The sequence below is a fragment of the Cupriavidus basilensis OR16 genome, from assembly GCF_000243095.1.
Taxonomy (GTDB): domain Bacteria; phylum Pseudomonadota; class Gammaproteobacteria; order Burkholderiales; family Burkholderiaceae; genus Cupriavidus; species Cupriavidus basilensis_D.
In genome coordinates this window covers 1-54,854 of the sequence record NZ_AHJE01000105.1, presented here as the reverse complement: position 1 = coordinate 54,854, position 54,854 = coordinate 1, and the positions used below count along the sequence as shown (strand labels likewise).

Genomic DNA, 54,854 nt, shown 5'->3' with positions numbered 1-54,854 from the left:
GGCGGAGAGCATGGCGCGCACCGGCGCAACGGTGCGCGGCATCGACCTGTCCACCAAGGCACTGAAGGTCGCCGACCTGCACAGCCTCGAGTCCGGCGTGACAGTGACCTACGAGGAGATCGCCGCCGAAGCCCTGGCGGCGCGCATGCCCGCCAGCGTCGATGTCGTGACCTGCATGGAGATGCTGGAACACGTGCCCGACCCGCAATCGATCCTGCGCGCCTGCGCCACGCTGGTACGCCCGGGCGGCTACGTGTTCTGCTCCACCATCAACCGCAACCTGAAGGCCTATCTGCTGGCCGTGGTCGGTGCTGAATACGTGCTCAACATGCTGCCGCGCGGCACGCATGACTACGACAAATTCATCACGCCGTCCGAACTCGCACGCTACGCCCGCAACACCGGGCTTGAGCTCGTCGAGATGCGCGGCATGACCTACAACCCGCTGACCCAGGTCTACGCGCTGGGCCGGGACACCGATGTGAACTATTTGATGGCATTTCGCCGGCTCGCCTGAACATGCGCACCTACGACGCAGTCTTTTTTGATCTCGACGGCACCCTTGCCGACACCGCGCCCGACCTGGCCGCGGCCGCGAACCGTCTCGTCACCGAGCACGGCCGCCCGCCCGTGGCCTACGAGAAACTCCGCCCGGTCGCGTCGCACGGCGCGCGCGGCCTGATCGGCGCCGCCTTCGGCAAGAACCCGGCCGACCCCGAGTTCCCCGCGCTGCGCGATACCTTCCTCGATTACTACGAGGCCGATATCGCGGTGCATACTCGCCTGTTCGACGGCATGGCCGAGGTGCTGGAGGCGCTGGAGTCCGCCGGCATCCGCTGGGGCATCGTCACCAACAAGATCACGCGCTTCACCGCGCCGCTGGTCGCCGCCATCGGGCTGGCGCCGCGCGCCTCGGCCGTGGTCAGCGGCGACACCACGGCGCACGCCAAGCCCCACCCGGCGCCGCTGCTGCATGCCGCTGAAGTCAGCGGCGTGGCGCCCGGGCGCTGCGTGTACGTCGGCGACGACGTGCGCGACATCCAGGCCGGCAAGGCCGCCGGCATGATCACCATCACCGCTGCCTACGGCTATTGTGGCGACGACGAGCCACCAGAAACATGGGGCGCCGACTACCTGGTACGCCATCCCAGCGAGCTGATCGCCCTGCTGGCCCCCAGCGGACAGCGCTGACGCTACAGGAGGCCCGGAAGGCATTCACACCTGGGGCCTCCAACAGAGTACAATGACCCTTCTTGACACTGTTCACACAGTTCACGCAGGGGCCGACCTGGTTTCGACGTGGGTTACAAAGCAGTGGAGGGCATACCGAGGACCCGTCACCTCGTTAATCAATGGGAATGCAATAACTGCTAACGACGAACGTTACGCACTGGCCGCTTAATTGCGGCCGTCCTCGCACTGGCTCGCTGGCGGGCTAGAGTCGCAAGACTACGCGAGGTCATTAACGCCAGATAAGCCCTGAGTTTGTCACGGACCTAGGGACGAAAATCTAGTGAATCGCCGTTGTAGAGCGTGTCCGTCCGCGATGCACCGGTTAAATCAAATGGCAGGACTAAGTATGTAGAACTCTCTGTGGAGGGCTTGCGGACGCGGGTTCGATTCCCGCCGGCTCCACCAATATTCAGTTCCGGCTATTTCCGGGACTACCAAAACCCCGAGGATTAGTATCCTCGGGGTTTTATTTTTTTTTTCCGGCTTTGATAATGGGGGGGGCGATACAAAGCCCCCACTCTCCCCTCAAAAAATCGCCGAAAAAAGCAGGCAATTTCCGCCGGCTTAAGACTCGTCCGATTCACAGAACTCCCCTGGGCCTGCATCATCTACGCAAGCTGCCTCTGCAGAGGCGGGCTTCCTGACGCAGGCCATCGTGGCCTCACGTCCGGGGTTGCCCTCCAGCGCCCGCGCACTCCTGCGCGGGCGTCTTTTTTTGCGCGCTCGGGCATGCGCGGCCCGGCCAGCAAGCGGCAAGGTCATCGGCAATTTGTAATCATCTGTTACAGTCGACATTTTTTCGGCAATCGAAAAGCGGCGCTAGAGGCGCCCATGCGCACGGGAACAGGCAAGGTACAAATGAAGAGACTCATTGGGGCTGCGGGCATTGCACTGGCACTGGCAGGCTGTGGCGGATCGGGCGACAACGATGGCGGACTGGCGATCGTGCGCACCCCACCCGCCGCTACGTCCACGACGCCGACGACACCCACGGCTCCGACGACGCCGGTGATCCCGGCGGCGCCCGACACCATCGCGCTCGGCTCGGGCTTCTACATCGGCACCTCCGCCACCAACGAGCGGTTCAACATCCTGGTGCTGGACGAGAACGTCTATTACGCCTTTTACGCCATGCCGGGCATACCAGACGTGTCGCGGGGCGTACTGACCGGCAACTACAGTTCGGGCAGCGGCGCGCTGACCACGAATAACAACGGGCTGGATTTCAATCAGGAGGCGGCGGGCTACAGCCTGACCGCGGCGAACCTATTGGCAGCCTATGTGCCAGGCAAGTCGATCCAGGCGCAGGTCACCTATCGCAACGGCAGGAGCACGGTCGTCAACGCCACCTACAGCACCGACTACAACTTCATTGCGACCACCGACGGCCTGAAGGGGACTTACAACGGCACGTCGAACGTCATCGACACCAGCGGGATCACCGCGGGCGGCGTGCGGCTGGTGGTCGACGCCAGCGGCAACTTCACGCTCGATGGCAGCGGCTCGGGCTGCAGCTTTACGGGAACCGCCACGCCGCGCCGCCAGGGCAAGGTCTATAACGTCGTCCTGCAGTTGAGCGGTCCGACCTGCCTCTACGCGAACACGCCGATGAGCGGCATCGCCTACTACGACCCTACCACCACGCATAGCTTGCCCGCGCCCGGCCAGCTCTACCTGTTTGCGATGCGCCCCGACCGCCAGGTCGGGGTGATCTTCACCGGCAAGCTCTGAAGCGCAGGTCAGAGAAAGCGGTCGAGGATCTTGCGGCTGCCCTTGTCCAGGGCCGTGAGGTTGCGCACCAGGTAGTGAATGCCGTGGCTGTCGGAGATCAGCAGCGTGGAGCCGGCCAGGCGGCGGATGTCTTCCTCGCCGCGCAGCACCAGCGAGGTGAGGCCGCGATCCGTCTCCACCTCCCAGGTGCTGGGGGTGGCATAGGTCGACACCGAGCGGATGCGGCGGATCTCCGGCATGAATTCGCGGCTGGCCAGCTCCGCCTCGATCATCTCGCGCACGGGCGCGGGCAAGGTGTCCAGGCGGGGCAGCCAGGCCAGTTCGCGGCCATCGGTGCTGATCAGGCCGACGCCATCGTCAGGCGCGGCGATCGGAAAGGCGCGCACGGGAACCACGCCGTCGTGCACGATGCCGTCCGCCGTGGTCAACACCAGCCGGCCAAGGGCATTGCGGGAGAGCTTGAAATCGACTTGCTGCATATGAGCTCCCATCCTTATTGCACGCTGACCGCATCGGCGGCGGTAGAGCTTGTAGTAGGCGCCTTCGCGCGCCAGCAACTCATCGTGGTTGCCGACTTCCACGATCTGTCCGCGGTCCATTACCACCAGGCGGTCCGCCTTGCGCAACGTGGACAAGCGGTGGGCGATGGCGATGGTGGTGCGGCCTTGCACCAGGTTATCCAGTGCCTTCTGGATTTCCTTCTCGGTCGTCGTATCCACCGACGAGGTAGCCTCGTCCATGATCAGGATGCGCGGGTTGATCAGCAGCGCGCGCGCGATGGAGATACGCTGGCGTTCGCCGCCGGACAGCGCTTGCCCGCGCTCGCCCACGAGAGAATCGTAGCCATGCGGCAGGCGCAGGATGAACTCGTGCGCATGGGCCGCGCGCGCCGCGGCGATGATCTCTTCGCGCGAAGCACCCGGCTTGCCGTAGGCAATGTTCTCGGCAATCGTGCCGAAGAACAGGAACGGCTCCTGCAGCACCAGCCCGATATGGCTGCGGAACTCCGATACCGGCAGCGAGCGGATATCGACACCATCCAGCCGGATCGCGCCTTCGGAGACATCGTAGAAGCGGCAGATCAGGTTGACCAGCGTGCTCTTGCCCGAGCCGCTATGCCCGACCAGGCCAATCATTTCACCCGGCGCGATCGACAGGTTGAGCCCGCGGATCACGGCACGGTTGCCATAGCGGAAGCCCAGGTCGCGCAACTCGATGGCGCCCTCCACGCGCTCCAGGTGCACCGGCCGCGCGGGCTCCGGCACGCTGGAGACGTGATCGAGGATATCGAAAATGCGCTTGGCGCCGGCGGCGGCCTTCTGCGTGACCGAAACGATGCGGCTCATCGAATCCAGGCGTGTATAGAAGCGGCTGATATAGGTGAGGAAGGCCACTAGCACGCCGACCGTGATCGCCTTGTGCGAGACCTGCCAGATGCCAAAGATCCACACCACCAGCAAGCCGATCTCGGTCAGCAGCGTGACGGTCGGGGTAAACAGCGACCACACCGCGTTGACCCGGTCGTTGATTGCCAGGTTGTGCCGGTTGGCTTCGCGGAAGCGCTCCACCTCGCGCTTTTCCTGCGCGAAGGCCTTGACCACGCGGATGCCCGGGATCGTATCGGCCAGCACGTTGGTGATCTCCGACCAGATCCGGTCGATTTTCTCGAAGCCATGGCGCAGCCGGTCGCGCACCAGGTGGATCATCCACGCGATGAACGGCAGCGGCACCAGCGTCACCAGCGCCAGCCACGGGTTGATCGAAATCAGGATGGCCGCCGTCATGACGATCATCAGCACGTCGGTGGCAAAATCCAGCAAATGTAGCGACAGAAACACGCAGATGCGGTCGCTTTCCGAGCCGATGCGGGCCATCAGGTCGCCCGTGCGCTTGCCGCCGAAGTACTCCAGCGACAGCCGCAGCAGGTGCTCGTAGGTGGTGGTGCGCAGGTCCGCGCCAATGCGCTCGGAGACCCGTGCCAGCAGGTAGGTGCGGGCCCAGCCGAGGCTCCATGCCACCAGCGCCGCGCCCAGCAGGCCGGCCAGGTACAGCTTGACCCGGTCGTAATCGATGGGCAGCCCGTTCTGGTAGGGAATCAGCACGTTGTCCATCAACGGCATGGTCAGGTACGGCGGCACCAGCGTCGCGGCGGTGGACAGCAGCGTCAGCAGGAAGCCCGACAGCAACTGGAAGCGGTACGGCCGGGCAAAACGCCACAGACGCAACAGCGCCCAGGTCGACGGCGGCGTTTCCAGGTCACGGCTGCATTGCGGGCATTGGTCGTCGTCCGGGGGCAGCGGGGCCTTGCAGGTCGGGCAGACCGCTTCGGTATCGATATCCACCTGCCCCGCCCGGCCTGAGGCCGACAGGTCGCGTTGCGCGTGAAACTGGTCGATCAGGCGCAACGCGGCCGGGTTGTGGCCCAGGGTGTAGCGCCAGCTGGCCAGCAATCGCCCGTTGTCTTGCAATTCCAGCGTGCCGACCCCCGCGTGATCGGCGTGATGCAGCGATAATCCGGGCTGGATTGTCCATTCCTGCCAGTCTTTTTGCGCCGGCATGCGTGCCAGCAAGCGACGATCCGTCACAAGTACCCAGCCTTGGGTAAAATGCAGCTTTGCGTCAAGGTCGACTTCGAGCCAGGCAAGGACGGCTTCGCCAGGTTGCAGGCGGGCGCCGGGTTCGTTACGCCACGGCTCGGTCTGGGCGTCGCTGTCAATCACGGGCAAGGAAGGTTGGGTCATCGTTGGTACGGCATGCTGCGTCCTTGGACTATGGACATAACTTGAAACAATTTAGCGCGGGCGCGCCCTGGCGGCCCGTCGATTTGCCCGCAGTATACATAAGGCCAATCACACGGGCGCCCATGATGCACTGCACAATCGCATTTTAATAAAGAAAGTCAACCGGCTGACCGTTGTAACGTTACTGAAAGGTTAGGCTTCTATTTCTCGGGCACTCGCCCACTGCCTCAAGCTAAATCAATGAAAAAGAAGGACATTGAGATTTTCGATGTCATGTCGCTGCGCGGCCCGAATATGTGGACATATCGGCCTGTGCTGGAGGCGTGGGTCGATATCGGGGAACTGGAGGATTTTCCCTCCAACAAGATTCCGGGGTTCTACGAGCGCCTGTCGGCATGGCTGCCCTCGCTGGTCGAGCACCGCTGCAGTATCGGCGAGCGCGGCGGCTTCCTGCAGCGGCTCAAGGAAGGCACGTGGCCTGGCCACATCCTGGAACACGTCACGCTTGAGCTGCAGAACCTCGCCGGCATGCCCGGCGGCTTCGGCAAGGCGCGCGAGACCCCGATCCGCGGCGTCTACAAGGTGATCGTGCGGGCCTGGCACGAGGATGTCACCCGTGCCGCCCTGTTCGCCGCCCGCGACCTGGTGATGGCCGCCATCGAGGACCGCCCCTATGACGTCCAGGAGACGGTGGATCACCTGCGCCGCCTGGTGGACAAGCACTGCCTGGGCCCGAGCACGGCCTGCATCGTCGACGCTGCCGACGACCGCGGCATCCCTGCCCTGCGCTTGTCCGAGGGCAACCTGGTGCAACTTGGCTATGGCAGCCGCCAGCGCCGCATCTGGACCGCCGAGACCGACCGCACCGCGGCCATCGCCGAGAGCATCTCGCGCGACAAGGACCTGACCAAGAGCCTGCTGGAATCCTGCGGCGTGCCCGTGCCCGAAGGCCGGCTGGTGGAAAGCGCGGCCGACGCCTGGGACGCCGCCGAGGACATCGGCCTGCCAGTGGTGGTCAAGCCCTATGACGGCAACCACGGCCGCGGCGTGTTCACCAACCTGACCACGCGCGAGGAAGTCGAGACCGCCTATGGGGTCGCCATCGACGAAGGCAGCGGCGTCATCGTCGAGCGCTTCGTGCTGGGCAACGAACACCGCCTGCTGGTGGTGGGCGGCCGCCTGGTGGCCGCCGCCATGGGCGAGACCGCCAGCGTGACCGGCGACGGCAAGTCGACCATCGACGAGCTGATCGAGTCGCAGATCAATTCCGACCCGCGCCGCGGCAACACCGAAGACCACCCGCTCAACAAGGTGCGGCTGGACTCGGCCGCGCGCCTGGAACTCAAGCGCCAGGGCTTCGACGCCACATCCGTGCCACCCGAAGGCAAGCACGTGCTGATCCAGCGCAACGGCAATGTCGCCTTCGACGTCACCGACCGCGTGCACCCGAGCGTGGCCGCGCATGCCTCGCTGGCCGCCCGCGTCGTGGGCCTGGACATCGCCGGCGTCGACCTGGTGGCGCAGGATATTTCGCGGCCGCTAGCCGAGCAGCGCGGCGCCATTGTCGAGGTCAATGCCGGTCCTGGCCTGCTGATGCACCTGAAGCCCTCCAACGGCGAAGCCCGCCCGGTGGGCCGTGCCGTGGTGGATCACCTGTTCCCGGCTGGCGAAGGCGACGACAACGGCCGCATTCCGGTGGTCGGCATCACCGGCACCAATGGCAAGACCGTGGTGGCCAAGCTGGTCGCGCGCCTGCTGCAGCTCTCGGGCAAGCACACCGGCCTGGCTTGCAGCGATGGCCTCTACCTGGACCGCCGCCAGGTGCAGGGCGGCGACCGCGCCAACTGGGACGCGGCCCACCGCATCCTGATGAACCGCGCGGTGGATGCCGCCGTGCTCGAGAACGATAGCGGCACCATCCTGTCCGAAGGCCTCGCCTACGACCGTTGCCAGGTCGGCGTGGTGACCAATATCGATGTGCCCGACCACCTCGGCCAGTATTACGTCGAAGAAGTCGAGAAGATGTACAGCGTGCTGCGCACGCAGATCGACGTGGTGCTGGACGGCGGCGTGGCGGTGCTCAATGCGCGCGACCCGCTGGTGGTGGAGATGGCGGAGCTGTGCGATGGCGACGTGATCTTCTTCGGCCTGTCGGCCGACCTGCCCGCCATTGCCGCGCATCGCGCGGCCGGGCGCCGCGCGGTCTACGTGCGCGACGGCAAGGTGGTGCTCGCCACCGGCAGCCGCGAGGTGCCGCTGACCGATGTGGCCGCGATTCCCCTCACCTATGCGGGCCGCGTGGCCTTCCAGGTCGAGAACGTGCTGGCGGCCGTGGCCACCGGCTGGGCGCTGGGCATCTCCAATGACCTGATTCGCGCTGGCGTGGTGACATTCGATGTGGGCCAGGTGGATGTGCCCGGACGCTTCACGCTGTTCGAGCGCAACGGCGCCATCGTGGTGATCGACGACGCCCACAATTACGGCGCCGGCGCGCCGCGCCGCGATGAAGACATCGTCAAGCAAGGCAAGGTGCTGGGTGCTGCGTTCGACCGCGTGTTCCTGTGCGAGGACACCTCGATCAAGCGCACGCTGCCGGACGCCGAAGCACGCGCGCTGCTCAAGCAGGGCCTTTACGAAGGACGGCGCGTGACCAAGATCATCGACGAGGGCTCGCGCCGCCAGGCGATCGAGGCCGCGCTCGCGCAAGTCGTGGCCGGCGATCTGCTGGTCCTGCAATGCGATGAAGCGACGACCCTGCCGACGATCGACCTGGTGCACCAGTGGATGGGCCAACCGGGCCGCCGCGCCTGATCCGCAAGGAAACTGATTTCATGGAAGTCTCACGTATCCGGGCCCTGCGCGGCCCTAACCTGTGGTGCCGCCACACTGCCATCGAAGCCATCGTTTCGTGCTCCGACGAGGCCCACATGCTGGCTGAGCTGCCCGGTTTTGAAGAGCGCCTGCGCGCGCGCTTTCCCGAGGTAGGCCCGCTGCGGCCCGATGACAACGAAGGGGTGGTGTCGCTGGCGCACGCGCTGGAATGTGCGGCCATGCGCCTGCAGGCGGAGGCCGGCTGCCCGGTCAGCTTCAGCCGCACCGCACCCACGGTCGAGCCCGGCACCTACCAGGTGGTGGTGCAATACAGCGAGGAAGAAGTCGGCCGGCTGGCGCTGGAACTCGCCGCCACGCTGTGCCGCGCCGCGCGCGACGACATGCCGTTCGACCTGGCCGATGCGCTGCATCGCCTGCGCGAGCTCGATGAAGACGTGCGCCTGGGGCCGAGCACCGGCTCCATCGTCTACGCGGGCGTGGCACGCGGCATTCCGTATCGCCGCCTGACGCAAGGCAGCATGGTGCAGTTCGGCTGGGGCAGCAAGCAACGCCGCATCCAGGCCGCCGAAACCGACATGACCAGCGCGGTCTCGGAATCGATCGCCCAAGACAAGGAACTCACCAAGACGCTGCTGCACGCCGCCGGCGTGCCTGTGCCGCTGGGCCGCTCCGTCTCGGACCCCGAAGAAGCCTGGGCCGCCGCACAGGAAATCGACGCGCCGGTGGTGGTCAAGCCGCGCGACGGCAACCAGGGCAAGGGCGTGGCGGTACGCATCCGCACCCGCGAGGAAGTCATCGCCGCCTATGAAGTCGCCGCCGAGATCAGCTCCGATGTGATCGTCGAGCGCTATATTCCGGGCCACGATTTCCGACTGCTGGTGGTGGGCAACCACCTGGTGGCCGCCGCCCGCCGCGATCCGCCCCAGGTCACTGGCGACGGCAAGCACACCGTGCGCCAGCTGGTCGACGAAGTGAATCGCGACCCGCGCCGCGGCGAGGGGCACGCTACCTCGCTGACCAAGATCCGCTTTGACGATATCGCGCTGGCCACGCTGGCCAAGCAGCATCTGAGCGCGGATGCGGTGCCGCCCAAGGGCACCCGCGTGGTGCTGCGCAATAACGCCAACCTGTCCACCGGCGGCAGCGCGACGGACGTCACCGACGATGTGCACCCCGACATGGCCGCCCGCGCCGTGGCGGCCGCGCGCATGGTCGGCCTGGACATCTGCGGCGTCGATGCGGTCTGCGAGACCGTGCTCAAGCCGTTCGAGGAACAAGCCGGCGGCATCGTCGAAGTCAATGCCGCGCCGGGCCTGCGCATGCACCTGCAGCCCTCCTACGGCAAAGGCCGCGCGGTAGGCGAAGCCATCATCTCCACGATGTTCGCCGACGGCGACGACGGCCGCATCCCCGTGGTGGCGGTCTCCGGCACCAACGGCAAGACCACCACGGTCCGCCTGATTGCCCACCTGCTGGCTGGCAGCGGCCTGCGTATTGGCATGACCGGCACCGACGGTGTCTACGTCAAGGGCGAGCGCATCGATACCGGCGACTGCAGCGGCCCGCGCAGCGCCCGCAATGTGCTGATGCACCCCGACGTGGACGCAGCCGTGTTCGAAACCGCGCGCGGCGGCCTGCTGCGCGAAGGCCTGGCCTTCGATCGCTGCGATGTGGCCGTGGTCACCAATGTGGGCGAAGGCGATCACCTCGGGCTGTCCTACATCAGCACCGTGGAAGACCTCGCCGTGCTGAAAAGCGTGATCGTGCAGAACGTGGCCCCGCACGGCATGGCCGTGCTCAATGCCGCCGACCCGATGGTGGTGCGCATGGCCGACGCCTGCCCCGGCGCCGTGACCTTCTTCGCGTTGGACCTGAACAATCCCGTGATGGCAACGCACTGCGCACAAGGCAAGCGCGTGGTGTATGTCGAGGATGGCCATATCGTGGCCGCCGAAGGCGAAAACCAGGTGCGCATCGCTCTGTCGAGCATCCCGCTCACGCGTGGTGGCTCGATCGGCTTCCAGGTCGAGAACGCCATGTCCGCCACCGCGGCGGCATGGGCGCTCGGGATCGACTGGGACGTCATCCGCCGCAGCCTGGCGACCTTTGTCAACGACGCAGCCACCGCCCCCGGACGCTTCAACGTGTTCGACTACAAAGGCGCGACGCTGATCGCCGACTACGGCCACAACCCGGATGCGATCCAGGCGCTGTGCAGCGCCATCGAAGGCATGCCGGCCAAGCGCCGCTCGGTGGTGATCAGCGGCGCGGGCGACCGCCGCGATGTCGATATCCGCCGCCAGACCGAAATCCTCGGTGGCGTGTTCGACGAAGTGATCCTGTACCAGGACCAGTGCCAGCGCGGACGCGAGGACGGCGAAGTGCTGGCCTTGCTGCGCGAGGGCCTGGAAGGCGCGACGCGCGCCGGCACGGTGGAAGAGATCCGCGGGGAATTCCTCGCCATCGATACTGCGTTGTCGCATTTGCAGCCGGGCGACCTTTGCTTGATTTTGGTGGACCAGGTGGAGGAGGCGCTGGGGCATATTGAGCAGAGGATTGCTCAGGGGTAAGTGGGGGGGGCCTCGCGATAAACAAGAAAGCCAGCCTTATCGGCTGGCTTTCTTGCTTTCTTGCTGTGGGGCGCGGTGCTGCTTCTTTTTTGCGGCGATGGTTTTTGCACCCAAGACGCCATCGCCGCCCAAATCAAAGCCCCCCTACCCCTCACCCCCTAATGCCTCCCCGGCAACGACAACCGCCGCTCCAGCCGCCTTTGCACCTGCGACAACGCCGTGCTGAGCATCCAGTAGATCGCGGCCACCGCAAGATAGAGCGGTAGCGGCTGGTAGGTTGCGGCAATCACCTCCTGCGCGGTGCGCAGCAGTTCGGTCACGGTAATCACCGACACCAGCGAGGTGTCCTTGATCAGGCTGATCAGGCTGTTTGACAGGCTGGGCACCGCCAGCCGCAGCGCCTGCGGCCCCACCACGTAGCGCAGCGTCTGGCCCTGGGTCAGCCCCAGGCTATAGGCCGCCAGCCACTGCCCGCGCGGGATGCCGAGAATCGCGCCGCGCATGCTCTCGGACAGATAAGCCCCTACGTTCAAGCTCAGCGTCAGCACCCCGGCCGGGGTGGGCTCCAGCGCAATGCCGATGCCGGGCAAGCCGTAATACACCACGAAGATCTGCACCAGCAGCGGTGTGCCGCGCATGATGCTGACGTAGACCCGAGCGATGGTCGTCAGCAAGCGCTGGTGGCTGATGCCCATCAGGGCGATCACGGTGCCGATCACCAGTCCGAAGACCATCGACAGCACGGCAAACTTGATGGTGAGCAGCATGCCCTGTAGCAGCACGGGCAGCGAGTTGGCGACAAGCTGGAGAGCGGACATGGTAGGCCCTGGAGCATGCCGCCATCGCAACGAGGGCGGCCGTGGCGGCATCGCGAAGTCTCAACGCCCGGGTGCCGGGATCACCGGCGAGGCCACGGTATCCGCACCGCGGCCCGCGCCGGATGCGCGCAAGCTACGCTTACCTGGCCGGCTTGGTCACGTCGGAACCAAACCATTTCGCCGAGAGCTTGCCGAGGCTGCCGTCCTTGCGCATCTCCTCGAGCGCCCGGTCAATGGCCTGCTTGAACTTCGGATTGTCCTTGCGCAAGGGAATCCCCACCTCGGAGGTGCCGCCTTCGACAATGGCGCCGGGCCGCAGCGGCAGGTTCGAAGTCTTGATCAGGTAGCCGATCATCAGGCGGTCGTTGAGCGCGGCGTCCACGCGTTCCGAGGCCAGGTCGCGCAGGTATTCAGGCGCACCCGGGTAAGTCTTGACGTCGATGCCCGGCACCGACTTGGCCAGCTCGTTGTAGTTGCTGCCAAGGCTCACGCCCAGCTTCTTGCCCTTGAGGTCTTCCAGCGACTTGAACTGGCGCTTGTCGTCCTTGCGCTGGATCAGTTGTGCCGCCGAATAAACGTACGGCGTGGAGAAATCCAGCACCTCCTTGCGCTGCGGCGTCACCGCGACCTGGTTGACGATCACGTCGAACTTGCCGGCCTGCAGCCCGGCAATGATGCCGCTCCACTCGGTGGTGACGAACTCCGGCTTCACGCCCAGTTTGGCCGCGACCGCCTTTGCCACGTCCACATCGAAGCCTTCCAGCTGGTTGTTGCCGCCGCGGTAGTTGAACGGCGGATAGGTGCCTTCCAGCCCGATCCTGAGCACGCCGGCTTGCTTCACGGTGTCGAGCAGGTCGGCGGCCTGCGCGGCGGCGCCGGCCGCCAGCAACGAAACGGCGAACAGGGCTTTGAGGCAGGCAGTACGAAGCGATCGCATATGTTCTCCAGTCAGCACTGCCGGCGCGGACGGCGTCCGCACTGGTCCGGCAAGCGTTGGCCCATCCAGAGCGCAGGCCGGCTTTCAGCCTAGCGCAATTTCCTGTCGAACGGCAATAACGATTCGCCCTGCCCTGCCCTGCCTGGCCCCGCACCGCCCGGCTTACTGGAACGCCTTGTCGTTCGGGTGGGCATAAAGATCCTTCATGTCGGCCGAGAGCGGATAGTTCAGGTTGATGTTGCGCGGCGGGATCGGCGACTGGAACCACTTCTTGTACAACTGCTCGGCACGGCCGCTGGTCATCAGGTCGGCGATCACGCCGTCGGCCAGCGTTTTGAAGGACGGATCGTCCTTGCGGAACATGCAGGCGTAGTTCTCGGTCTGCAGCGGCGTCCCCACCACGGTCCAGTCATTGGCGCTCTTGGCCTTGGTCAGCTCGCCGTAGAGCAGCGGCTCGTCCATCACGAAGGCCACCGCGCGGCCCGTCTCCAGGATCAGGAACGACTGCCCATGGTCCTTGGCGCTGATCAGGTTCATGTTCATGGCCTTTTCGCCATTCATCTTGACCAGCAGGCGCTCGTCCGTGGTGCCCGCGGTGGTCACCACGTTGCGATCCTTGAGGTCGGGGAAGTCCTTCACGCCCAAAGAGGCTGTTGGAGAACGCAACCTGCTTCTGCCGCTCGAGGTTGTTGGTGGTGGTGCCGCACTCAATGTCGATGGTGCCGTTCTGCATCAGCGAAATGCGATTCTGCGACGTGATGGGCACCAGCTTGACCTCCAGCTTGGACAGTTGCAATTGCGCCTTCACCTTGTCGACGATCTGCAGCAGGATCTCGTGCGAGTAGCCCATCACATCGCGGCCGTTGGTATAGGAGAACGGGATGGAGGACTCGCGATAGCCCAGCGAGATCACACCGGTGTCCTTGATCTTGCGCAGCGTATCGCCGTCGGCGGCATTGGCGTTGTTGACGGCGCCAGCGGCGCCAGCCAGCATGCCGAGCGCCAGCAGGCAACGGGAGATTCGGTTGTAGCGGACGTGCGATTTCATATCGTTTTCTCCTTGGTGGGAATGGCTCGAAGTCTTGCTTGGTCGTGAAGCGATGAGGCAAACGGTAAGGCAAACAGCAAGGCAAAAAAACGTGGCTCCGGAGCGCTGCCGGTCAAACCAGCGTCGCGGCAAAATCCCTTTCATCAATGGCCGGCTTGCGCCCGGCCAAGCCATCGGCCAGCAAGCCCGCGCTGCCCATGGCCAGCGTGAAGCCGAGCGCGCCGTGGCCGATATCGAGCCACAGGCCGCGCAGGCTGGTGGGCCCGACCATCGGCAAGCCGGTCGGCGTGGCCGGGCGCAAGCCCGCCCACGGCTGCAGCTGCTCCGGGGCCATGCCCGGCGCCATGTCGCCGAACAGCGCGCGAGTCTCCAAGGCCAGCGTGGCGATGCGGGCACGGTCGATGACGGTGTCCGCGCGTACCAGGTCGGCCATGCCCGCCACGCGCAAGGTGTTGCCGATGCGGGCATAGACGATCTTGCGCGCAAAATCGGTGATGCTGATGTGCGGCGCGCACTCGCCATCGCTAATCGGCACCGTGATGCTGTAGCCCTTGAGCGGCCACAGCGGCGCCCGCACGCCCAGGGGCTTGAGCAAGGCCACGCTGCCGATGCCGCCTGCCACCACCACGGCATCTGCCCGCTCGATGCCGGCATCGGTACGCACGCCGGTGACGCGATCGCCCGCGCGCTCGATGCCCAGCACGCCGGTGCCAAAGCGCAGCGACACGCCAGAACGATCACGCAGCAATTGTGCCAACGCCAGGCAGAACCGATGGCAATCGGCCACTTCCTCGCTCGGCGTATGAATCGCCCCGGCAATCTCGCCGCGGATGCCGGCCAATGCAGGCTCCAGCGCCACGCACGCGTCGCCGTCCAGCGCCTGCTGCTCGCAGCCCAGGCTGGCCTGGTAGTCGAGCAAGCGGCAGGCGGCATCAAAGCTGGCCGCGTCGCGGTGCACAATCAGCTTGCCGCGCCGGGCAAAGCCAAACTCCACCGGCTGGCTGTCGACAAAAGCCTGCATCAAGTCGCGGGAGTAGAAGGCGAGGCGCAGCAGCTTGCGCGTCGTGGCCTCGCTGGCGGAGGCATTGCAAGCCAGCGCAAACGCCGCCAGCCAGCGCCACTGCGCCGGGTCCATCGATGGCCGGAAGCGCATCGGCGAATCCGCGCGCAGCAGCCACCCGGGCACCTTGGCCAGCACCCCCGGCCCCGCGAGCGGCGCCACATAGCTATAGCTGAGCTGCCCGCCGTTGGCGAAGCTGGTTTCCTCGCCCGGGCCGTCGCGCCGCTCCAGCACGGTGACATCGTGCCCGTCGCCTGCCAGCCGCCATGCAGCGCTCATCCCGATCACGCCCGCCCCTACGATCACAACCTTCATCACCCGCCTCGTTGACCCGGCCCTTGCCGATCCGACACAGGGTAGACCACGCAGCCGGCCTTGCCCAATGCGAATACGTGCAAGAATATGTCTTTAGGCTATGGGTGCCGCTTTGCTGCGGCGCCCGCCCTTGCCACATGCGATTGCGTCAGATCGAAGTCTTTCGCGCGGTCATGCTGACCGGCACCGTCAGCGAGGCCGCGCGCCTACTGCACGTCTCCCAGCCAGTCGTCACGCGCGTGCTGCAGCATGCCGAGGCCACGCTCGGCTTCCGTTTGTTCGACCGGGTCAAGGGCAGGCTGCGGGCCACGCCAGAGGCCACCGCGCTGTACGGCGATGTCGAGCGGCTATATGGCGAGATCGAGCGGGTACGCCGTGTATCCGAAAGCCTGCGCCACAAGGGCGCCGGCCGCCTGCGCGTGGCAGCCACGCCCAGCCTGGCCAATCCGCTGCTGGTGCCAGCCGTACGCCGCTTTTGCGCGCGCCATCCCGACACGCAGGTGCAGGTGCTGACCCACCACACGGACGAGATCGTGCAAGGGTTGCTGGCCAACCAGATCGACCTGGGCTTCGCGTTCTCGCCGCCGCGCCATGAAGCCATCCTCAGCGAGCCGGTAGCTGGAGGCCAAATGCTGCTGGCGGTGCCGCGCGGCGAACCGCTGGCGGCCCGCGGGCGGCGCGCCGACGTGCCAATGCACAAGCTGGTGGAACGCCCCTTTATCGCCTACGACGACAACAGCTCGCTAGGGCTGCTGGTGCGCCAGACGCTGGCTCGCAATGCGCTGGAGCCGCGCTCCACGCTGGAAGTCCAGACTTACTCGCTGGCGCTGGCCCTGGTCGATGCCGGCCTGGGCCTGACCTTGCTCGACCAGTACACCGCGCTAGGCGCAAGCCCGGAGCGCGTGTCGCTGCATGCGGTCAAGCCTGCGCTGCCGTTCGAAATCCAGTTGCTGCGCGCCAGCCACCGCGGCAGCTCCAGCCTGGCCGACGATATGTGCGCACAGTTTGCCGCCGCCGCACGGGAGCTGGCTGCTGCGCTGCCGCAGCGGCTGGAAGCGCCAGCGGTCAGTTTTGAGCATGCCGCTAAATGAAACGTCCCGCCGCCCTTGCGGAATTTGACAGTACCGTGCGCCGTGCACCATCATCAAAGCGCCTGAACGGTGTTTTCCCAAACCTATGTTCGCCCTAATCCTGCTTCTGCTCATACTGATCAGTGCCTTCTTCTCGATTTCCGAGATCGCGCTGACCGCATCGCGCCGCACCAAGCTGCAAACGCTGTCGGAGCGTGGCGACCGCCGCGCCACCAAGATCATGCAGCTCAAGGAGGAGCCGGGCAATTTCTTCACCATCGTGCAGATCGGCGTCAACAGCGTAGCCATCCTGGCGGGTATCGTCGGCGAGAAGCACGTCTCCGACCTGTTCCAGACGGCGCTGCTGCCCTACCTGGACGTGGTCACGACCCAGCGCATCGCCAATGTCGGCTCCTTCCTGATCGTCACCCTGCTCTTTATCCAGTTCGCCGACCTGATCCCCAAGCGCATCGCCATGACCTTTCCCGAGGCCTGCGCGCTGGTGGTGATCGGGCCGATGCTCACGCTCATCAAGATCTTCAAGCCGCTGGTCTACGTGTTCAACGGCGCCGCCAACGCCACGCTGCACCTGTTCGGCGTGCCCACCAAGCACATCGACCAGATCACCTCCGAAGACATCGCCGCCATGGTCGACGCGGGGGCGGAGGCCGGCGTGCTGCACAAGCACGAGATCCACCTGATCGAGAACGTGTTCGAGCTGGACGCCAAGAACGTCACCGCGGTGATGACCCCGCGCGACGATGTGGTCTACATCGGGCTGGACGAGTCCGCCGACAGCCTGCGGCGCAAGCTGGTCAACTATCCCCATGCGCAGTATCCGGTATGCGGGCATAACCTCGACGACGTGCTGGGCTACATTGATTCGAAGGACATCCTGCAGATGTTCCTCGCCGACGACTCCACCGGCGTGATCGGCAACATCGGCAATATCGGCAAGCACCACGACAAGAACGTGCTGGTGATCCCGGACACGCTGACGCTCACCGAATCGCTCACGCGCTTTCGCGAGATGCACCAGAATTTCGCGGTGGTGATGAACGAATACGGCCTGGTGGTGGGCATCGTCACGCTGGACGATATCGTCGGCGCGCTGATGGGCAACATCATCTACTCCACCGAAGACGAGCAGATCGTGCGGCGCGACGAAAGCTCATGGCTGGTCGACGGCGTGACGCCGCTGGTGGACCTGAAGAAAGCGCTGGAACTCGATGAGCTGCCCGGCGAGGATTACGTCGATACTGCCGCCGGGCTCGTCATCTACACGCTCAAGCGGATCCCGAAGAAATCGGAAGCGATCGAAGCAGCGGGATTCCGCTTTGAAGTGCTGGACATCGACCATCACAAGATCGATCAGTTGCTGGTCTCGCGGCTGCCGCCGGCGGCGCCGTTCCAGCCGTAAGCGCGCGGCGATAGCGCTCGACCGTGGCGGGCAGCTGGAACACCACGATCCAGGCGCCGACCACCACCACCGCCGCGGCGGCGACCGCGCCCAGGCGCAGCGGCGCCAGGCGCTCCGGCACATGCAGGGTGGCATACGCGGTGCCCAGCAGCACGATCCACGCCAAGCCGAGCGCGCAGCCCGCCAGCACGTCGGACAGCCAGTGCATGCCAAGGTAGAGGCGCGACAGGCAGATCAGCGTCACCACCACCGCCGTCAGCGCCACCACCGGCATCCGTACCCGCCACGGCTGGCGCAGGCACAGCAGGAAGGCCAGGAAGCCATAGGTCACCATGCTGCTGGTGGCGTGGCCGCTGGGAAACGAGAACGACTCCAGGCCGCCGTAGATGCTGGCCGGCCGGCTGCGCTCAAGGGCAAGCTTGAGCACCATCACGCAGGCGCGCGCGCCAACCAGCGCCCCCACCCAGTAAGCGGCCGCCACCCAGGCACGGCGCCACGCCAGCCAGCCAAAAACCGCCACGCCCACCGCCACGGAAACCCGCGCGCCGCCCAGCTCGGTCAGCGCCACCATGGCCGTATCCAGCCAGCCCTGCTGCCACGCGCGCAGCTGCGCGAACACCGCCTGGTCCACCTGCACCAGCGGCGCGCCTTCGGCGATGGATTCACCCAGCCACAGCAACGCGGCGGCGCAAGCCAGCAACAGCACACCGGCCACAGCCAGCAGGAGCAACTCGACGATATCGCGCTCCAGCATGCTGGCCACGCGCGGCCACCGCGCCCCTGAACGCTCGCGCAGCGCATCGCGGCCACGCAGGCGCGCGGTATCGAGCCTGCGCACCAGCGGGCGGATGACCAGCAGCAAGCCGCGCACCACGCAGAGCAGCAACAACGCGAACAAGGCGAGAAGGCCCACCACGCCCAGCGCGGTTGCCGGTGTGAGCCACGGCGCGGCAGCGGGCTGGACGGCCGCGAGCGCCTGAACGGGAGCAGCCACCATCGCCTCAGCCCCCCGCCGCCATGCGCGCGATATTGGCGCGCGCCGGCGCTTCGCAATCGGCAAAGGCGGGCGTCATGAACAGTTGCGGGCGCTGCGCCATGGCCTGCAGGAACGCGGCCCTGCGTTGCAAAAAGGCCGCATACAAGGCGTCTCCAGACAAGCCCAGGCGATTGGCCAGCAGCGCCTTGTTTTCCTCGAACACGGCGACGGTGTATGCGTCGAAGTCCGCGTCGGGCACAGCCAGCCGATACAGGTCCAGGTCCAGCACCGCCCCCGACTCCGGCACCGACGCACGATGCCCGCAGGTATCCATCACGATACGCGCGGCCAGCGACGTCACCGCCGCGTCAACCCCGCTCACCATGGTCTCGATCAACGCCGCCGATGCCGCTTCGTTATGCTCGCATCCCGGCACGTAGACGGCATCGTGGAACAGCACGGCTAGCGCTTGCGCGGGCGCGAGCGCCATGCCGCGCGCCTGCGCAAGCGCGAACATTTCCAGCACATGGTGGCGATCGTGGTAATGGCGGTATGGCGCGTCGTAGCAGGCCAGCACTTGCAGCACCGCCGCGCGCGGGATGAAGTCCAGGCAAGCCAGCGCGGCCGGCCAGTCCGGTGCGAAACGCGGCTGCGTACCCTGCGGCGTGGCGACGCTTTCGCCGAACACCTCCAGCGGCCTCACCCACAAGCGCGAGCGATCCCGCATCGACTCGTACACCACCACCTGTGACAGGTCCGACTCGATCACGCCGAGGCCGACGATGGCATAGGCGCCGCCCTTGTAGTGGCGATAGGGCATGCCTTGCAGGTAATCGGAGGATGCAGCGGCGCCGGGCAAGGTGTGCGGGGTCGGCGGGCAAGAAGACTGTGTCATGAGCGGCTGTTCGAATCGGAGCAGCGTCATGATAGTGCATTGACTACGCGGGGCCGCTTGCGGGCCCCGCGCGGGTGCGCAGGATTGACTGCGCGGTTGACTGCGAGTTGACTACGAGTTGACTACGAGTTGGCCCAATTACTTGCGGTGCGTGCGCTGACGCATCGCGCCAGGTTCAGCCATCTTCGGGTCCTTTTGAGAAATCTCCTGCACCTCGCTCTCCTTGCTGTGCCGTTTCTCAATGCGGATGTTCGGGGATGGCCGCTTCGAATTGGAGTGCGCGTTCCGGCTCATGCCTTGCCTCCATTCTGCCGACGTGGCGGTTGCCACGTAATCAATATAGAGGTCTGGCACCCAGGTTGCCATGACCGGCACGCTTCGGAGCCCCGGCACTGCCATCGATTACGCCGCGCCTCCCTCGCCGCGCTGGGCCGCCAACTCGCTCAACACCAGCGTCTCTTTGGCCAACCCGGCCGCCAAGGAAAGGACACCGTTCTGGATTTCCTGATTTAGTGCGCTGAAGGTATCGCCAGAGGCTGCATATTCGCTAATCATGGACAGCAAGCCGTAGAGCTGCGCGGCACGCTCAGCGGCAAGATTCAAAGGATTACTGGCGCGTCGAATCAGGCTACGTTGTTGGAAAAAAGTGCATTACACGATCACGCCCGTGAGAAGAGGACGGCGCTGGCCAGGTGCAGCCTTCCTCTGATCGGCCGATCATGTAGTAGCCGACAAAGCAGTGCTCAATCGAGACGCATCAAGTGGCGCCATTCGGTACCCATGTTGTCGTCGGTGACCGGCCTCAGCCCAACGGTGCGGGCCAGGATCCGCGGACAGGTTTCCATGGCATCCTCGCGATGAGAGCCGCCACCGTGCAGCGAGGATTCCCACTCGGTCATCAAGGCATCTGCGACGATGTGGTCTTGGCCGCGACCCACGTCGAGGATCGGCCGGCCATTGATGCGATAGGCGTCCAGCGTGCGGCGGAAGTGTTCGAAGTCCCAGGCCAGCGGCTCACGCGACACAACCATATGATTGCTGAATCGCACCCCGTAGGGGAATGCCAGGCAAGCCGTGCGCTGAACCCGCTCCGAATCGGTGGTGTTGTAGTAAAGGACTCCCCCTGGCTTTAAGTGGGCATCGGCCAGTTGAAGGAATTCGGCGGACAGCAGATTGGTGGCATTGGCCCTGAAATGCCAAGTCGTATTGGAGACGATAGCGTCAAAGCGCCGTTCGCGGTTCATGCGCAACCAGCGGCGTCCGTCGTCAGTAACGAGAGTCACCTTGGGGTTGCTCAGTACAGATGCAACTTCCGCCGAACCCGCCACCAACTCTACGTAGCCGGGATTGATCTCCACGATCGTGAGCGATCGCACCTCCGGATTGTTGGCAATCACCTGCGCCCACGAACCGGATGAAAGTCCGATCATTAGCACGTCGCGAGGGTGGCGGTGGAACAGGTTCAGCGCATAGGGACGCAAGATGCCATTTGTGTCATGCCGCAGATCGACGTTGAAACGGCCGTCATACATACCGCCGCCATACACAGTACCCTCCCGGTCAACCGTGATGATGCCGCTGCGGTTTTCGATCACATGGGCGAACGGCCCCTTGGCGTCGGGTGAACCTTTCCATAACAGCGTTTCCAGTACGCCGTGACTAAGCGCAGGCAGCGCCGCTACGGTCAACACGCCCATAGCGCCGGCGCAGCCAACATGCCAGCGCTTCACCTCTGGTGGCAGAGGCAGCCACGCGTGCAGCAACAAGGAACATGCGACACCCGCCCCCACCAGCACCATGGAAATGCTGACCAGTCCGAGATGCTCCATCAGGACAAAGCCGGTAAGGACGCTGCCCGTAACCGAGCCGACTATGTTGGCGAGATAGAGTAGCCCAATGCGCATGCCGGCATGGCCATCGGGGGACACGCCCCAATGGGCCAGGCAAGGTAGCAGCGCCCCCCAATTGCGGGCCACCACGAACACCACCAGCAGCGAGACGCCAAGCTGCGCGCCACCGGGCACGGGGAAATGCGCCAGCAGTGGCAGAAATAGCAAGCCCACCAGATTGGCCTTGAACAGCGAGCCTGCCAACTGCCGCATGCCGTCGTCGAGCACCCCGCCGCACCACTCCCCCGCCTGGCGCGATCCCGAGGCGATGCCGATCAAAAATGCCCCCAAGGTAGCCGCGAAAGCCGAGGCGCCGCTCCCCGAAGCATAAGACACCGTGCGGAAGAAGAAGATCTCATATGAGAGCGAGATCGCCCCGCCAGCACAAGCCAGGGCCAGCACCGCGCCAAAGCGCAGTGCCGGTGTGACGGCCGATAAGACCTGCGATTGTGCCGCGCCGGTATCGCCCCCACCACTGTCGCGCCAGTGCGCGACCAATGCCCCGACCGCCACCGCTGCATTGATGGCAACCGCCACGTACACCGCAGCCTGCATGCCGAGAAAAGGGAACAGCAACACCGTACAGATTAGGCAAGCAACGCCAGCCCCCAAGGTATTGACGTAGTAGAGCAAGCCAACGGAACTGCCCACGTTACCAGAGCGTCGAGCCAGATGACCGACCAGGACCGGCAGCGTGGCGCCCATGAGCAGCGTCGGCGCCAGCACCAGCGACAGCGCCATTGCCGCTGTCGCGCTTAACGGCAGACCCAGCGCAAATGTGCCAACCCGGTCGAAAACATCAAGCGACACGAGGCCGAAGGCTCCAGTGAGAAGCTCGATGGCTGCCAGCAGCGGAAGCAGGGCAAGGCCGCGTCGCTTCGACAGCAACCCGCCCGCCAGACTGCCGAGCCCAAGCCCCAGCATGAAGGCGGTGACGACGATAGTCACCGACTCGATATTGACGCCAAGAATCCGAAACAGAGCGCGTTGCCATATCAGCTGATAAATAAGCGCCGGAAATCCGGAAAAGAAAAACAATATGCAGAGGGTGTGCTTCCAACGTAGCGCAGTGGCATCCGCGGGGACTTTGCCGCCGCCTTGAATCCGTGTTGCCGTCGGCAATGCGGTTGCGATTGAATTTCTCGATTCCATGGGGTTTTCCCTCCACCCGAAGATTATTCTTGTCGGTCGCGCGTTAGCGGTTCGCCCGCCCAAGCAAACCGATCAGCATTGGCAGGCAGACCGCTGGCCATCAGCCAGACGAAATCCGGCACCAGAATCACGACCACAATTGCCCATCGAATAACGTCGCAGCGGGTAAACACCCGAGTATCGATTGTCGTTTTGCAGCTCCCGCGGAACCGTGCGACGAGGGTGCATCCACTCGCCAACCTTCGGCGAGCCGACCTGTCCGCACTTTCTCCGCTCTAATCTCGGTGTGTGACCCCACACCCGCCCCAAAGCGTTCGCGGAGGGCCATGTACTTGATCTGCTTGCGTCCGCGGCGAGGATGTCTTGGGTGAAATTCTGGACCTGCACGGTCCTGGACTGCGCGAGGTCATATTTCACGCCTTGGTAACGGGCTTGCGCGGCATAGCCCTGCCGGAACTCGCGATAGTTTGGCCCAATGGCCGTCCCGGAAGCGCCCGAACAGATGCGCTCTTTGCGATAGTAGTAATTCGACATGGTTGGGGCTGTCTTCCAGCCGTCCGGCGAGACGGCGCACCCATTCTGGTCGAAGAACATCACGCTGCCGGTGGACGTTGTTGCCTCCCGCCCGACAACATATGGCTTGTAGTCGTTGCGTTGATAGGAAGTCGTGGCGCACGCGCCCAGCAAGAAGGTGGTGGCTGGAACCGCCACTTTTAAACGCCTCATGATTCCCCCCCGGGTAAGGCTTCGCTGAATCTTGCGACAGTTCTGTCACGGGAGACATCCGCCAAAAGTAGGAGGGCCGCCAAGTCTCAGGAGGAGGGGGGCCATCAGCAGCCTATCGTTTCAGCACGGCTTGATTGCTCGGGTATTTAGCAATAAGGCCGTTTGTCCGCTGGGCGTCTAGTCATATTCGATCTACCTAATACACTGGCCGTTCTTTCTCCTTGGAAATGGACTCCCCCAAGGCTTGATCGGGATGTTGCTGAAGTTGGCGGGGTGACGTTGTTAGCCCTGGCGGTCCACGTTGCCTCTGACGGCAAGCAGATTCTAGTGACGGCGATGGGCAGCGACGAATTGCCAAAGGACGCAAGGCCTACGTTGAGAGGGGCCGCCCACTAGACAAACCCTGCAACCTGTACGACCAGCGGGGTAGCAGGCGAGGGAGAAGGAGAAGGACCACGAAAAGAAAAAGCCCTTGAATCTCAAGGGCTTTTTCATACTGCTGGCGGAGAGGGTCCTTTTCGAACCTCTCTGAAAGCTGCCTAACGCAGCATCAGCGTGCCATGCGGATGCCTTGTTCCGGGGCGTTAAACAGCTTCCGAAAAACCTGTTTGACTTGGTCGAGCATGCCCTTCCGCTTGGCCTCTTCCAGAGCCAGCACTCGCATCGCTTCGTTCTCCGACACGCCCGCTTCCTTTGCCAGGATCAACGCGTTCAGGAAACCCGGGAGGTTCACGCCCAGTTTGTACTTGTTCAGCAATGTCTGCGTGATGCCCATGTCGTGGGCAGCTTTGTTGACGGATCGGCCCCGTAATGCCTTCTCTATCAATTCCGCGTAGGTCATAGATAACTCCAATTGGTGGAGCTAGCACTATGTGGCTAGCATTCCGTTAGCCACATTGTTCTAAGACCTAAGTGGCTAGTTGCACGAAGTGTAGGCGGTAAACAACACCGCGTAAACCGATCTCGGGCGGCACAGCCGGCCCCTTACCAAAGGTTACAAGCCATGAACTTCAAACTGACCATCCTCGCCATCAATACCCGCTCGGGCCGCTCGATCAAGACCGGTCGTGACTACACCATGCACGAGGCACAGTGCGTCATCACGGCTCAACGCGAAGGCGAAGAGCAAAAGATCAGCGTGGGTACGGTCATGGTTGCGGACACGCTCAAGGACACCCCGCAAGGTGACTACCTGCCTGAGTTTGGCCCGCGTGTGCGGGATGGTCGGATCGAATTTGAAGTCGTGGGTCTCAAGCCCCTCAACGCGCGCACGCCTGCGCAACCTGTTCCGAAAGCTGCCTAGTTTCCTCGCAAGCCATGGTCCCGAACAAGAGGGGTCTGACAGGTCGGAAAGACGGCCATTTTTTCGTAAACGAGGGGCCGAATATGAAAACGCCAAGCTGGCACGAAATGTTGCACATGAATCTCCGCACGCTGGAATCGTCGCGTAATTCGCGCATGCCGGGTGAGCGTGAGTATCAGGTGGAATTCGGTTCGGGCTTCCTCTCTGCGATTTGCCTGGAGCGTCTCGGCGGCTTGATGGGGGAATGGTGATGAGCATCTCGCCTATGGCGTGGGATCAGGTCGCGAACTTGGTCACGGTGTCGGTGTTCTCCGTGATCGCGGGTGCGATGCTCGGGGGCTTCGTCTACTCCCTCACGAAAAACGTTTGGGAACACGTTGGCGAGGTTCTGGCCAAGAAGGTCGATGCGTCGAATGCGCGCCGGGTGCGTGAGTTGTCGGAACGCGTTTGGCGGATGAAGCGGGGTCTGTGATGCGTTCTGTCTGGCTCGCTCTCGTCCTGCTGCTGGTGGCTTACGTGCTCGATACGGGCCGCGTCTATCCGGTGCTTTGGGCGTTGCGAATCGAGCCAGCGGATTTCTATAACGCGATCAAGTTTGTGGCCCTCGCGTTTGTCGTGCTCGGTGTGCTTGATGAATCGATGAGGTTTCCGCGATGAGCTACAGCATCGGTGAACTCGAAGACATCATTGAGCGCGCAGACGTCAAGCTCGCGGAACTTGGTGCGTCCTATGCCAAGCACCTGGAAGACACCCCTAGCGATGAAATGTTCGAGATTGGGTTCGAGGGGGATGAGACAGAGCAATGGGCCGATAGAGCCTACTGGTACATGGGCATGATCGATGGTCTTCGGGAGCGTCGTGCAGTTCTCGAAGCGATGCTTGAAGAGCTTAATTCAGAGCTTGCCGTCGAGTATGAGGAGCAATCTGAGGAATGGCTCCAAGACGAGACGATTCGCTCGGACTATGAAACGTCAGGTGGCACTTGGAATGGTGATGGCGAGCCGGAGGATCCTGATCTTTGGGCCGCTTGCGTGAATGATTTTGTGGTCAGTGCTGGCAAGGAAAGGCAGTGATATGGGCCTGTGTGTAACCCTCGCTGACAACGGCACGCTACAGGCGTTGACCACTCCCCCCGATGGTGGCCAGTGCGCAGGCTACGTGCTGGTCACCCCTACCGAATACCTGAACAGCCAGGTAATCCACAACCTCTTTGATGTGCCAACGCAAGGGCAAATGCAGGCGGCGTTTGCGTTGGGTTTCACTTTGCCAATGGCGGCTTATCTGGTTGCCTATTGCGTCGCCCGCATCGTTTCAATGTTCAATGACTAGGAGGTCACCCATGAACAAATTCCTCAACAAACTGGCCGTTGGTGCTGGCCTCGCTGTTGCCGGTGGTGTTGCGTTCGCGCAATCGACCGGCCCGGACTTTTCGGCCATCGTGTCGGCGGTTGCTATCGGTAGCGTGTCGGCGTCGATCATCGCGATGGGTGCAGTCAAGATCGTGCCCAACGTCACGCGCTGGGCAACGAACAAGCTGGTCAGTTTCTTCCGCTGATCGGGCTGCAGGACTGGCCGGGGCAACCCGGCCTTTTTCGTTTCTGGGGAATGATGCTATGACGGGATCAATCTGGCTTCTCTACTTCGCGCTGCTCGGTGCCTTCACGGCGCATGCTGCGGTGTCTGGCTTCCGCTCGGGGAACGCATGATGCGGTATCTCGTTCTCGTCATCGCATTCGTCCTAGCGGTCGTTGGCGGCGGCTATAACGAAGAGGCGCGTGCTCAGACGCTTACATCGAGTGGCATTTCTTGGGATGTTCGCTCCGGCTCGTCTGCTTCGTCGGCTGCGCTCAGTGGCACTAGTCTTGCGGTAACGCAGTCACTCGCTGTGGCGGCTGTGCTCTTGTGCTCTACGGCGTCACACAGGTGTGGCCGGTTGGTCGTGTGGTTACGGCAGGCGCTTCAGTAATGGGAACTGCTGGGCGGATGATTCTGCAATCGCAGATGGCTAGGGGTGCGCTGACCGGAACTGCTCTGGCTGCGGCGTTGATGATGGCTGGTGACACGACTTACGATGGTGGTAGCAATACGTGGCGTACTACTGACAAGACGCAGAAGCAACAGGGTACGCAAACTGGTTCGTGGGTCCAGTATGGGACGACTTCGCCGACGTTTGGTAATGCCGATGCCGCTTGCGCGTATTGGGGTCCGGTTAAATACAATACGACTACGTATCCGCCTCCTTGGATTGCCGACACGCATGCTGTGAGCGATACGATTGTGGGTTGTCGCCCTTCGTCTTGGGCGCCGAATACCGCGCAATTTTCTGTGTCAGGGCCTGTGACGACCTGTCCTGCTGGCTCCACTAGTCTCGGGGCTGGCTGGTGTACGGTTCCTGGTGCGTATGTGGCAGCCACCAATACTCAGATCGAGTCGGCGATTGCTGCCACTCCCGCGGCGTTCGTGCCGCTGTGGCAGGCCGGTGGCTGCGATGCCAAGGCTAACACCTATATTGACCTTGCTGGCCTGACAACTACGGCGGGTAGTGATCCGTGCGCGGTGGTGCTGGCTGGTGGGGCGGTGGCGCCTGCTACGGTGCCGACGACCAATAACCCTTACGGTTGGCCTCCTCAGGTCTGGTCGAAGGCGTCTAATGGAACGACCACCACGCATACGGTGACGACGTCCGGTCAGGTGGCGCCGAACACAGGGGTAGACCAAAAAACGAATCCTGTGACGGTGAAGGGGACGACGGTGGAATCGGTGGCGGTCAACGATGGTACTAATACCACCACCACGACAACTACGACGACCAGTCCAGCGCAGACTAAGAGCGACACTCCTGCTCCGACTACCACGGCTACTTTTAATGGGGGTGACGCGTCGCTGTACACGAAGAAATCGAAGACCTTCGCGGATGTTCTGGGCGCGTTCCAGACTAGAGTAGCGGCTGCTCCGTGGTACACCGCTTCGACTGGGTGGTTCACGGTTAGTGTGGCGTCGGGTGCGTGCCCAAATTGGGTGGTGCCGAAAACGGACTACACACCTTCAGTTCCGTTGGGCGATATCTTCTGCGGCTCTGTAGCGCTTGGTATCTATAGCATCGCTGGCCTGGCGGTGATCGTCATGGCTGCGTGGGCTGCGTTCCGGATCGCGTTCCTATGAGCTTCGATCCAATCATCAACGCGTTGAACGCGTTCGCAACGTGGCTGCTTGGCCTGTTCGGCAAGGCATTTGCTGCGCTGTGGGACTTGTGCTCAGATCTCTTTATCAACGTCGCTGATCTGTTCTTTCAGGCGCTGGCCGCGTTGATCGTTGCGATTCCCGCGCCGACCTTCCTATCGAACTACACACTGCAATCGCTGTTCACGGGGTTCAGTTCGGACATCCTGTACTTCGTCGGTGTGTTCCGTATCACTGAGGGAATCGCGTTGCTCGGGGTCGCTTTCGGCTTTCGCATGTTGCGCAAGGTCGTGACTCTCTTCCAATGGTGACGCTATGACAATCATCTTTCACGAAGGCTTGCCGGGTGCGGGCAAGAGCTATGAGGCAGTGGTTGAGCGAATCATTCCTGCGCTACAGAAGGGGCGCAAAGTGTTCGCGTTCGTCGCTGGCCTCGATCACGAAAAGATTGCTAACGCGGCGGCTATTCCGCTGGATCGCTGCAAGGAATTGCTGGTACAGGTCGAGCGAGAGCAGGTCGAAAAAATCTACGACGTGGTAGGGAATGATTCGTTGGTGGTGCTAGACGAAGCGCAGAATTTCTGGCCATCTGACTTCCGCCCGCTGGGTGAAGCGATAACAAAGTTCGTGACGGAGCATCGTCATCGCGGACTCGATATCGTCATCATGGGTCAGGATCTCAAGGACGTGCATACCCTGTGGCGTCGACGTGTTGACCAGAAGATGGTTTTTACCAAGCTCGACGCGTTGGGTAAGGTCAACAAATACCAGTGGGCGACCTTCAAGGGGATGGGCAACGAGAAATTCGAAAAGGTCACTAGTGGTATCAAGACGTATGACCCGAAATTCTTCGGCACGTACCTGAGTCATGAGGCGGGGACCGAAAATAAGGAAACGTTCGTTGATAAACGCGCGGTCATATGGAGTAGCCCATTGTTTCGGCGGTGGATTCCGTTGGCGCTTCTGCTCGCTGTGGCCGGTCTCGGCTACGTGGTCTACATGTTCAAGGGCGGCGGGCTGGAAAGCGTGGCGCATGTGCAGACTCAGACGAAGCCTGTGACGACGACGACAGTAGTTGTGACGCCTTCGTCTGGCGTCGCTGCCACTCCAGTTGCTGCGGTCGTGCCAGTTGCACCTGCGGCTAGGCCGGGCAAGGACTACATCACGGATCTGAACAGCAAATGGCGTCCGCGGCTGACGCTCTACTTTCAGGGTGCCAGGCGCTCGCAAGCGGTGATCGAATGGTATGACGAGGGGTTTAGGGTCAAAGAGCGCCTGTACGCACGGCAAATCGAAGAGCTTGGCTGGCAGGTGGTCCCGTCTGCCTATGGTGATCACGTCATGCTGGTGCGCGGTGATCAGCGTGTGGTCGCTAGTAGCTGGCCGATCGAGGCGATTGGGAAAACGTCTCTCGAAACGAATCAGGCTCTATCTCGTGCGAGTGGGTCGGGCGGTGCAGGTTCGCTCGGCCAGCGGCGTCTCGGTGCGGTTGATCTCGCCGCATTCCCTGAGGGTTAGCGCTTCGATGTCTTGAGGCGCTTCGCGGTGGGCAGCAATCCGCGCAACAGTGCGCCATCCCAATCCATGACGCGGGCGACAAGCTGGCGGATCGTGCGGCAAACAAACTGCTTTCCATCGGGGCGGGTCCAAATGAAATGCGAGGCGTTGCGGATGAGTTTGCGGATCGGCAGGCGTAGGGTGAGCTGCTGCCAGGGTGCGAAGGCGATGCGGCCCTTGCTGACACGGCGCTTGCGCGGGAGGGCGAACCACAGCGGAGCATTGCAAAGGCCGCCAGCGAGCGAGAGGGTCAGTTGGTTCATGGTGTTTTCCTTTCAAGGCACCGGGCCGCTAGATTCTGAGTCCCGGCGTATCTGTCTCCGGGAGGCTTGCCGAAGCTGCTTCGGCTCCAGTCCGCTGAGTTCGTCGTCCCGCGACCATGCTATGGCGCTCGCTTCGAAACGTGGAATAAATGGGAGGGGCCCGATTGCGGCCTTTTCGCAATTGGGAGGTCACCCGTTTATGCCGCGAAAGTTCGAAGCGAGTGACATATGGTCGATCAAGGGACGACGGGCTCAGCGGACTGGAGACGTTCGGGAGGGCGACCGGAGACGCCGCGCGGCGAGCGCCCTCTGCGCGAAGCGCTCTGATCGTTCTTTGTGTAGCGGTGTGGGTCGAGTGGCCTGCCGCCAAATCAATCGCGTACAGACTGATCTGAGCCTTCTGCGGGGCTGTAGCGCTTGCCCGGTCAGGCTGAGCGTAGCGAAGTCGGCCGGGCGAGCGAAGCGAGCCTAAACTTGAAGTAATAACACTTAACGGAAACGCACTACTGGCACGGGTTTCCGGGTAGCAGAGACAGCCAGGCCAAAGAAAAAGCCCCGCGGATGCGCCAACACCCCGGGGCCGTACATAGCGACAGTTAAGGACACCCGCCATGCGTGAAAGCATTATAGAGCCTACCTATCACGAAGTAAAAGGCCATTACTCGGATGCGGATACTCGTGCACTCGAGTACCAAGAGCGATGCAGGCAAGCCGATGCCGAACGCGGCTTCGTGGATGGCGCGTGGAAAGACACCATCGTCGGGCGTATGCGCTATTTCGAAGCGGACGGCTCGGTGAACTTCTACGGATACCCTCTGGCGGTGCGCAAGCGCATGGATGAGATTCGCGCCATGCCCCGCGCCAAGCGTGGGGAATCCACTAACGTCGAGCAATCCATGCACGCATCCTCGAAGCGTGCCCGCAAGAATGTGCGCCTGCGGTGCCAAGCCATTCAAGCTGATCGCCTGCTTACCCTCACTTACCGGGAGAATATGACGGACGTGGAGCGGCTAAAACGCGATTTCGACGCGTTCCGCAGGGCTATGAAGGGTGCGGGTCTGTGGCACTACGTGGCGGTGCCTGAGACACAAACGCGGGGCGCTTGGCACATCCACGTGGCCGTGCATGGTCGCCTCGTCTACAACCTCGTTCGCGCCATCTGGCAACGCATCGTTGGCGGTAAGGGTATGGGTAGCGTCAACGTGCGCAACCCTAAGACTGGGGGTAAGTGGAAGCGTCACGCGTTGGCGGCCTACATCGCGAAATACATCACGAAGGATGTGGAAAGCCGCGAACTCAATAAAAAGCGCTACTGGACGTCTAAGGGGATCGTCGTGCCTGAGCCGCAAACCTACTTCGTGCAAGACAGCAACGATATGCACTCGGTGATCGTGGATGCGATGAAAGCGGCCATGGAAGTCTGCCCCGCTGATCAGATACAGGCGTATGTGTCCGATGGGGGGCGGTACTTTTTTGTTGGGGCCTCACCTGCTATGTGAAGCTATTTGATTACACTGAGGTTTTCCAACACTGGAGCGAGGCATGGAGCAGGTTCAAAACATCCGTGAGAGGGTTCTTGCTGGTCAAGTCTTGGTTGCCGGTGTAGGTAAGACATCAGCGTCATTGGACGGTTTTTCTGGTTGGCTGCTTGCTGGCTCTGCTGCCGCTTCTACCTTCTTGCTAAGTCATCTGGACGTGGTGACTGCTCATGTAGCGGCGGCTTGCGTCCGCTGGTTCTTCGCTCTGTTCTTTGTTTCCGGCGCCCTTGGGATTTTTGCTAAATTTCTCGCTGCCTTGATTTCCGGCGCGACGTCCGCCTCCTCTCTCGGTTTTGAGCTTGGTAAGCAGGTTGACCTGAAGACAGCGCCTTTTGATTTTGCGGTATTCCTGGACGAAGCTAGTCGGGCACTTTTTTGGCCGGGCCGTCTGTTCGTTGGCTGGATGTTCGCCAAGGTCTTGAAGGGTGATTTGGCTGTCAGCGGCCGAATGATTGCCAAAATTGGGCAAGTGCAGGGCTTGATGGTGATACTGCAGGCCCTTGTTGCTGTCGGTTCTGTTGCAGTGCTTGCTGCCGGTGTGCAAGGCTAGTTTCAGTGTCAAGCAAGCTTGAGATACACGCACACGTGTCCGACGGCGGGACACACTTCTTCGTGCGCGCATCGCCTTCGGCGTGAGCTTCAGCAACGCTGCCGGTACTGCTCGTCGCGCACCTCTCGGTGTTGTCGCTTCAGGTTATCCATCCATTGCCAAGCGCTGATCTGGCGCATCTGAATTTCGAGGGACCGAGCGCGTTCGGAGAGGGAATTGCACAGGAAACGCCTCTCGTTATCTGCGGCTCGAATTTGTACTGCTGGTCTTCGACATGCTGCTGCAGAAAATCTTGCTCTTGTTGGGTTGCGGGGGGGCTCTTCCCAATTGTCGATACTGTGCCACCAAGCTCTCTAGTTATGTCTGTGTACCCTGGTGGGCAATGTTGATCTTGTGTGTATAGGATGCTCTTTCCACTCCTGCACTTTGCTGCCTGGATCGTGGGAGTCAGTAGCGTAAGTGCAACGGCCATGATGATTCTTAGCATTCGCGCCCCTTTATTTTTGTGCTAAAGCTACCACCTGTGGTTGTTAGGGGCGCCTATGCTGTAGTGGGGTTGCGCGCGCTGTAGTGGGTGGCGCACGGCACAAAAGTGACATTTTAGCCACATACGACATCTCACACCGAAACTACTGTACATATATACAGTACTCGGTTAAAGTAGTGTGAGTTACGCCACTAAAGCCAAAGCCGATTCATAGTAAAAATGAATTGGAACTGGGGACGGCAGCCTATATGGTCCGTTCCAACTTGCAGGGCTAAGTAACTTCGGAAGCCAGTCGTTATCTACGGGAGGGAGGCCAGACCATGCTTGACGAAACCAAACTTGCACAAGCCGCCGCCTATCTCGTTAGTAAACGAAACGGCGGTCGCATGTCGCACCTGAAGCTCATGAAGCTTCTGTATCTCGCCGATCGCGAGGCCTTGCGCCAGTTTGACACCCCGATTACCGGTGACAAGTACTTTGCCATGCCTCATGGACCGGTTCTTTCGCGAACCCTTGACCTCATGAGCGGGTTCGAGCGGTCGGCCCCGGAAGGTTGGTCCGCTTGGCTAACCGAACGGCGCAACAACGAGATTTCGGTAAAGCGCGATTCATCGCGAGGATCTCTCGATCATCTGAACGACGCAGAAATTGCCGTCCTGGATGCAATCTTCGAGGCGTACGGCCACATGAATCGTTGGGAGCTACGAGATCTCACACATGATCGGCGGGTAGTCCCGGAATGGGAGGATCCGCAGGGATCTAGTTCACCCATCCCTCTGGAGAGGATCTTACGGGCCCTCGGGAAATCGTCAGAGGCGGCAGCTGCGGTCAGCAGAGATCTAGAGGATCATCAAGCGATTGATGATATTTTCGCGCAACTATGAGCGGGAGTATTTTCATTCCATGCCGGAAGGCGACGCTGCTTATTCCTTCCGGTCCCGCCGCAGACCCTGACCGCCGACATCTGTTTGTTTTACTGACCAATCCAAGCGCGGATGGGCACGTCCTTCTCGCAACCTTTTCGTCAATCAAGCCAGGGATTTTTCATGACACTACTTGCTTGATTGCGGCGGGCGAGCATCCTTTTGTGGTTCGCCCCACGTGGGTGAACTATTCCCACTGCCGAATCGAGGAGGCGCGGAAACTTCTGAAGGGGGTCAAGGACGGGATCTTTGACGCGCGCCCCTTGGTAGATGACGCTCTTCTCCAACGTATCTGCGCCGGACTTCACGCAAGCCCATTTGGCGCTCCTGTTCATCGAGCCTTTTTGCTGGCGAATCCCTGAGCCGAGATTGGCCGATTCATCGACCTATTCGCACGAATCAATCGGGAATGCTGCCAGCCATGAGGGCGCCCTCGCTTTCGCCCGGATCAGTTTAGGCTGCGCAAGCGCGAACCCGCTCGATGCTGCTGAGATGGGTGCCATAGCGCTTCGCTAGTGCGGTGCGCGTGTAGTTGCCAGAGAACCATAGACGCATGCATTCAGCTTCCTGCTCTTGCGTCATGGCCGTAGGGCGACCCATTTTCACGCCACGTCGCGCCGCTGCTGCCATGCCCACCTTCGTACGCTCCCGGATCAGTTCGCGCTCGAATTCCGCGAAGGCTCCGACGATTTGAAAAATCATCCGTCCAGCCGGCGAGCGCGTGTCGATATGTTCAGTCAGGCTACGGAACTCGGCGCCGCACGCCTCAATGCGCTCGATGATGATTAGCAGGTCTTTCAGGGATCGTGCGATGCGGTCCAGCTTGTAGACGACGACGGTGTCGCCTGCGCCAATCTTGGTGAGCATTTCCTCAAGCGCGGGCCTTCGCTTCATACTGCCGCCCGACCGCTTCTCGGAAAAAATAAAACCGACGCCTGCTGATTGCAGAGCGTCGGTTTGAGCGTGTGTTTCTTGTTCTTGTGTGCTTACCCTAGCGTATCCGACTAACATTCGACCCTTCTACGACTTGTTATTGTCGCGTCAGTTTAGTCGCATGCCAGCTGGTGCTGGGTTAGGCAGCTTTTTTGGCGGAGAGGGTGGGATTCGAACCCACGGTAGGCTCGCACCTACGCCTGATTTCGAGTCAGGTACATTCGACCACTCTGCCACCTCTCCGGTAACTGGGTCGCTTGTCGCGAAGAACAAGATTATAGAGGAAACCCTATTTCCACCGCAAGCCCCTCGCGTGAAAAATTACGCCTCGGGCTCCAGCCGCGTCAGGCCGCCCAGATACGGCTGCAATGCGGCGGGCACCGTCAGCGAGCCATCGGCGTTCTGGTAGTTCTCCAGGATCGCCACCAGCGTGCGGCCGACAGCCAGGCCGGAGCCATTGAGCGTATGCAGCAACTCCGGCTTGCCCTGCCCCGCACGGAAGCGCGCCTGCATGCGGCGCGCCTGGAAGTCGCCCATGTTCGAGCAGGAGCTGATCTCGCGGTAGGTGCCCTGCGCGGGGATCCACACTTCGAGGTCATAGGTCTTGGTGCTGCCGAAGCCCATGTCGCCGGTGCACAGCACCATGGTGCGGAACGGCAGGTCCAGCTTCTTCAGGATGGCTTCGGCGTGGCCGGTGAGCTGCTCCAGCGCGTCGAAGGCGTGCTCGGGCTGCACCACCTGCACGAGCTCGACCTTGTCGAACTGGTGCTGGCGGATCATGCCACGCGTGTCGCGGCCGTAGGAGCCGGCTTCCGAGCGGAAGCAAGGCGTGTGGGCAACGAAACGCAGCGGCAGCTTGTCGCCGGCCACGATGGCGTCGCGCACGATGTTGGTCAGCGGTACTTCGGCCGTGGGGATCAGGTAGAAGTTCTCGGTGCGCTCGCCACCCTCGCTGTTCTCGCCACCGACCTTGCGCGGCACCTTGAACAGGTCTTCCTCGAACTTGGGCAACTGGCCGGTGCCGCGCATCGATGCGGCATTGACGATGTAGGGCACGTACATCTCGGTGTAGCCGTGCTCGAGCGTGTGGGTGTCCAGCATCAGTTGCACCAGCGCGCGGTGCATGCGTGCGATGCCACCACGCAGCATGGCGAAGCGCGAGCCCGTGACCTTGCTGGCGGTATCGAAATCGAGCCCGAGGCGCTCGCCCACGTCGACGTGGTCCTTGACTTCGAAGTCGAAGCTGCGCGGCGTGCCGACGCGGCGCACTTCCACGTTGCCGGTCTCATCGCGGCCAACCGGCACGCTTTCGTGCGGCAGGTTGGGGATGGCTTCCATGATCTCGGCGAGCTGGGCCTGGATCTCTTCCAGGCGCGCGGCCGAGGCCTTGAGGGCGTCGCCGATGCCGCCGACCTCGGCCATCACCGCCGAGGCGTCTTCGCCCTTGCCCTTGAGCATGCCGATCTGCTTGGAGAGGCTGTTGCGGCGCGCCTGCAGCTCCTCGGTCTGGGTCTGCAGTTGCTTGCGCTCGGCTTCGAGTGCCTGGAAGGCCGCTACGTCGAGTTGGAATCCGCGCGTGGCAAGGCGTTGCGCCACGGCGTCGATGTCTTTGCGGAACAGCTGGATGTCTAGCATGTTGCGTGTGAGGGCAGGTGCATTGGCCAGCAACATGCTGGCGGATCCGGCATTTTACTGCACTGGCCCGGGCCCACGCCGATCCGCTGGCTGGAGAACAGGCTGGCGGATCTCCCGCTGTTCGCGGGGACAAGCTGCGGGCGAAGGGCGATGCGCGTTATTGCGCCCCGCCGCCCTCGCTGCCGCCTTCGTCCCGGCCCCTGCCTTTGCCCTGCTGCCGGAGCCACTGCGCGTCAAGATCGCGCAGGTGGCGCAGCTTGTCGCCGATCTTGCCTTCCAGCCCGCGCGGCGTGGGCTTGTACCAGCCCGGGCGCTTGAGGTCGTCGGGGAAGTAGTGCTCGCCGGCGGCATAGGCTTCGGGCTCGTCGTGCGCGTAGCGGTAGGCGTGGCCGTAGCCCAGCTCTTTCATCAGCTTGGTCGGCGCGTTGCGCAGGTGCACCGGCACGCCGCGCGACTTGTCCTTGGCCACGAAGGCGCGCGCAGTGTTGTAGGCGTTGTAGCCGGCATTGGACTTGGGGGCCACGGCCAGATAGATCAGGGCTTGCGCCAGCGCGAGCTCGCCCTCCGGCGAACCCAGTCGCTCGTAGGTCTCGGCAGCGTCCAGCGTGATGCGGGCGGCACGCGGATCGGCCAGGCCGATGTCCTCCCACGCCATGCGTACGATGCGGCGTGCCAGGTAGCGCGGATCGGCGCCGCCGTCGATCATGCGGCAGAACCAGTACAACGTGGCATCGGGATCGGAGCCGCGCACGGATTTATGCAGTGCGCTGATCTGATCGTAGAACGCGTCGCCACCCTTGTCGAAGCGGCGCAGGTTCTCCGACAAGGCGCTGCCAAGCAAGGCGTTGTCGATGACCTGCGCGCCGGCACTGCGCGCGGCGCGCGCCACGATCTCGATATTGTTCAGCAGCTTGCGGCCATCGCCGTCGGCCGAGGCCACGATCAGCTGCAGCGCCTCGGCCTCCCACTGCAGGCCGCCCAGCTCTTCGCTGGCGCGCCGCGCCAGCTGCGTCAGCTCCGCGTCGTCCAGGCTCTTGAGCACGTACACCGCCGCGCGCGACAGCAAGGCACCGTTGACCTCGAAGGACGGGTTCTCGGTGGTGGCGCCAATAAAGGTGAACAGCCCGCTTTCCACGTGGGGCAGGAAGGCGTCCTGCTGGCTCTTGTTGAAGCGGTGCACCTCGTCCACGAACACCAGCGTGCGCCGTCCGTGAGCACGGTATTGCTCGGCGCGCTCGACCGCCTCGCGGATGTCCTTGACGCCGGACAGCACCGCCGACAGCGCGATGAACTCGGCATCGAAGGCCGTGGCCATCAGCCGCGCCAGCGTGGTCTTGCCCACGCCGGGCGGGCCCCACAGGATCATGGAGTGCGGCTCGCCGGACGCGAACGCTACCCGCAGTGGCTTGCCGGCGCCCAGCAGGTGTTGCTGGCCGATCACCTCGTCGATAGTGCGCGGGCGCAGGCGCTCGGCCAGGGGTTGCTGGGAACGATCGGGAGCTTCGGAAAACAGCGTGTCCGCCACGGTATTCAGGCCTTTATGTCAGGACAGGCGCGCACGGTGCGTGCCCGCTGCGCCTTGGAACCTGACAGTGTAGACCATCGCGCGATGCGGCCCGCGCAGGCCGCGCCAGCTAGCGCGCAGCGCGCTCGGCGCGGGTGAAGGCATCCAGCACGCCGGCGCGCTCGCTGCCCACGCGTTTGCGCCAGGCCATCACCGCGCCCGCGCCGGCTTCGCGCAATGCCTGCTGCACCGCCGAGGCGGGGTTGTCCTGGATGGTCACGCCATTGGCGCGCATGCGTGTGGTGTTCTCTTCCAGGCGGGTGCCCAGGCGCGCCCACTGCGCTTGCTCGGTCGCCTGCGCGGCGGCGTCCACCGAGGCGCGCAAAGCGGGCGGCAAGGCCGCGTAAGCGGCCGCATTGACCGTGGTGAACGACAGCGGCATCGCATACCCAATGGCTGTGAAGTTGGGCAGGTAATCCCACAGCTTGCGCCCCGCGCCGCCGTCGCCGGAGGACAGCACCGCGTTGACGGAGCCGTCCTTCAGGCGCGGCATCGCATCGGCAAACGACAGGTTGGTCGCCTGCGCGCCGGCAGCGCGCATGACTTCGGTGGAGGTCTCGTCATAGGTGCGCGCCGATAGCACGCGCAGGTCGGCCAGCGTGGCGACGGCGTTGCGCGACCACAGGCCGGTTGGCGGCCACGGCGTGGCGTAGAGCAGGTGCTGCCCTTGCGCCGCGAAGGCGCGCGCGTAGTCGGCGCGGGCCAGTTCCGCCAGGCGCTTGGCCGCATCCACCGAAGTGGCGACGAACGGCAGCGATGACAGCAGGAACAGCGGATCGACCGCGCCCAGCGCGCCGCCGAAGGCGTCGCCGCCCTCCAGCCGCCCCTCCTTCACCGCGGCCGGCATCTGCGCCGATTTGACGCCCGCGCTAGCGTCAAAGCTGGGCTTGACCTCGATGGCGCCCGCGGTGCGCGCCTTGACCTCTTCGGCGAAGCTGGCCAGCCCTTCGCCCGGCATGGCGCTGGCCGGGTATTCGGTAGCCATCCGCCAGGTGGCGGCAGCCGGCTGGGCCCAAGCCTGGATTGCGCCACAGGCCAGCAAGGCCAGCAGCAGGCCGCCGCGCAGGCGATGGCGGCGCAGCGGCCGGGATGCGCGCGATACGCACTTCAGGGAAGCAACGATGATGAGAGTCCTGGGATAGTGGGGTAGTGCCGCCGTGGTGCCGCCGTGGTGCCGGTAAAGACAGACGAGTAAGCCATGAATGCGCTCAGCCGCGCCGGAACGCCACCACGTCATCCACCTCCACGCGGATGCCGATGTGCTCGCCAAGCGCATGATCGTGGTGCGAAGGCACCAGCGACAACACCTGCCCGCCTCCGGCCAGGCGCAGCGTGTACAGGATCTCGGCACCGCGGAAGGCCTTGTGCAGGATCTCGGCACGCAGCGGGCTGCCGTCGTCGTGCACGATATCGTCGGGGCGGATCAGCACATCCACGTCCGCGGTCGCGGGTGGCACGCCCAGCGGCTCGCGGCTGTGCAGCGTGCCGAGTTCCAGCGTGACCGAATGCGGGCTGGCAAGCTGGCCGGGCATCAGCACGCCCTGCCCGATGAAGTCAGCGACCACGCGCGTGGCCGGCCGGTGATAAAGGTTGTAAGCGCTGTCCCACTGCTCGATGGCGCCAGCATGCATCACGCCGATCTCGTCGGCCATGGCAAAGGCCTCGTGCTGGTCGTGCGTGACCAGGATGGCGGTGGCGCCCTGGGCCTTGAGGATATCGCGCACCTCCAGGCTCAGGCGCTCGCGCAGGTCGATGTCCAGATTGGAGAACGGCTCGTCGAGCAGCAGCAGTTCCGGCTTCGGCGCCAGTGCGCGCGCCAGCGCCACGCGCTGCTGCTGGCCACCCGAGAGCTCATGCGGAAACTTGCCGCCGGAACCCGCCAGGCCCACCAGCGCGAGCATCTCCTCGACCCGTGCCGCGCGTTCGCCGCGGCGCGCGGCATGCAGCCCGAAGGCGACGTTGTCCGCCACGCTCAGGTGCGGGAACAAGGCGTAGTCCTGGAACACCATGCCGATGCGCCGGTGCTCGGGCGCCACGGCAAACCCCGGCGACGACATCACCTCGCCTTGCAGCAGGATGCGGCCTTCGCGCAGCGGCTCGAAGCCGGCGATGGCGCGCAGCACCGTGGTCTTGCCGCAGCCGCTGGGACCAAGCAGGCAGGCGATGCTGCCGCGCGCGAGGGTGAAGGACAGGTCGTTGACAACACGGTGGCTGCCGAAGCCATGGTGGATGCGATCGACCTCGATCACGATGTCGGATCGTGCTGGCATGGATGAATTGGGATGCGGGTGGCCTGGCATGGCCAGCATTATATGGACGCGGGCCCTGGATGTCTGTCACCTGCGGATATGCCGCCCGGCGTAGCCGCATTGCTAGAATGCGAGGCTTGCCTGCCATGGCATGCCGATCGAGTCCCGCCACCGGGCCTCGCCCTGCCCCGCACCAACGCCGTCACCCAAGCCGTTACCGCATGAGCCTGCTTCGCCCCAGCCGTACCCGCCGCCTGCACCCGCTAGCCTTGCTCGCCGCCCTGGCCGCGCTGCTGATCGCCCTGCCGATCGCGCAGGTGGCCGGCAGCCTGCTCGTGCCCAGCGGCGACACCTGGCGGCATCTGGCCGACACGGTCCTGGCCGAGTACGTCGGCAATACGCTGTGGCTGCTGATCGGCGTCGGCGCCGGCGTGCTGCTGGTGGGCGTGCCCAGCGCGTGGCTGGTCAGCACCTACCGGTTCACCGGGCGGGCCTGGCTGGAATGGGCACTGGTGCTGCCGCTGGCCATGCCGGCCTATGTCATCGCCTACGCCTATACCGATGCGCTGCAGTTCGCCGGCCCGGTGCAAAGCTGGCTGCGCGAGGCGACCGGCTGGCGCGCGCGCGAATACTGGTTCCCGGATATCCGCTCGCTGGGCGGCGCCGTGGTGCTGTTCACGCTGGTGCTCTATCCCTACGTCTACCTGACCGCGCGCGCGGCCTTCCTGCAGCAAACGCTGAACACGCTGGAAGCGGCACGGCTGCTTGGCTACGGCACGTGGGGCAGCGTCTGGCGCGTGATGCTGCCGCTGGCGCGGCCCGGCATCGTGGCCGGCACGGCGCTGGCGCTGATGGAGACGCTGGCCGATTTCGGCACGGTGGCCTACTTCGGCATCCCGACGTTTTCCACGGGCATCTACCGCGCGTGGTTCTCGCTGGGCGACAAGAACGCGGCCGCGCAGTTGTCGGCCTGCATGCTGGTGTTCGTGATCGGCATCCTGCTGGTCGAGCGCGCCAGCCGGGGCCGTGCCCGCGTGCACGGCGGCCAGCGCCGCGCGCCGGCTTACCGGCTGCGTGGCTGGCGCGCCGCGCTGGCGCTGCTGGTGTGCGCGGTGCCAGTGCTGCTGGGCTTTGCCATTCCGGCGCTGATGCTGTGCAAGATGGCATTGGCCGAGGGCGACGCGCAGTTCGGCCCGCGCTTTGTCGGCCTGGTGCGCAACAGCTTCCTGCTGGCCAGCGTGACCGCGCTGATCGCAGTGCTGGCCGCACTGGTGATCGGTTATGCGGGCCGCGGCATGGCCGCGGGCGCAGGCTGGCTGCTGCGCGCGCTGACGCGGGTGTGCGGCATGGGCTACGCCCTGCCCGGCTCGGTGGTGGCGGTTGGCGTGCTGGTGCCGGTGGCGCGGCTGGACAATGCCATGTCAACGTGGCTGCAACAGCACCTGGGATGGTCGGCCGGCCTCCTGCTGACCGGCGGCATTGCCGCGCTGGTCTATGCCTACCTGGTGCGCTTTCTGGGCGTGGCGCTGCAAACCGTCAACGCCGGCCTGGTCAAGATCACGCCGGGCATGGATGCGGCGGCGCGCAGCCTGGGCCACGGCCCCGGCGCCACCTTGCGGCGCGTGCACCTGCCAATGCTGCGCGGCAGCCTGCTGACCGCGGCGCTGATCGTCTTCGTCGACGTCATGAAAGAGCTGCCGGCCACCTTTGTGATGCGGCCGTTCAACTTCGACACGCTGGCCGTACAGGCCTACAACCTGGCCTCGGACGAGCGCCTGGCCGAAGCCGCCACGGCATCGCTGGTGATCGTGGCGGTAGGCCTGCTGCCGGTGATCCTGCTGTCGCGCTCGATACGGCGGGATGCACGGGAATAGCGCACGCGGATCGCCCGCGGCAACAGGCCGCGAGCTTGCCTAAAGTTCTTCAACGTATCGCCGATATTCCACTAGTACGAAGCTGTTCCCCGGCGCTCGCCGCCCCGTTCTCGCGCGTGCCAGGCGGCCTGCCCCCGCCGCTGGCGTGCTTCGCACCGATCGTGACTGTGCCGGCCGCAATCCTTGCCCGGCGCTTGTTCGCAGCGACTTCAGAGAATGTTATGCAGCTTCGTTACCGCATGCTCGTGTTCAAGCTGAACCGGCTGACCCATCAAGACCGGATCAACGCCGTCGAGGAAATCGCCCTGGCCGGGCAACTGGCGGAGCAACTGGAAAAGCCAGGCATGGTCGAGCGCCTGGTGGCGGACCTGTTCGATCACGAGAACTTCCATGTCAGGCGCATTGCGCTCAATGCGGTAAGGCGCGCGCGCGGCTACCAGCAGGCCGATATCTCGCTTGCCCTGCTGCGCAAGCTCCGCGACCCCGAGCCATGGCTGCGCCATGATGCTGCCTGGATCCTCCAGGAGGCCGGGCTGGACAGCCCGCACATCCGCGCGGCGCTGCGCCAGCTTGCGGGCCCGGTCCTGCTGCCTTACGACTTGATCCGCGCCAAGGCCAACCCCTCGGATGCGCTGCTGCATGCGCAGGTGCGCGCGCGGCAGGCGCTGGACGTGCTGCTTGCGCGCCAGACCGCAAGCAAGGTGGTGGCCAAGCTGCCGTATGCGGCCGGCACGTTGGGCCACTCGCACAAGCAGCGCCGCGAGCAGTTGAAGCTGACCTTCGAGAAGCACAGGGAACGCGGCGCGAAGCTGCGCTTCCGGCGCCTGGAAAGTGGTGATGGTGGCGAGGGTGGCGAGGGTGGCGAAAGCAAGGCCGCCGCGCGGCCCGGTGCCAAGGCCAGGCCTGCGCCCAAGCCGTAGCAAAGAAAAATGGCGGCTCGCGCCGCCATTCCCCTCCAGCCAGCCAGACTGCGCCGGCATCTTGCTCGTCTTTACTCGTCTTACTCGCTTTACTTGTAGCCAGCCTTGTCCGCCAGCTTCTGCGCCTGCGGCTGGTGCTTGCCCAGTTCGGCGACATTGATCTTGTCCGCCTTGAAGCTGCCCAGCGCTTCCAGCGCCGGATTGCTGATCTTCACGCTTTCCACCACCGGCCACTCGTTGTTGCCATCGGCAAAATAGCGCTGCGCGTCGTCGCTGGCCAGGTACTCCAGGAACGCGCGCGCGGACTCCTTGTTGGGCGCATGCTTGAGCATGCCGCCGCCGGAGATGTTCATGTGCACGCCCTGGCTGGCCTGGTTGGGCCACAGCACGCCGAGCTTCTCCGCCACGGCCTTGTCCTCGGGCTTGGACGACTTGAGGATGCGGGCGATGTAGTAGGTGTTGGCCACCGCGATATCGCACTCGCCTGCCGCCACGGCCTTGAGCTGGTCGGTGTCGCCGCCCTTGGGCGCGCGCGCCAGGTTGGCCACCACGCCGCGCGTCCATTGCTCCGTCTTGGCCTCGCCGTCATGGGCGATCAGGCTGGACATCAAGGACAGGTTGTACACGTGCCCGCTGGAGCGGATGCACAGCTTGCCCTTCCATTTGGGATCGGCCAGGTCTTCGTAGGTCTTGATGTCGCCGGGCTTGACCGCGGCCTTGTTGTAGGCAATCACGCGAGCCCGCGCCGAGAAGCCAAACCAGTCGCCATTCGGGTCGCGGTAGTTGGCGGGAATGCGCGACTCCAGCACGCTCGACTTGAGCGGTGCGAACACGCCCGCCTGCTGGGCTCGCCACAGCCGCCCAATGTCGACGGTGATGAACACATCGGCCGGGCTATTGGCGCCCTCGCTCCTGATGCGCTCCAGCAACGGGTCTTCCTGGCCCTCGATGCGGTTGATCTTGATGCCGGTCTGCTTGGTGAAGTTGGCGTAGAGCGCTTCGTCGGTCTGGTAGTGGCGGGCGGTGTAAAGGTTCAGCACCTTTTCCTGGGCGGACGCGCCGAGCGGCAGTGCCAGAACAGCGAGCGCGGCGAGCGCTGAAGTGCGCGGCAGCAAGCGGCGGAATACGGTCATGACTCTCCCCTTCGATGATTAATGTATGCCGTCCTGACGATGCCATGGATGCATCACGAACAAGACAAGCAGGAACAATAATCATTCTTGTTTCGGGGGTCAAGTTACAACGTTGTTATCTTCCTCGCCGCGGGCCCGAAAATGAAAAAAGTGCCGATTTAGACACAAAAAGGAAAACAAGAGCCCGCCGGGTTCTTCGACCGCACCACCAAGTTAACTATGCGCTACATTCAGGTGCTGGCTCGCGCCACCAAGGCCTTCATGGCATCGGCCGGCAGTGGCCCATGACAGGTCCGCTCGCCGCCGTTCTTGCTGACCACCAGCCACACTTGGGCGGGGGCGCCAGCCGGATGCAGCAGCCAGGCGGGGCCGCGTTCGCTGCCGGTAGGCGGCAGCCCTTCCAGCACGCCGCTGCTGACCGACTGCAGCAGCACGGCGCAATCGTTGGCGCTGGCCTGCGTGGCGGCGAGGAAATCCGGATTGGCCAGCACTTCCGGCAGCGCCGTATCGGAGGCGCGCAGGAAGGCATCCACGTCGAAGTGCTTGCTGGCGCCGGTCTGGCTCGCGCAGGCGGCAAGCAGCGCGGCAGCGGCAAGGCCGGCGGCACCACGGCGCCAGGCGGGCAGGGTCAGGAATGCTGGGATCATGGGGCGCCTCACTGCTTGAGCTGTCGTAGATGTAGAGCGTCTGGCCATCGGCCTGCAGCAGCTGGTCATAAGGCTTGATGTAGCGCCAGGTGAACTTGCCCGGCCGCGAGAAAGCGAACGTGCCGCTGGAGGTGCCTGCCACCTTGAGGCTGTCGCCCTGCCCTTTGACCTGGCGCTGGGTGAATTCGCCCTTGGCGCTCTTCACGCCCGCCACGAAGGCCTGGAGCTGGTCGGTGCCGGCTGCCATGGCCGCCGTCGCTGTCAGCGACAGCATGGCCACCGCGGCACAAGCCGACACGAGAATGCGGATTCGCATGGTGTTGTCCTTGCTGGGTTGGAGGGTGCCCACCGCCGGGGGCGGCTGCACTGCCTGTCCGGTTAGAGCGGCGGGCGGGCGCCGGATTCCGCAACGATGTGCTTCGCACGTAACAGCATGTTACGCGCGGCAGCTTATTCTTCCTCGCGGGCGGTGCCTGCCGGGGCCAGGATGTCGCGATTGCCGTTGCCCGACATGGCCGAAACCAGGCCAGCCTTCTCCATGTCCTCCAGCAACCGCGCGGCACGGTTATAGCCGATGCGCAGGTGGCGCTGCACCAGGGAGATCGAGGCGCGGCGGTTCTTCAGCACCACGTCGACGGCCTGGTCGTAGAGCGGATCGGCCTCGCCGCCACCGCCAATGCCGGCGCCGCCGCCCATGCCATCGCTGCCCAGGTCGCCCTCGGCCACGCCGCCTTCGAGGATGCCCTCGATGTAGTTGGTCTCGCCGCCTTCCTTGAGCTTTTCGACCACGCGGTGCACTTCATCGTCGGAGACAAAAGCGCCGTGGACGCGGATCGGCACGCCGGTGCCCGGCGCCAGGTAGAGCATGTCGCCCATGCCGAGCAGCGCTTCCGCGCCCTGCTGGTCGAGGATGGTGCGCGAATCGATCTTGCTGCTGACCTGGAAAGCGATACGGGTCGGCACGTTAGCCTTGATCAGGCCGGTAATCACGTCGACCGAAGGACGCTGCGTGGCCAGCACCAGGTGGATGCCCGCGGCGCGGGCCTTCTGCGCGATGCGCGCGATCAGCTCTTCGACCTTCTTGCCCACCACCATCATCAGGTCGGCCAGCTCGTCGATGACGATCACGATCATCGGCAGCTTTTCCAGCGGCTCGGGCGCGTCCGGGGTCAGGCTGAACGGGTTGGGCAGCTTTTCCTCGCGCGCGGCGGCTTCGTCGATCTTCTTGTTGTAGCCGGCCAGGTTGCGCACGCCGAGCTTGCTCATCAGCTTGTAGCGCCGCTCCATCTCGCCGACCGCCCAGTTCAGGGCGTTGCCGGCCTGGCGCATGTCGGTCACCACCGGGCACAGCAGGTGCGGGATGCCTTCGTAGACGCTCATCTCCAGCATCTTCGGGTCGATCAGGATCAGCCGCACCTGCTCGGCCTTGGCCTTGTAGAGCAGCGACAGGATCATGGCGTTGATGCCCACCGACTTGCCCGAGCCGGTGGTGCCGGCCACCATGCAGTGCGGCATCTTGGCGAGATCCGCCACCATCGGCTTGCCGGCGATGTCCTTGCCCAGCGCCATGGTCAGGTTGGACGCGCTCTCGTTGTAGACCTGCGAGCCCAGGATCTCGGACAGCCGTACCGTCTGGCGCTTGGGGTTGGGCAGCTCCAGCCCCATGTAGATCTTGCCGGGGATGGTTTCCACCACCCGGATGGACACCAGCGACAGCGAGCGCGCCAGGTCGCGCGCCAGGTTGACCACCTGGCTGCCCTTGACGCCGGTGGCCGGCTCGATCTCGTAGCGGGTGATGACCGGACCCGGATAGGCCGCCACCACCTTGACCTCGACGCCGAAGTCCTTGAGCTTCTTCTCGATCAGGCGCGAGGTGAATTCCAGCGTTTCGGCACTGACGGTTTCCTGGTGCGTGGGAATGGGGTCGAGCAGCGCCAGCGGCGGCAGGTCGGAGTCCTGGATATCGGCGAACAGCGGCTGCTGCTTCTCGCGTTCCACGCGCTCGTGCTTGGGCACCGCCTGGGGCCGCACGATCTGCACGGGCGCGGCCTCCTCAATCTTGACCCGCTGCACTTCCACGGTTTCGGTGCGCACGACCTTGGCCGCCTCACCGATGATGCGGTCTTGCTTGCTCTCCCTGCGCGCCTTGAAGCCGAGGAAGAGCGTTTCGACGAAGCCGCCCACGTGCTCGGCCACCGACAGCCACGAGAAATGGAAGAACAGCGACAAACCGATGGCCAGCGTCAGCAGCAGCAAGAGCGTGGCGCCGGTAAAGCCCAGCGCCATCTGCATCCAGCCGCCCAGCAGGTCGCCCAGCACGCCACCCGGGGCGCGCGGCAGCGCGGAGCGCAGCGGATACATGCGGATGGCTTCCAGGCCCATGCTGGCGGTCAGCGACAGGCCAAAGCCGATCCAGCTCACCACCAGCCCCTGCCGGGCCTCGCCGGTGCGCTCGGGCAGCTCGGCGGTCAGCCCGCGCCAGCCGCGCCAGCAGCGGCGCACCAGCAATACCGCCCACCAGTAGGCGGAGAAGCCAAAGATAAAGAACAGCACATCGGCCATCCAGGCGCCCACGCGGCCGCCTAGGTTGTGGATGTCTGCCACCTGGTTGGCGTGCGACCAGCCGGGGTCCGCCTTGCTGTAGCTGGCCAGGATGCAGACGAAGGCCAGTGTGACAGCCAGCAACAGGAACCAGCGCACTTCGCCCAGCAGCTTGCCGATGCGCGAGGGCAGCGCGGAGGGATCGGTACGTGTTGTGGTAGTAGCTCGGGCCATGCCTTGGGTCTGGGTTGCCGTGTGAAGATTGGTTTGCCGGCCATTTTAACCTTGGGCGGGGCTATCGCTCTCATTGGAATTTGCAACAGTGAGCAAACGCAGGTCCACTTATAATGCTGGTTTCGATTCATGCTGGTGCGCATCAAGGCGCACCAGCCATAGGAAAGCATCATGGCCAAACACGCAAAAGTGCTGATTCTCGGTTCCGGCCCCGCCGGCTATACCGCTGCCGTCTACGCGGCCCGCGCCAACCTGCAGCCGGTACTGATCACCGGTCTGGCCCAGGGTGGCCAGCTGATGACCACCACCGACGTGGAAAACTGGCCGGCTGATGCCAACGGCGTGCAAGGCCCGGAACTGATGCAGCGCTTCCTGGAGCATGCCGAGCGCTTCAACACCGAAATCATCTTCGATCACATCCATACCGCCAAGCTGACCGAACGCCCGATCCGCCTGGTCGGCGATGCCGGTGAATACACCTGCGACTCGCTGATCATCGCCACCGGCGCCTCGGCCCAGTACCTCGGCCTGCCGTCGGAAGAGCTGTTCATGGGCCGCGGCGTGTCGGCCTGCGCCACCTGCGACGGTTTCTTCTACAAGAACCAGGAAGTGGCCGTGATCGGCGGCGGCAATACCGCGGTGGAAGAAGCGCTGTACCTGTCGCATATCGCCAGCAAGGTCACCCTGATCCACCGCCGCGACAAGTTCCGCGCCGAGCCGATCCTGGTCGACCGCCTGCTCCAGCGCGAGAAGGAAGGCCGTATCGCGATCCGCTACAACACCGTGCTGGACGAGGTGGTGGGCGACGATTCGGGCGTGACCGGCATCAAGGTGCGCGGCGCCCAGGGCGACAAGACGGAGGAGCTCAAGCTGGCGGGCGTGTTCGTCGCCATCGGCCACAAGCCAAATACCGACCTGTTCGAGGGCCAGCTCGACATGCGCAACGGCTATATCGTGACCAAGACCGGCCTGGCCGGCGATGCCACCGCAACCAGCATCCCGGGCGTGTTCGCCGCCGGCGACGTGCAGGACCACATCTACCGCCAGGCCATCACCAGCGCCGGCACGGGTTGCATGGCGGCCCTGGATGCGCAGCGTTACGTGGAAGCCCTGCAGTAAAGAGAAAACGATGGAACGCTTAGGCCGGGCTTGCCCGGCCTTTGTTTTTTTCACACGGGCGGTGCCGGCATCGCCGCGCGACCCGCGCCCTGGCCTGCCCCCCTATAATCACGCCGAGCACCCCGGAGACACGCCATGACGCACGGCGCCAAGAAACCTGCCAAACCCGCCAGCCCGCCCAAGCGTTTCGGCCTGACCGATCTGTCCGGCCTGCGCGACTCCCTCAAGGCCGACACCGAGCGGCGCGAAGCCGAGCGCCGCGAGGCAGACGCCGCGGCGCAGCGCGCCCGCGAAGAGGCCGACGTATTCCGCAGCAGCGTAGGCAACGTCAATACCCTGCGCGAGCGCAACCGCATCACCCCCACCCCCCGCCACCCGGCGCCCGTGCCGGTACAAACCCAGCTGGACGACAAGGCCGTGCTGGCCGCGTCGCTTTCCGACGAATTCGATGTCGAAAGCCTGCTTGATACCGATGAAACCCTGTCGTTCCGCCGCCCCGGCATCGGCATGGACGTGGTCAAGAAACTGCGGCGCGGCGAATGGGTGCCCCAGGACAAGATCGACCTGCATGGCCTGCGCAGCGACGAAGCGCGCGAGGCGCTGGCCGAGTTCGTGCGGCGCTCGGTCAAGCGCGGCGTGCGCTGCGTGCGCGTGATCCACGGCAAGGGCCATGGCTCGCCGGACAAGACACCCGTGCTCAAGGGCAAGGTACGCAGCTGGCTGGTGCAGAAGGAGGAAGTACTGGCCTTCGTGCAGGCGCGTGGCGCCGAGGGCGGTGCCGGCGCGCTAATGGTGCTGCTGCGCCAGCCGCACGCCTGAGAACGCGCGCACGATGCACCTGCCGCTCGATCTCCTGATGGGGCGGTTGCCCCTGATCCTGCATGTCATGGAAGTGGTCGGCGTGCTCGCCTTTGCCGTCTCCGGCGTGGTCGATGCGCGCAAGCAGCGCTTCGATGCCGTGGGCACTTTCGTGGTGGCGTTCGCCACCGCCTTCGGCGGCGGCACGGTGCGTGACGTGCTGCTGGACCGCCGCCCCTTCTACTGGGTCGACCACGAAGGCTATGTCATCCTGATCTTCGTGATGTCGCTCGGTGCGTCGTTCGTGCTGCGGGTGGTCAGCCGGGTGGCGTCGGAGCGCACCATGATCACGGCCGACGCGATCGGCCTGGGCCTGTTTTCCGTCACCGGGACGTCGCTCGCGCTGGTGGCGCAGATGACCCCGACCGTGGCGGTCATGATGGGCATCATCTCTTCGGTGTTCGGTGGCGTGGTGCGCGACGTGCTGTGCAATGAGGTGCCGATGATCCTGCGGACCGCTCGCCCTATGCCACCTGTGCCTTCGTGGGCTGCTGCGTCTATGTCGGGCTGACCTGGCTGCGGGCCGATCAGGAACTGGCCCTGCTGGCGGGCGCCATCACCATCACGGCGGCGCGCCTGCTGTGCGTGCGCTTCGGCTGGAAATTGCCGAGCTAGGCTGCGCCGAGCCAGGCGACAATGCCGGCGGCAATCCTGGCGCCCCCTCCCGTGGGACCGCCAGGATTGCCCGCCGGCGCTTGAACCCTAAAAAAGCCTGGGCGCCTGGATACTTAGACTGCGGCTTCGTCCTGTTCGCCGGTGCGGATGCGGATCACGCGCTCGATCTCGGTCACGAAGATCTTGCCGTCGCCGATCTTGCCGGTGTGCGCAGCCTTGACGATGGCATCCAGCACGGTGTCGAGCTGGTTCTCGGCAACCACGACCTCGATCTTGATCTTGGGCAGGAAGTCGACCACATACTCAGCACCGCGATACAGCTCGGTATGCCCCTTCTGGCGGCCAAAACCCTTCACCTCGGTTACCGTCAGGCCGGTCACGCCGACGTCAGCCAGCGCCTCGCGCACTTCGTCCAGCTTGAACGGTTTGATGATGGCGGTAATCTGCTTCATATTGGCCCCTTATATAGTCGTTGGTTAGTGAGAGATTTTAGCCTGCCTGCCGGCAGCTGGATGTGGCCTGCCGCACTGCGCCATTTCCGGTAGACTCAACCGTCGCCCCGCCCGTATCTCCGCGGGTGCGGCGCGATCAGCCATATCAGCCATGCCGGAACAAGGGCGCTGCCCGAGAGCAGAGCCAATGATGAGCGAATCTAGCGCAATGCAGTCTGAATCTTTCAAGCCCGGCACCGACCAGCCTGACGCGCCCCCCCTTGGGGCGGCTGCGGCACAAGGCGGACAGGAACACAAGCGGATGGGGAATTATCGCACGCAGATCGTTTTCGATCTGTCCGAGCTGCCCGAGGCCGAATGGGACGGCCTGGTGGCGGCCCAGCCCGGGGCCACGCCGTTCCTGCGCCATGCCTTCCTGCATGCGATGCACGCCAGCGGCAGCGCCTGCGACGAGACCGGCTGGAGCCCGCGCTACCTGACGCTGTGGGCGCCGCGCGCCGAGGGCGGCGAGCGCCTGGCGGCCGCCATGCCGCTGTACGCCAAATCGCACTCTTATGGGGAATACGTGTTCGACTGGGCCTGGGCCGACGCCTACGCCCAGCACCGCCTGCCCTACTACCCCAAGCTGCTGTCCGCGCTTCCCTTCACGCCCGTCCAGGGCGCGCGGCTGCTGGCCGAGGACGAGGACGCGCGCCGCTACCTGCTGCAATGCGCGCTGGCGGTGGCGGAGCAAAGCCAGCTGTCCTCCCTGCACGTGCTCTTTCCCGATGCGCACGAGGCCACGCTGATGGAAGACGCCGGCATGCTGATGCGCCACGGCGTGCAGTTCCACTGGACCAACCCGGGCTATGAGAGCTTCGAAGCATTCCTGGCCACGCTCTCGCAAAAGAAACGCAAGAACATCCGCGCCGAACGGCGCCGCGTGGCCGACGCCGGCATCACCTTCCGGCAGTTGCGCGGCCCCAAGATCGGCGATGCGCAATGGCGCTTCTTCAACCGCTGCTACCGGCAGACCTACCGCGAGCACCATTCCACGCCCTACCTGAACCTGGATTTCTTCCAGCGCATCGGCGCCGCCATGCCGGAGAACCTGCTGCTGGTGGTGGCCGAGCGTGCCGGCCAGCCGATCGCCGCGTCGCTGGTGGTCTACGACGACGACCCGGCGCGCAGCACCCTGTTCGGGCGCTACTGGGGCGCGCTCGAGCACCACCCCTGCCTGCATTTCGAGACGGCCTACTACCAGCCGCTAGAGTTCTGCATTGCCAGCGGCATCCGCACCTTCGAGGGCGGCGCCCAGGGCGAGCACAAGATGGCGCGTGGCTTCCTGCCGGTGGCGACCCGCTCCGCCCACTGGCTGGCGCATCCGTCCTTTGCTGACGCCGTGGAGCGCTTCCTCGCGCGCGAGCGCCAGGGCATCGATGCCTACCTGGACGAGCTGAACGACCGCACGCCGTTTGCGCGCAACTAGGGCTGGCTTGCCCGGCGCGGGTTTAGCGCCACATGCGCCGCAGCGTGTTATCGCCCAGCATGTAGTGGTGGAACAGCGCGGCGATGGCGTGCAGCCCGATCACCGTGTAGAAGGCGGTGCCCAGCGTGCCGTGGACTTCCTCAAGTGTCTCTTTCAGGTCCTTGCTTTGCGCCACCAGCGCGGGCAGTTCGATGCCGAGCCCCGGCACCGTCAGCAGGTGGCCGCCCGCGTTAAGGGCCAGCAGGCCCAGCACGGGCTGCACGAAGATGAACAGGTAGAGCAAAAGGTGCATGGCACTGCCGAGCCGCTGCATCCAGCGCGGCCCGGGCTCGGGTGCCGGCGCGCCGCCCACCAGGCGCCACAGCAGGCGCGGCACCGCCAGCACGAGCACTAGCGCGCCAGCCCAGGTGTGCACCGACATCGACAATGCCCGGGAGGCGCTGCCCTTGGGCAGAAACCCCTTGAGCTCGATCGCGCCATACGCGGTGGCTATCAGCAGGAACACCGCCCAGTGGAAGAACACCGCCGGGGCGGAATACCGTGCCATGGTGGACGGCGTCGAAAAGGTTGCGGACATGGGGAACGGGCAGTTGGCCTGCCGAGTTGTTCTGTGATTGAAGCTTAACCCGCCGGCTTTATGGCGTCTTTGGTTTCCATCAAGCTCGGCGCAACAAAAAACCCCGCCGCAGCGGGGTTGATTCAGCATCGGTTCAGCCACGCGCCGGAATCAGGCATGACCGGCCGTGGATGCCGGCGCTTACTTGGTGTAGTTCGCCACGCCGTCGGTGATTTCCTTGTGGGCTTCTTCAATGCCGGCCCAGCCTTCCACCTTGACCCACTTGCCTGCTTCGAGTGCCTTGTAGTTCTCAAAGAAGTGCTTGATCTGGTCCAGCAGGTTCTGCGGCACGTCCGACAGGCCCTTCATGAAGGCGGTAGCCGGCGACAACTTGTCCAGCGGCACGGCGATCAGCTTGGCATCCACGCCCGACTCGTCGGTCATCTTGAGCATGCCCAGCGCGCGGCAACGCACGACGGCGCCGGCCAGGATCGGGAACGGCGAGAGCACCAGCACGTCGACGGGATCGCCGTCGCCCGACAGGGTCTGGGGAATGAAGCCGTAGTTGGCCGGGTAGCGCATGCCGGTGCCGATGAAACGGTCGACGAAGAGCAGGCCGGTTTCCTTGTCGGCTTCGTACTTCACCGGATCGCTCTGGGCGGAGATTTCGATGATGACGTTGAAATCGTTCGGGATGTCCTTGCCGGGGGAAACGAGGTTGAAGCTCATGCTTGCTCTCCAGATGCCTGTGTTTGAGGATGGCGGGCATTATAGCGTTTCGAAGCTGACCCAGGCCTGACGCGCGCGTGCCTTGCGCGTCTCGCGCCGTGAGTGATAATGGCGGATTGTCCGAAAGTCGCATCGACAGGCGCACTGCCAGCCACAACCTGGCGGTCGCATCCAGCCGGAGCCATCCAATGCACGCCCAGCACTTCGTTGCCAACCGCCTGATCGCGCCGGACTCCGGCTTGCGCATCAAGGTATTCGACCCATCCAGCGGCGAGCCTTTCGCCGAAATCGCCCGCGGCAACGCGGTCGACATCAACGTGGCCGTGCGCGCCGCGCGCCAGGCCGCCGAAGGCGCCTGGGGCGCGATGGCGCCTGCCGAGCGCTCCCGCCTGCTCAACCGTGTGGCGCTGACGCTGATCGAGCACGAGGCCGAGCTGGCCGCGCTGGAGGCGCGCGATACCGGCAAGCCCCTGCGCCAGGCCGCCGCCGACGCGCGCGCCGTGGCCCGCTACTTCGAGTTCTACGCCGGCGCGGTCGACAAGCTGCACGGCCAGACCATTCCCTACCAGCCGGGCTTTACCGTGCTGACCGTGCGCGAGCCCCATGGCGTGACCGGCCACATCATCCCGTGGAACTACCCGCTGCAGATCTTCGGGCGCAGCGTGGGCGCGGCGCTGGCCACGGGCAATGCCTGCGTGGTCAAGCCCGCCGAAGACGCCTGCCTGTCGCTGCTGCGCGTGGCGGAGCTGGCGGCCGAGGCCGGCCTGCCCGAGGGCGCGCTGAACATCGTCACCGGCTACGGCCATGAAGCCGGCGCCGCGCTGGCGCGCCACGCCGGCATCAACCACATCTCCTTCACCGGCTCGCCGCAGACCGGCAAGCTGATCGCGCAGATGGCGGCAGAGAACCACGTGCCCGTCACGCTGGAGCTCGGCGGCAAGTCGCCCCAGATCGTCTTTGCCGATGCGGACATCGACGCGCTGGTGCCCGTCATCGTCAACGGCATCGTGCAGAACGCGGGCCAGACCTGCTCGGCCGGCAGCCGCGTGCTGGTGGAGCGCCCGCTCTACGACGCCGTGCTCGACCGCCTGGCCACGGTGTTCGAGTCCCTGCGCGTCGGGCCATCGGAGCTGGACCTGGAATGCGGCCCGCTGATCAACCGCAAGCAGCAGCAGCGCGTCTGGGACTTCGTCTCCGACGCGCAGCACGCCGGCATTGCCGCCATGGCGCAAGGCCAGATCGTGGCGCAAGCACCGGAGTCCGGCTATTACCAGGTGCCGATGCTGTTCCGCGACGTGCCGCCCACGCACCGGCTGGCGCAGGAAGAAGTATTTGGCCCTCTGCTGGCCGCCACGCCGTTCGACACCGAGGCCGAAGCCATCGCACTCGCCAACGGCACGCCCTACGGCCTGGTCGCCGGCATCTGGACCCGCGATGGCGCGCGCCAGCTGCGCCTGGCGCACAAGCTGCGCGCGGGCCAGGTCTTCATCAACAACTACGGTGCCGGCGGCGGGGTAGAGCTACCGTTTGGCGGCAGCGGGCAGTCCGGCTACGGCCGCGAGAAGGGCTTCGAAGCCCTGTACGGATTCACCACACTGAAAACCATCGCAATTCAACATGGGTAATATCAACTTCCTGTCGGTCGCCTTCGCCATCTTCTTCTTCTGGATGGCGTGGCACGTCAGAAACAAGCGTGCCACCAACCCTTCCGCCATGCCGCGCCTGCAAGTCTTCAAGCGCAAATGGGGCGACACCGTGGGCGACCGCGTGCACTGGTGCCTCTACGTGGCGCTGCCATTCCTGCTCGCGCTGATGATGGTCGCCAACGCGCTGCGCGGCCGCGGCCCGTTCTCGCACTAAGGCGTTCGCCCGGAGACTCTCGGACGTTTTTTTCGGCGCCGCATGCGGCAAGCGGCGCCTCCCCAGCGGTATCGTGCAACCAGAAAATAGATCCATGTAGATCTACAGAACCAAGAGGAGACAGCATGACAACGACCGCAGTACACACCAGTGCCGCCGACCCCGCCTTCGAGGACGCCACCTACCGCAAGGTGACCTTGCGCCTGGTGCCGTTCCTCCTGCTTTGCTACGTCGTGGCCTACCTGGACCGCGT

General features: G+C 64.2%; 49 protein-coding genes, 1 tRNA gene, 1 other RNA gene and 4 pseudogenes. 29 read left to right on the top strand and 26 right to left on the bottom strand.

Going from position 1 to position 54,854, the window contains the following annotated elements; translation table 11 throughout:
* The 4 genes from ubiG to OR16_RS32050 form a co-directional block, all read left to right on the top strand.
* On the top strand, window positions 1-517 hold a 517-nt coding region (ubiG, locus tag OR16_RS32060), incomplete at its 5' end, for a bifunctional 2-polyprenyl-6-hydroxyphenol methylase/3-demethylubiquinol 3-O-methyltransferase UbiG (RefSeq protein ID WP_006162875.1).
* A gap of 2 nt (window positions 518-519) precedes the next feature.
* On the top strand, window positions 520-1,191 hold the full coding sequence (gph, locus tag OR16_RS32055) for a phosphoglycolate phosphatase (RefSeq protein ID WP_006162873.1): 672 nt from the start codon (window positions 520-522) through the stop codon (window positions 1,189-1,191).
* A gap of 88 nt (window positions 1,192-1,279) precedes the next feature.
* Window positions 1,280-1,638, top strand: a transfer-messenger RNA (tmRNA) gene (ssrA, locus tag OR16_RS40580).
* Between the two features lie 453 nt (window positions 1,639-2,091).
* The gene (locus tag OR16_RS32050) at window positions 2,092-2,964 is read left to right on the top strand and encodes a hypothetical protein (protein ID WP_006162867.1); all 873 of its coding nucleotides are present in this window, start codon (window positions 2,092-2,094) and stop codon (window positions 2,962-2,964) included.
* Window positions 2,965-2,972: 8 nt separating this feature from the next.
* Here OR16_RS32050 and OR16_RS32045 read toward each other — a convergent pair whose 3' ends face one another.
* Complete coding sequence (locus OR16_RS32045) at window positions 2,973-5,705, bottom strand: DUF1854 domain-containing protein (protein WP_006162866.1); 2,733 nt, start codon at window positions 5,703-5,705, stop codon at window positions 2,973-2,975.
* A gap of 240 nt (window positions 5,706-5,945) precedes the next feature.
* Here OR16_RS32045 and cphA (OR16_RS32040) point away from each other — a divergent pair, with 240 nt between their 5' ends.
* Window positions 5,946-8,516, top strand: a complete 2,571-nt coding sequence (gene cphA, locus OR16_RS32040; RefSeq protein ID WP_006162864.1) for a cyanophycin synthetase — start codon at window positions 5,946-5,948, stop codon at window positions 8,514-8,516.
* A 20-nt stretch (window positions 8,517-8,536) separates the two neighbouring features.
* On the top strand, window positions 8,537-11,107 hold the full coding sequence (cphA, locus tag OR16_RS32035; RefSeq protein ID WP_006162862.1) for a cyanophycin synthetase: 2,571 nt from the start codon (window positions 8,537-8,539) through the stop codon (window positions 11,105-11,107).
* Between the two features lie 158 nt (window positions 11,108-11,265).
* On the opposite strand, the gene OR16_RS32030 is transcribed toward cphA (OR16_RS32035), so the two are convergent.
* From OR16_RS32030 to OR16_RS32015, 4 genes and pseudogenes are all read right to left on the bottom strand, one after another.
* Complete coding sequence (locus OR16_RS32030) at window positions 11,266-11,925, bottom strand: amino acid ABC transporter permease (RefSeq protein WP_006162860.1); 660 nt, start codon at window positions 11,923-11,925, stop codon at window positions 11,266-11,268.
* Between the two features lie 139 nt (window positions 11,926-12,064).
* Window positions 12,065-12,862: a cystine ABC transporter substrate-binding protein gene (locus tag OR16_RS32025; RefSeq protein WP_006162859.1), complete on the bottom strand. Its 798-nt coding sequence runs from the start codon at window positions 12,860-12,862 to the stop codon at window positions 12,065-12,067.
* 162 nt (window positions 12,863-13,024) lie between these two features.
* A pseudogene (locus OR16_RS32020) lies at window positions 13,025-13,910 on the bottom strand (transporter substrate-binding domain-containing protein).
* Window positions 13,911-14,022: 112 nt separating this feature from the next.
* Entirely contained in the window at window positions 14,023-15,285 is a 1,263-nt protein-coding gene (locus tag OR16_RS32015; RefSeq protein ID WP_006162857.1) for a D-amino acid dehydrogenase, read from the bottom strand.
* Between the two features lie 137 nt (window positions 15,286-15,422).
* On the opposite strand from OR16_RS32015, the gene OR16_RS32010 reads away from it, so the two are divergent.
* Both OR16_RS32010 and OR16_RS32005 read left to right on the top strand, forming a co-directional pair.
* Window positions 15,423-16,376 carry a LysR family transcriptional regulator gene (locus OR16_RS32010; RefSeq protein ID WP_006162855.1) on the top strand — a complete coding sequence of 318 codons (954 nt, stop codon included), beginning with the start codon at window positions 15,423-15,425 and terminating at the stop codon, window positions 16,374-16,376.
* Window positions 16,377-16,461: 85 nt separating this feature from the next.
* Window positions 16,462-17,775, top strand: coding sequence for a hemolysin family protein (locus OR16_RS32005; RefSeq protein WP_006162853.1), 1,314 nt, complete (start codon window positions 16,462-16,464; stop codon window positions 17,773-17,775).
* A gap of 157 nt (window positions 17,776-17,932) precedes the next feature.
* Here OR16_RS32005 and OR16_RS47475 read toward each other — a convergent pair.
* From OR16_RS47475 to OR16_RS31975, 7 genes and pseudogenes are all read right to left on the bottom strand, one after another.
* Window positions 17,933-18,346: pseudogene (locus OR16_RS47475) on the bottom strand (phosphatase PAP2 family protein); the annotation flags it as partial.
* 430 nt (window positions 18,347-18,776) lie between these two features.
* Window positions 18,777-19,646 carry a DUF1653 domain-containing protein gene (locus tag OR16_RS31995; protein ID WP_237717299.1) on the bottom strand — a complete coding sequence of 290 codons (870 nt, stop codon included), beginning with the start codon at window positions 19,644-19,646 and terminating at the stop codon, window positions 18,777-18,779.
* Window positions 19,647-19,784: 138 nt separating this feature from the next.
* Entirely contained in the window at window positions 19,785-20,012 is a 228-nt protein-coding gene (locus tag OR16_RS31990) for a hypothetical protein (RefSeq protein ID WP_141639950.1), read from the bottom strand.
* A gap of 36 nt (window positions 20,013-20,048) precedes the next feature.
* Complete coding sequence (locus OR16_RS31985; RefSeq protein ID WP_006162847.1) at window positions 20,049-20,249, bottom strand: hypothetical protein; 201 nt, start codon at window positions 20,247-20,249, stop codon at window positions 20,049-20,051.
* Between the two features lie 140 nt (window positions 20,250-20,389).
* Window positions 20,390-22,687, bottom strand: coding sequence for a methyltransferase domain-containing protein (locus OR16_RS31980; RefSeq protein WP_043421970.1), 2,298 nt, complete (start codon window positions 22,685-22,687; stop codon window positions 20,390-20,392).
* Window positions 22,688-22,759: 72 nt separating this feature from the next.
* Window positions 22,760-23,398 (bottom strand): hypothetical protein, encoded by a 639-nt coding sequence (locus tag OR16_RS44200; RefSeq protein WP_158001399.1) that lies wholly within the window; start codon window positions 23,396-23,398, stop codon window positions 22,760-22,762.
* A gap of 565 nt (window positions 23,399-23,963) precedes the next feature.
* Window positions 23,964-24,254, bottom strand: coding sequence for a hypothetical protein (locus OR16_RS31975; RefSeq protein WP_006162844.1), 291 nt, complete (start codon window positions 24,252-24,254; stop codon window positions 23,964-23,966).
* Window positions 24,255-24,416: 162 nt separating this feature from the next.
* On the opposite strand from OR16_RS31975, the gene OR16_RS31970 reads away from it, so the two are divergent.
* The 10 genes from OR16_RS31970 (at window position 24,417) to OR16_RS31930 (ending at window position 29,414) form a co-directional block, all read left to right on the top strand.
* On the top strand, window positions 24,417-24,716 hold the full coding sequence (locus OR16_RS31970) for a hypothetical protein (RefSeq protein ID WP_006162842.1): 300 nt from the start codon (window positions 24,417-24,419) through the stop codon (window positions 24,714-24,716).
* Between the two features lie 83 nt (window positions 24,717-24,799).
* Entirely contained in the window at window positions 24,800-24,967 is a 168-nt protein-coding gene (locus OR16_RS44195) for a hypothetical protein (protein WP_158001398.1), read from the top strand.
* The gene (locus tag OR16_RS31965) at window positions 24,967-25,188 is read left to right on the top strand and encodes a hypothetical protein (protein WP_141639949.1); all 222 of its coding nucleotides are present in this window, start codon (window positions 24,967-24,969) and stop codon (window positions 25,186-25,188) included. The genes OR16_RS44195 and OR16_RS31965 overlap by 1 nt, the downstream gene beginning before the upstream one ends.
* Window positions 25,188-25,373, top strand: a complete 186-nt coding sequence (locus OR16_RS31960) for a hypothetical protein (RefSeq protein ID WP_006162839.1) — start codon at window positions 25,188-25,190, stop codon at window positions 25,371-25,373. The genes OR16_RS31965 and OR16_RS31960 overlap by 1 nt, the downstream gene beginning before the upstream one ends.
* Entirely contained in the window at window positions 25,370-25,789 is a 420-nt protein-coding gene (locus OR16_RS31955; RefSeq protein WP_006162837.1) for a hypothetical protein, read from the top strand. The genes OR16_RS31960 and OR16_RS31955 overlap by 4 nt, the downstream gene beginning before the upstream one ends.
* A gap of 1 nt (window position 25,790) precedes the next feature.
* Entirely contained in the window at window positions 25,791-26,045 is a 255-nt protein-coding gene (locus OR16_RS31950) for a hypothetical protein (RefSeq protein WP_006162836.1), read from the top strand.
* Window positions 26,046-26,055: 10 nt separating this feature from the next.
* Complete coding sequence (locus OR16_RS31945) at window positions 26,056-26,271, top strand: hypothetical protein (protein ID WP_006162835.1); 216 nt, start codon at window positions 26,056-26,058, stop codon at window positions 26,269-26,271.
* Window positions 26,272-27,119: 848 nt separating this feature from the next.
* Window positions 27,120-27,878 (top strand): hypothetical protein, encoded by a 759-nt coding sequence (locus tag OR16_RS43780; RefSeq protein ID WP_141639948.1) that lies wholly within the window; start codon window positions 27,120-27,122, stop codon window positions 27,876-27,878.
* Entirely contained in the window at window positions 27,875-28,207 is a 333-nt protein-coding gene (locus tag OR16_RS31935; protein WP_006162832.1) for a hypothetical protein, read from the top strand. Before OR16_RS43780 ends, OR16_RS31935 begins: the two co-directional genes overlap by 4 nt.
* Before the next feature lie 4 nt (window positions 28,208-28,211).
* On the top strand, window positions 28,212-29,414 hold the full coding sequence (locus OR16_RS31930) for a zonular occludens toxin family protein (RefSeq protein ID WP_006162831.1): 1,203 nt from the start codon (window positions 28,212-28,214) through the stop codon (window positions 29,412-29,414).
* On the opposite strand, the gene OR16_RS31925 is transcribed toward OR16_RS31930, so the two are convergent.
* A complete protein-coding gene (locus OR16_RS31925; protein ID WP_006162830.1) occupies window positions 29,411-29,716 on the bottom strand; it encodes a hypothetical protein in 306 nt (101 codons plus the stop codon). The genes OR16_RS31930 and OR16_RS31925 overlap by 4 nt on opposite strands.
* A 611-nt stretch (window positions 29,717-30,327) precedes the next feature.
* Here OR16_RS31925 and OR16_RS31920 point away from each other — a divergent pair.
* From OR16_RS31920 to OR16_RS31910, 3 genes are all read left to right on the top strand, one after another.
* Window positions 30,328-31,215, top strand: a complete 888-nt coding sequence (locus OR16_RS31920; RefSeq protein WP_006162829.1) for a rolling circle replication-associated protein — start codon at window positions 30,328-30,330, stop codon at window positions 31,213-31,215.
* Window positions 31,216-31,258: 43 nt separating this feature from the next.
* Window positions 31,259-31,804 carry a hypothetical protein gene (locus tag OR16_RS31915; RefSeq protein WP_006162828.1) on the top strand — a complete coding sequence of 182 codons (546 nt, stop codon included), beginning with the start codon at window positions 31,259-31,261 and terminating at the stop codon, window positions 31,802-31,804.
* A gap of 807 nt (window positions 31,805-32,611) precedes the next feature.
* The gene (locus OR16_RS31910; protein WP_006162827.1) at window positions 32,612-33,175 is read left to right on the top strand and encodes a Panacea domain-containing protein; all 564 of its coding nucleotides are present in this window, start codon (window positions 32,612-32,614) and stop codon (window positions 33,173-33,175) included.
* A gap of 492 nt (window positions 33,176-33,667) precedes the next feature.
* Here the strand turns inward: OR16_RS31910 and OR16_RS31905 are convergent, their stop codons facing one another.
* The 6 genes from OR16_RS31905 to OR16_RS31880 all read right to left on the bottom strand — a co-directional run bounded on the left by OR16_RS31905 (window position 33,668) and on the right by OR16_RS31880 (window position 39,616).
* The gene (locus tag OR16_RS31905) at window positions 33,668-34,225 is read right to left on the bottom strand and encodes a recombinase family protein (protein ID WP_043421967.1); all 558 of its coding nucleotides are present in this window, start codon (window positions 34,223-34,225) and stop codon (window positions 33,668-33,670) included.
* Window positions 34,226-34,300: 75 nt separating this feature from the next.
* Window positions 34,301-34,390: transfer RNA gene (locus tag OR16_RS31900), tRNA-Ser, on the bottom strand.
* Window positions 34,391-34,468: 78 nt separating this feature from the next.
* On the bottom strand, window positions 34,469-35,782 hold the full coding sequence (gene serS / locus OR16_RS31895; RefSeq protein ID WP_006162821.1) for a serine--tRNA ligase: 1,314 nt from the start codon (window positions 35,780-35,782) through the stop codon (window positions 34,469-34,471).
* A gap of 157 nt (window positions 35,783-35,939) precedes the next feature.
* Window positions 35,940-37,307, bottom strand: a complete 1,368-nt coding sequence (locus tag OR16_RS31890; protein WP_006162820.1) for a replication-associated recombination protein A — start codon at window positions 37,305-37,307, stop codon at window positions 35,940-35,942.
* A 109-nt stretch (window positions 37,308-37,416) separates the two neighbouring features.
* The gene (locus OR16_RS31885) at window positions 37,417-38,583 is read right to left on the bottom strand and encodes a TRAP transporter substrate-binding protein (protein ID WP_006162818.1); all 1,167 of its coding nucleotides are present in this window, start codon (window positions 38,581-38,583) and stop codon (window positions 37,417-37,419) included.
* Window positions 38,555-39,616 (bottom strand): ATP-binding cassette domain-containing protein, encoded by a 1,062-nt coding sequence (locus OR16_RS31880; protein WP_043421977.1) that lies wholly within the window; start codon window positions 39,614-39,616, stop codon window positions 38,555-38,557. Before OR16_RS31880 ends, OR16_RS31885 begins: the two co-directional genes overlap by 29 nt.
* A 200-nt stretch (window positions 39,617-39,816) precedes the next feature.
* Here OR16_RS31880 and OR16_RS31875 point away from each other — a divergent pair, with 200 nt between their 5' ends.
* Together OR16_RS31875 and OR16_RS31870 are read left to right on the top strand one after the other, a co-directional pair.
* Window positions 39,817-41,469 carry an ABC transporter permease gene (locus OR16_RS31875; RefSeq protein ID WP_006162815.1) on the top strand — a complete coding sequence of 551 codons (1,653 nt, stop codon included), beginning with the start codon at window positions 39,817-39,819 and terminating at the stop codon, window positions 41,467-41,469.
* Between the two features lie 221 nt (window positions 41,470-41,690).
* The gene (locus tag OR16_RS31870) at window positions 41,691-42,389 is read left to right on the top strand and encodes a hypothetical protein (protein WP_006162813.1); all 699 of its coding nucleotides are present in this window, start codon (window positions 41,691-41,693) and stop codon (window positions 42,387-42,389) included.
* 89 nt (window positions 42,390-42,478) lie between these two features.
* Here the strand turns inward: OR16_RS31870 and OR16_RS31865 are convergent, their stop codons facing one another.
* The 4 genes and pseudogenes from OR16_RS31865 to OR16_RS31855 form a co-directional block, all read right to left on the bottom strand.
* Window positions 42,479-43,522: a Fe(3+) ABC transporter substrate-binding protein gene (locus OR16_RS31865; protein ID WP_006162812.1), complete on the bottom strand. Its 1,044-nt coding sequence runs from the start codon at window positions 43,520-43,522 to the stop codon at window positions 42,479-42,481.
* A gap of 230 nt (window positions 43,523-43,752) precedes the next feature.
* The gene (locus OR16_RS31860; protein WP_043421965.1) at window positions 43,753-44,169 is read right to left on the bottom strand and encodes a hypothetical protein; all 417 of its coding nucleotides are present in this window, start codon (window positions 44,167-44,169) and stop codon (window positions 43,753-43,755) included.
* A 7-nt stretch (window positions 44,170-44,176) separates the two neighbouring features.
* Window positions 44,177-44,485: pseudogene (locus OR16_RS42045) on the bottom strand (outer-membrane lipoprotein carrier protein LolA); the annotation flags it as partial.
* A 134-nt stretch (window positions 44,486-44,619) separates the two neighbouring features.
* Window positions 44,620-46,944, bottom strand: coding sequence for a DNA translocase FtsK (locus OR16_RS31855; protein ID WP_006162808.1), 2,325 nt, complete (start codon window positions 46,942-46,944; stop codon window positions 44,620-44,622).
* A gap of 171 nt (window positions 46,945-47,115) precedes the next feature.
* Here OR16_RS31855 and trxB point away from each other — a divergent pair, with 171 nt between their 5' ends.
* The 3 genes and pseudogenes from trxB (at window position 47,116) to OR16_RS31840 (ending at window position 49,536) form a co-directional block, all read left to right on the top strand.
* Entirely contained in the window at window positions 47,116-48,063 is a 948-nt protein-coding gene (trxB, locus tag OR16_RS31850) for a thioredoxin-disulfide reductase (RefSeq protein WP_006162806.1), read from the top strand.
* A gap of 135 nt (window positions 48,064-48,198) precedes the next feature.
* On the top strand, window positions 48,199-48,882 hold the full coding sequence (locus OR16_RS31845) for a Smr/MutS family protein (protein ID WP_006162804.1): 684 nt from the start codon (window positions 48,199-48,201) through the stop codon (window positions 48,880-48,882).
* A 13-nt stretch (window positions 48,883-48,895) separates the two neighbouring features.
* Window positions 48,896-49,536 (top strand): annotated as a pseudogene (locus tag OR16_RS31840) (trimeric intracellular cation channel family protein).
* 113 nt (window positions 49,537-49,649) lie between these two features.
* Here the strand turns inward: OR16_RS31840 and glnK are convergent.
* Complete coding sequence (gene glnK, locus OR16_RS31835; protein WP_006162803.1) at window positions 49,650-49,988, bottom strand: P-II family nitrogen regulator; 339 nt, start codon at window positions 49,986-49,988, stop codon at window positions 49,650-49,652.
* A gap of 301 nt (window positions 49,989-50,289) precedes the next feature.
* Here glnK and OR16_RS31830 point away from each other — a divergent pair, with 301 nt between their 5' ends.
* Window positions 50,290-51,456: a GNAT family N-acetyltransferase gene (locus OR16_RS31830; RefSeq protein WP_006162796.1), complete on the top strand. Its 1,167-nt coding sequence runs from the start codon at window positions 50,290-50,292 to the stop codon at window positions 51,454-51,456.
* 22 nt (window positions 51,457-51,478) lie between these two features.
* Here OR16_RS31830 and OR16_RS31825 read toward each other — a convergent pair whose 3' ends face one another.
* On the bottom strand, window positions 51,479-52,033 hold the full coding sequence (locus tag OR16_RS31825) for a cytochrome b (protein ID WP_006162795.1): 555 nt from the start codon (window positions 52,031-52,033) through the stop codon (window positions 51,479-51,481).
* Between the two features lie 180 nt (window positions 52,034-52,213).
* A complete protein-coding gene (gene ppa / locus OR16_RS31820; protein WP_006162794.1) occupies window positions 52,214-52,741 on the bottom strand; it encodes an inorganic diphosphatase in 528 nt (175 codons plus the stop codon).
* Window positions 52,742-52,929: 188 nt separating this feature from the next.
* Between ppa and OR16_RS31815 the strand changes: the two genes are divergently transcribed.
* The gene (locus tag OR16_RS31815; protein ID WP_006162793.1) at window positions 52,930-54,366 is read left to right on the top strand and encodes an aldehyde dehydrogenase family protein; all 1,437 of its coding nucleotides are present in this window, start codon (window positions 52,930-52,932) and stop codon (window positions 54,364-54,366) included.
* The gene (locus tag OR16_RS31810; RefSeq protein ID WP_006162792.1) at window positions 54,359-54,601 is read left to right on the top strand and encodes a hypothetical protein; all 243 of its coding nucleotides are present in this window, start codon (window positions 54,359-54,361) and stop codon (window positions 54,599-54,601) included. Before OR16_RS31815 ends, OR16_RS31810 begins: the two co-directional genes overlap by 8 nt.
* The last annotated feature ends 253 nt before the right edge of the window (window positions 54,602-54,854 follow it).

Coding starts and splice junctions, on each gene's coding strand:
- gph (WP_006162873.1), top strand. CDS start 520: ATGCGCACCTACGACGCAGTCTTTTTTGATCTCGACGGCACCCTTGCC.
- OR16_RS32050 (WP_006162867.1), top strand. CDS start 2,092: ATGAAGAGACTCATTGGGGCTGCGGGCATTGCACTGGCACTGGCAGGC.
- OR16_RS32045 (WP_006162866.1), bottom strand. CDS start 5,705: ATGACCCAACCTTCCTTGCCCGTGATTGACAGCGACGCCCAGACCGAG.
- cphA (WP_006162864.1), top strand. CDS start 5,946: ATGAAAAAGAAGGACATTGAGATTTTCGATGTCATGTCGCTGCGCGGC.
- cphA (WP_006162862.1), top strand. CDS start 8,537: ATGGAAGTCTCACGTATCCGGGCCCTGCGCGGCCCTAACCTGTGGTGC.
- OR16_RS32030 (WP_006162860.1), bottom strand. CDS start 11,925: ATGTCCGCTCTCCAGCTTGTCGCCAACTCGCTGCCCGTGCTGCTACAG.
- OR16_RS32025 (WP_006162859.1), bottom strand. CDS start 12,862: ATGCGATCGCTTCGTACTGCCTGCCTCAAAGCCCTGTTCGCCGTTTCG.
- OR16_RS32015 (WP_006162857.1), bottom strand. CDS start 15,285: ATGAAGGTTGTGATCGTAGGGGCGGGCGTGATCGGGATGAGCGCTGCA.
- OR16_RS32010 (WP_006162855.1), top strand. CDS start 15,423: ATGCGATTGCGTCAGATCGAAGTCTTTCGCGCGGTCATGCTGACCGGC.
- OR16_RS32005 (WP_006162853.1), top strand. CDS start 16,462: ATGTTCGCCCTAATCCTGCTTCTGCTCATACTGATCAGTGCCTTCTTC.
- OR16_RS31995 (WP_237717299.1), bottom strand. CDS start 19,646: ATGACACAGTCTTCTTGCCCGCCGACCCCGCACACCTTGCCCGGCGCC.
- OR16_RS31990 (WP_141639950.1), bottom strand. CDS start 20,012: ATGGCAACCTGGGTGCCAGACCTCTATATTGATTACGTGGCAACCGCC.
- OR16_RS31980 (WP_043421970.1), bottom strand. CDS start 22,687: ATGGAATCGAGAAATTCAATCGCAACCGCATTGCCGACGGCAACACGG.
- OR16_RS31975 (WP_006162844.1), bottom strand. CDS start 24,254: ATGACCTACGCGGAATTGATAGAGAAGGCATTACGGGGCCGATCCGTC.
- OR16_RS31970 (WP_006162842.1), top strand. CDS start 24,417: ATGAACTTCAAACTGACCATCCTCGCCATCAATACCCGCTCGGGCCGC.
- OR16_RS44195 (WP_158001398.1), top strand. CDS start 24,800: ATGAAAACGCCAAGCTGGCACGAAATGTTGCACATGAATCTCCGCACG.
- OR16_RS31965 (WP_141639949.1), top strand. CDS start 24,967: ATGAGCATCTCGCCTATGGCGTGGGATCAGGTCGCGAACTTGGTCACG.
- OR16_RS31960 (WP_006162839.1), top strand. CDS start 25,188: ATGCGTTCTGTCTGGCTCGCTCTCGTCCTGCTGCTGGTGGCTTACGTG.
- OR16_RS31955 (WP_006162837.1), top strand. CDS start 25,370: ATGAGCTACAGCATCGGTGAACTCGAAGACATCATTGAGCGCGCAGAC.
- OR16_RS31950 (WP_006162836.1), top strand. CDS start 25,791: ATGGGCCTGTGTGTAACCCTCGCTGACAACGGCACGCTACAGGCGTTG.
- OR16_RS31945 (WP_006162835.1), top strand. CDS start 26,056: ATGAACAAATTCCTCAACAAACTGGCCGTTGGTGCTGGCCTCGCTGTT.
- OR16_RS31935 (WP_006162832.1), top strand. CDS start 27,875: ATGAGCTTCGATCCAATCATCAACGCGTTGAACGCGTTCGCAACGTGG.
- OR16_RS31930 (WP_006162831.1), top strand. CDS start 28,212: ATGACAATCATCTTTCACGAAGGCTTGCCGGGTGCGGGCAAGAGCTAT.
- OR16_RS31925 (WP_006162830.1), bottom strand. CDS start 29,716: ATGAACCAACTGACCCTCTCGCTCGCTGGCGGCCTTTGCAATGCTCCG.
- OR16_RS31920 (WP_006162829.1), top strand. CDS start 30,328: ATGCGTGAAAGCATTATAGAGCCTACCTATCACGAAGTAAAAGGCCAT.
- OR16_RS31915 (WP_006162828.1), top strand. CDS start 31,259: ATGGAGCAGGTTCAAAACATCCGTGAGAGGGTTCTTGCTGGTCAAGTC.
- OR16_RS31910 (WP_006162827.1), top strand. CDS start 32,612: ATGCTTGACGAAACCAAACTTGCACAAGCCGCCGCCTATCTCGTTAGT.
- OR16_RS31905 (WP_043421967.1), bottom strand. CDS start 34,225: ATGTTAGTCGGATACGCTAGGGTAAGCACACAAGAACAAGAAACACAC.
- serS (WP_006162821.1), bottom strand. CDS start 35,782: ATGCTAGACATCCAGCTGTTCCGCAAAGACATCGACGCCGTGGCGCAA.
- OR16_RS31885 (WP_006162818.1), bottom strand. CDS start 38,583: ATGACGTGGTGGCGTTCCGGCGCGGCTGAGCGCATTCATGGCTTACTC.
- OR16_RS31880 (WP_043421977.1), bottom strand. CDS start 39,616: ATGCCAGCACGATCCGACATCGTGATCGAGGTCGATCGCATCCACCAT.
- OR16_RS31875 (WP_006162815.1), top strand. CDS start 39,817: ATGAGCCTGCTTCGCCCCAGCCGTACCCGCCGCCTGCACCCGCTAGCC.
- OR16_RS31870 (WP_006162813.1), top strand. CDS start 41,691: ATGCAGCTTCGTTACCGCATGCTCGTGTTCAAGCTGAACCGGCTGACC.
- OR16_RS31865 (WP_006162812.1), bottom strand. CDS start 43,522: ATGACCGTATTCCGCCGCTTGCTGCCGCGCACTTCAGCGCTCGCCGCG.
- OR16_RS31860 (WP_043421965.1), bottom strand. CDS start 44,169: ATGATCCCAGCATTCCTGACCCTGCCCGCCTGGCGCCGTGGTGCCGCC.
- OR16_RS31855 (WP_006162808.1), bottom strand. CDS start 46,944: ATGGCCCGAGCTACTACCACAACACGTACCGATCCCTCCGCGCTGCCC.
- trxB (WP_006162806.1), top strand. CDS start 47,116: ATGGCCAAACACGCAAAAGTGCTGATTCTCGGTTCCGGCCCCGCCGGC.
- OR16_RS31845 (WP_006162804.1), top strand. CDS start 48,199: ATGACGCACGGCGCCAAGAAACCTGCCAAACCCGCCAGCCCGCCCAAG.
- glnK (WP_006162803.1), bottom strand. CDS start 49,988: ATGAAGCAGATTACCGCCATCATCAAACCGTTCAAGCTGGACGAAGTG.
- OR16_RS31830 (WP_006162796.1), top strand. CDS start 50,290: ATGGGGAATTATCGCACGCAGATCGTTTTCGATCTGTCCGAGCTGCCC.
- OR16_RS31825 (WP_006162795.1), bottom strand. CDS start 52,033: ATGTCCGCAACCTTTTCGACGCCGTCCACCATGGCACGGTATTCCGCC.
- ppa (WP_006162794.1), bottom strand. CDS start 52,741: ATGAGCTTCAACCTCGTTTCCCCCGGCAAGGACATCCCGAACGATTTC.
- OR16_RS31815 (WP_006162793.1), top strand. CDS start 52,930: ATGCACGCCCAGCACTTCGTTGCCAACCGCCTGATCGCGCCGGACTCC.
- OR16_RS31810 (WP_006162792.1), top strand. CDS start 54,359: ATGGGTAATATCAACTTCCTGTCGGTCGCCTTCGCCATCTTCTTCTTC.